Below are 56,836 nucleotides of genomic sequence, written 5' to 3' on the forward strand. Positions count from 1 at the left end.
GACGCGGCGGGCTGATCGACCGGCGCCGGCGGGCGCGGGGCAGGCTTCGCCGCCGGCGCGGCGGGTGCCGACGCCGGTGCGGCCGCATTGGGCGTGCTGGGGGTAGGGGCTGCCGGCCTGGCCGTCGGGCCAGGGCGGCCGGGAGACCGCTTCGCTCCCTTGCCGGTTCCTTGGTTGGCGAACGCCTCACGGAGCTTGCGGACCACGGGAGCCTCGACAGTCGACGATGCCGACTTGACGTACTCTCCGAGGTCGCCCAGCTTGCCGAGGACGTCCTTGCTCGTCACACCGAGCTCTTTCGCGAGCTCGTGTACCCGGACCTTTGCCACTGCTCTCCTTCTCGGCCCGGGCGTGTCGGCTCGGACCGGCTAGGTGGTGCGCGTGCTCATCGCTGCGTGCTCATCGAGCGCTCGTGAGCGTCACGTCGTGTCTCCTTCATCCATTCCGGCCGGCCGTTGCGGCCGACCGGGTCGATCCTCGTGCTCGGCGAGCCATCGACGCAGCTCAGCACCGTCGAGCGGCCCCTCGGCGCGTAGTGCGCGCGAGAACGCCCGACGACGCTCGGCTTGGTCGAGGCACCCCTGGCTCGGGTGCAGGTACGCACCGCGGCCCGGGAGCCGGCCGTCGAGGTCGGGAACCAGCGCCCGTTCGGCGCCGGCACCGCCCGCGACGACGCGGAGCAGTTCGGACTTCACCACACGAGACCGGCATCCTACGCAGGTTCGCACAGGCGACCGGCCGGACGCGCGGTCATTCACTCGAACAGTTTAGCGTCTATCGGGCCTGAACGGTCACGCGGGCGCTCCGGCACCCCGATCGGAGGTCTCGGGCTCGGTGTCGGGGCGGATGTCGATGCGCCATCCGGTCAGCCGCGCGGCCAGTCGTGCGTTCTGTCCCTCACGGCCGATGGCCAGCGAGAGCTGGAAGTCGGGCACCGTCACGCGGGCCGACCGGGCGGCGGCGTCGACGATCTCGACCCGCTGCACCCGGGCCGGCGACAGCGCGTTGGCGACCAGCTCAGCGGGGTCCTCGGACCAGTCGACGATGTCGATCTTCTCGCCGTGCAGCTCCGTCATGACCGCACGCACCCGCGAGCCCATCGGCCCGATGCAGGCGCCCTTGGCGTTGACGCCCGGCACCGTCGAATAGACGGCGATCTTGGTGCGGTGGCCGGCCTCGCGGGCGATGCCGGCGATGTGCACGGTGCCGTCGGCGATCTCGGGGACCTCGAGCACGAACAGCTTCTTCACCAGGTTCGGGTGGGTCCGCGAGACGGTGACGATGGGGCCGTGCTGGCCCTTGCGCACCTGCACGACGTAGCAGCGGATGCGGCTGCCGTGCTCGTAGCGCTCCCCCGGCACCTGCTCGGCCGGCGGCAGCACCGCCTCGACCTTGCCGAGGTTGACCATGACGGTACGGGGGTCGCGGCCCTGCTGGATGGTGCCGGAGACGATCTCGCCCTCGCGGTCGAGGAAGTCGCCGAACGTGTTCTCGTCCTCGGCGTCGCGCAGCCGCTGCAGGATCTCTTGCTTCGCGGTGGTGGCGGCGATGCGGCCGAAGCCGGCCGGCGTGTCGTCCCACTCGCGCACGACGGCGCCGTCGTCGTCGACCTCTTGCGCCCAGACGGTGACGTGGCCGGTCTTGCGGTCCAGCTCGACGCGGGCGCGCGGTTGGTGACTCTCGGAGCGCTGGTAGGCGAGCAGCAGCGCACGCTCCGTCGCCTCGACGACCAGGTCGAAGGAGATGTCCTTCTCTCGCTCCAGTGCTCTCAGGAGCGAAAGGTCGATGTCCACGCTCTCAGTCCTCTTCCTCGAAATCGTCGAGATCGGTGTCGTCGGTCTTGCGGAACTCGACCTGCACCTTGGCCTTGCGGACGTCGGCATAGGCCAGCACGCGGCTGGCGCCGTCGACGTCCAGGACGGCGGAGTCGTCGTCGGCCGACACGACGCGGCCGGTGACGTCGCCGCCGTCGTGCAGGATGGCGCGCACCAGCCGGCCCGTCGCGCGCGACCAGTGCCGCGGCAGCGTCAGCGGCCGGGAGACGCCCGGCGAGCTGACCTCGAGGGTGTACGGGTGGTCGCCCATGGCGCCGGAGTCGTCGAGCGCCTTGGAGATGTGCCGCGACACCTCGGCGCAGCGGTCGAGGTCGACCCCGCCGTCGGCGTCGACGATGATGCGCAGCCGGCTGCGGCGGCCGGCCTGGGACAGCTCCAGCGACTCGAGGTCGAGCCCCTCCGACGCCACCACGGGCTCGATGACCTGCTCCAGAAGGTCACGAGTAGCCGATGTCATCGGATGCCCCTTCCTCGATGTCGAGTTGTCTCCGGCCGTCTCATGGAATGGCGGAGTTCTTGACTCTCTGCCGCCAAGAGTAGCCAAGACTACAGCGCAGACCGGTGATCCACGGGCCGGTTCGCACCGGTTACGGTGTCCCCCGTGACGCAGAGGGTGGACGAGGGCCGGCGGCGGCTGCTCGCGCTGGTCGCCGGGGCTCCGGTGCTCGCCGCCGCGCTGGCCGCGTGTGGTGCCGACCCGCGTCCGAAAGCCGCTCCGGGCCCCCGCGCGCCACTCGACGCGGACGTGAAGCTGCGCTGGCGCGCGGTGCACAGCGAGCAGACGCTGCTGGCGCTGCACGCGGCCACCGTCGCGGCGTATCCGGACCTCGCCGCTCGGCTGCAGCCGCTGACGGCGCACCACGACGAGCACCTGGCCGCGCTGCGGGCCGACGGGCCGCTGCCGTACGGCGGCGGCGACGGCACGGCCGCCGCTCCGGAGGTGGCCGCCGACCCTGCTGCCGCGCTGGCCGCCGTCGCCGACGCCGAGCGGGCCGCCGCCGACGCGTGCGTCGTCGCCGCGCTGGCCGCAGCCGGGCCGCGGCTGGCGGCCGTCCTCGCGTCCATCGCCGCGTCCGAGGCCGGCCATGGGGTGGTGCTGGCATGACGACGACCCCGGCGCCGACGCCGTCCGCCTCCGCAGCTTCCGCCGACGCCGGTGTCGAGGCCGCCCAGGCGGCGCTGGCCGGCGAGCACGCGTGCGTCTACGGCTACGGCGTGGTCGGCGCGCACCTGCCCGACGGCGCGGAGCCGGCGCACGCCGCGCTGGCCGCGCACCGGTCCCGCCGCGACGAGTTGACCGCGCTGATCGGCGACGCCGGCGCCGACCCGGTCGCGGCCGAGCCCCGCTACGCGCTGCCCTCCCCCGTCACCGACGAGGCGTCCGCGCAGGCGCTGGCGGTGCTGCTGGAGGAGCGGCTCGGCGCACTGTACGCGGACGTCGTCGGCACCGCCACCACGCCGGAGCTGCGCGAGTTCGCCGTCCGCGGCGTCGTCATGGCCGCCGTCCAGGCGCTCGCCTGGGGCGGGGCACCGACCGCGTTCCCCGGCCTGGACGGCCGGGTCTAACCGACCGCCCCCTTCCGCGTTGATCTTGGAGTTGTTCGGCAATTGCGGGGTGAAATGTCCGATAGATGGCCGAACAACTCCAAGATCAACGCGGGTCGGGCGGGCCGGAAAGGGGCGCCGTGCGGTCGAACACGTCGCCCATGAAGGTGACCAGCTGCGCCGCCACCTCGGCGGCGTGCGTCTCGAGGAACAGGTGCCCGCCGTCGTAGATGTGCGCCTCGAGGGTGTCCATGTCCTCGTGGTAGGCCAGCACCTCCGCGATGTCGAAGTACACGTCGTGCCGGCCCCATAGCACCAGGCACTGCGGCTGGTGTTCGCGGTGGTAGGCGGCGATGTCGGGGAACCGGGCCACATGGTGCTGGTAGTCGACGAAGAGCTGGAAATGCGCCTCGATGTTGCCGGGCCGCGTGAGTCGTTCCCAGTCCAGGTGCCACGTCTCGCGCGGCTGCAGGGCCTGCAATTCTGGCGACAGCCCGCTGAGGTACTGGTCGCGGGTGCCGTCGAAGGTCAGCCAGTCGGGCAGAGCCGCGCGGTTCTCCTCGGTAGGCTCCGCCCAGTATCGGCGCGCGGTGTCCCAGGTCTCGCCCAGGCCCGCCTCGTGGGTGTTGCCGTTCTGCACGACCAGCCCCAGGACCCGTTCCGGGTGGCGCAAGGCCATGAGGTACCCGACCGGCGTGCTGTAGTCGGTCACGAAGAGGACGTAGCGCCGCACGCCCAGGTCGTCGACCAGGGCCTCGATGGCCTGGGACAGGTGTTCGTAGGTGTACACGTACTCGTCCGGTGGCGGCGCGTCGGAGAACCCGAACCCGGGCATGTCCGGCGCGACGGCGTAGAACTGCTCGCCCAGCACCGGGAGCACCGCGCGGAACGAGTGCGACGAGGCCGGGAAGCCGTGCAGCAGCAGCACCGCCGTCGACGACGGGACGCCCGCCTCGCGGTAGTGCAGCCGCAGCCCGCCGGCGTCGCGGAACAGGTGCCTGGTCTTGGCTGCGTGTCTCATGCCCCGTAACCGCACCCAGGCCTTCACCGGTTATTCCGGCCGAACCTAAGGTCGAAGCGGTCCAGCGCGCGCAGCTTGTTGGTGACGTCGAGCGCCGCGACCTTGTAGGCCTCGGACAGCGTCGGGTAGTTGAACACAGTGTCGACGAGGTAGTCGACGGTACCGCCGCAGCCCATGACCGCCTGCCCGATGTGGACGAGGTCGGCCGCGCCGGTGCCGAACACGTGGACGCCGAGGATGTGCCGCGTCGTCGGTGAGACCAGCAGCTTCAGCATGCCGTAGGAGTCGCCGACGATCTGGCCGCGGGCCAATTCGCGGTAGCGGGAGATGCCGACCTCGTACGGGACGGCCTCCTGCGTGAGCTCGACCTCGGTGCGGCCGCAGTAGGAGATCTCCGGGATCGTGTAGATGCCGATGGGCTGGATCTCGCGCAGCTCGTTGGCGGGCTCGCCGAACGCGTGCAGCGCCGCGAGACGCCCCTGGTCCATGCTGGTGGCGGCCAGTGCCGGGAAGCCGATGACGTCGCCGACGGCGTAGATGTGCGGGACGCTGGTGCGGTACCGGGCGTCGACGGCGATGCGGCCGCGCGCGTCGGCGGTGAGGCCGGCCGCGTCGAGGCCCAGTTCGGCGGTGACGCCCTGCCGCCCGGCGGAGTGCATGACCGTCTCGGCCGGGATCCGCTTGCCGCTGGCCAGCGTGGTGACGGTGCCGTGCGAGCCGATCTCGACCTTCTCGACCTCTTCGCCGAAGCGGAACGTCACCGAGAGGTCGCGCAGGTGGAACTTCAGCGACTCGACCACCTCGGGATCGCAGAACTCCAGCATCTGCGCCCGCTTCTCGACGACGGTGACGCGGGTGCCGAGCGCGGCGAACATCGACGCGTACTCGATGCCGATGACGCCCGCCCCGACGACGACCATGGAGTCGGGGATGCGCTCGAGCGTCAGGATGCCGTCGGAGTCGACCACCCGGCCCTCGTCGAACTCGACGTGGGCCGGGCGGGCCGGCGTCGTGCCCGTCGCGACGACGATGGTCGCGGCGGTGATCTGGCGGTGCTCCCCCGGCCCCTCGACGGCGACGGTGTGCGGGTCGACGAAACGGCCGCTGCCGACCACGAGATCGACGTGGTTGCGGAATAGTTGCGCCCGCACCACCTCGATCTCGCGGCCGATGACGTGCTGGGTGCGGGCCAGCAGGTCCTGCACGGTGATCTCGTGCTTGACGCGGTACGACTGGCCGTAGAGCTCGCGCATGGACAGGCCGGTGAGGTAGAGCACGGCCTCGCGCAGCGTCTTCGACGGGATGGTGCCCGTGTTGACGCAGACGCCGCCGATCATGTGCCGGCGCTCGACGACGGCGGCCCGTTTGCCCAGCTTGGCCGCGCCGATGGCGGCCTTCTGCCCGCCCGGGCCGGAGCCGATGACGAGGAGGTCGTAGTCATACCCGGGTTCGTCCATGCGCGCTCCTGCCGCCGCTGTTGATGTCCACGCTAACGGCGGCGGCCGGTCGCCGTCATCACCACTGCCGACCCGATCAACACGGCGCCGGCCAGTCCTGCCGCGCCGAGCCGCTCGTCCAGCACGACGGCGCCCAGCGCGGCCGCCGTGAGCGGCTCGAGCAGCGAGAACAGCGCCGCCGAGCCGGTCGCGACGGTGCGCAGGCCGGTGAAGTACAGCCCGTACGCCAGCGCCGTCGGAGCCAGCCCCAGGAACAGCAGCAGCCCGATCGCCCCGGCGTCCAGGCCGACGCCGACGCCGCCGGTCAGCGCCGCGATCGGGAGCAGCAGCAGGCCGCCCGCGCAGAACGAGAGGCCCGCCGTCGGCAGCGGCCCGATGTCGTCGACCGGCCGGGCGCCGAGCATCGTGATGGCGGCGAAGCCGGCCGCCGAGGTGAGCGCGCACACCGTCCCGGCCAGCACCGCCGCCGGGTCGCCGGCCCCCGGCGTGCCCACCAGCAGCGCGAGGCCGGCGATCGCCGTCGCGATGGCCACCAGGATGCGTCCGTCCGGCCGCCGCCGGCCGACGCCGCTCTCAGCGAGCACGACCAGGACGGGCGACGCGCCCAACGTGACGAGTGTGGCCAGGCTGACCGACGTCAGCGAGACGGCGGCGAAGTAGCAGCTCTGGTACAGCGCGGCCAGCGCGCCGAGCAGTAGCAACCGGCGGACGCCGCGGCCGGAGAGGCGCAGCCGGTGCAGCCGGCCGGTCGCCAGCAGCCAGACGACGACCAGCCCGCCGCCCACCAGCAGCCGGAACGCGGCGACGGCCAGCACGCCGAGGCCGGTGCGATCGATGAGCAGTGCCCCGGTGAGGCCGCCGGTGCCCCAGAGGACGCCGGCGCCCATGACGGAGAGCAGGTCGGTGCGCGCCGACGATGGCGCGAGGGTTCGAGTGTGTTCCACGGATCGGCTCCTGCGACGTGAAGAGGGATGAGACGCGCGGGAGCGGGACACGCAGGAGTGCGCGAAGAAGCCGGCCGCCCGTCAGAGGGGCAGCCGGCGCGCTGAGACGCGCCCCGCTAGGAAGCGGAGGGCGGGCTGACCGGGAACAACCGATGCATGAGCGGGATCATACGGGAACGGCGGGCGAGCGACCGGCGCGGCACCGGCCCGGCCCCGGTCGACGACGATCGCGCCTGGCCACCCTCCTTGTGCGAGCACCTCACCGCACGCAATGTTGATCTTGGAGTTGTTCGGCCGTTGCGGGGTGAAATGTCCGATAGATGGCCGAACAAGTCCAAGATCAACACTGGGTGGGGGTTCGACGGATGGCGCTGCGGTCAGCCGGCGACGACCTCGCGCAGGCGCTCGACGACGGCGTCGACGGGGACCTCCTCGCGCTCACCGGTGGCGCGGTCCTTGATCTCGACGACGCCGTCAGCCAGGCCGCGGCCCACCACGACGATGGTCGGCACGCCGATCAGCTCGGAGTCCTTGAACTTCACCCCCGGGCTGACGCCCTTGCGGTCGTCGTAGAGCACCCGGATGCCGGCCGCGTCCAGCTGCGACGCGAGGCCCGCGGCGGCCGTGAACACGGCGTCGTCCTTGCCGGTGGCGACCAGGTGGACGTCGGCCGGCGCGACCTCGCGCGGCCAGATGATGCCGGCGTCGTCGTGCGAGTTCTCGACGATGGCCGCGACCGCGCGCGACACGCCGACGCCGTAGGAGCCCATGGTGACGGTCACCAGCTTGCCGTTCTCGTCGAGCACCTGCAGGCCGAGCGCGTCGGCGTACTTGCGGCCGAGCTGGAAGATGTGCCCCATCTCGATGCCGCGCGCGGTCTCGAGCGGGCCGGAGCCGTCGGGCGCGGGGTCGCCCGCGCGCACCTCGGCGGCCTCGATGGTGCCGTCGGGCGTGAAGTCTCGCCCCGCGACGAGGTCGATGACGTGCTTGCCGGGGGTGTCGGCGCCGGTGACCCAGCGGGTACCCTCGACGACCCGCGGGTCGACGAGGTAGCGGATGCCGGAGGCGTTCTTCTCCCCCAGGACACCGGGGCCGATGTAGCCGCGAGCGAGCGCCGGGTGCTTCTCGAAGTCGGCCTCGGTGAACGGCTCCAACTCGGCCGGCTCGATCTGCGCCTGCAGCCGCTTCTCGTCGACCTCGCGGTCGCCGGGGACGCCGACGGCGAGCGGCTCGCGGGTGCCGTCGGGGTGGTGCAGGATGACCAGCACGTTCTTCAGCGTGTCGGACGCCTGCCAGGGCCGGTCGGCGCGCGGGAACCGCTCGTTGAGGTGGTCGACCAGCGTCTCGATGGTCGGTGTGCCGGGGGTGTCCTCGACGTGCGCCGCGGGGACGTCGTCGTAGGGCCGCGGGTCCGGCACCGGCGTGGTGACGGCCTCGACGTTCGCCGCGTACCCGCCGGGCGAGCGGACGTAGGTGTCCTCGCCGTTCTCTGCGGTGGCCAGGAACTCCTCACTGGCCGAGCCGCCCATCGCGCCGGACGTGGCCTGGACGATGACGTAGTCGAGGCCGAGGCGGTCGAAGATCTTGATGTAGGCCCCGCGGTGCGCCAGGTATGACCGCATGAACGCCTCGTCGGAGACGTCGAAGGAGTAGGAGTCCTTCATGACGAACTCGCGGCCGCGCAGGATGCCGGCGCGCGGCCGGGCCTCGTCGCGGTACTTGGTCTGGATCTGGTACAGCGCCAGCGGAAGATCCTTGTACGACGAGTACAGGTCCTTCACCAGCAGCGTGAACATCTCCTCGTGCGTGGGGCCGAGGAGGTAGTCGCCGCCCTTGCGGTCCTTGAGCCGGAAGATGGTGTCGCCGTACTCCTCCCACCGATGTGTGGCCTCGTAGGGCTCGCGCGGCAGCAGCGCCGGGAAGTGCACCTCCTGCGCGCCGATGGCGTTCATCTCTTCGCGCACGACGTTCTCGATGTTGCGCAGCACCGTGTAGCCCAGCGGCAGCCACGAATAGATGCCGGGAGCGGCGCGGCGGATGTAGCCGGCGCGGACCAGCAGTTTGTGGCTCGGCACCTCGGCGTCGACCGGATCCTCACGCAGGGTTCGCAGGAACAACGTCGACATGCGCAGGATCACGGGGTTCTCCAGGGCTTCCACGGACGGATCGGGCAGGGTTCGACAACGAAAGGACGAGGATAACCGCCCGGTCAGCGGGTGGTCACGGGGATTCGAGCATGGTCAGCCCGGCGGCCGCACCACCGCGGCTCAACACGATCTCGGCGGTGCGGTCGCGCGCCTGCCGCAGCCGGGCCGCCGTCGCCGTGCCGGTGTCGCCACTGGCCAGCGCCGCGGGCACGTCGAGCACCTCGACCGGCGGCTGGTAGGTCTGGTAGAGCGGCAGGAACTCGGCGTTCGTGACGGCGAAGCCACCGTCCTGCTCCGCGAACGTGAAGCGGGTGAGCAGGCCCTCGGCCTTCGGGCCCTCAGGCTCGGCGTGGTTGGCCATGAGGTTGCCCATGCCGTAGACGACCCACTCGCCGCCGACGTTCTCGATCGGCTGCACGACGTGCGCGTGGTGGCCGAGCAGCAGGTCGATGTCGGGCGACGCGATGAGCTGCGGTGCGAGGTCGCTCTGCAGCTGGTTGGGCTCGTGGACGTACTCGTCGCCCCAGTGCAGCGCCGTGACGACGACGTCGGCGCCCTCGGCGCGGGCGGTGGCGGCGTCGGCCAGGATGCGGTCCAGGTCGATCTCGTTGCCGCGCCAGGTCTCGCCGTCCGGCGCCGGGATGCCGTTGAAGCCGAACGTGTACGACAGCAGCGCGACGTCGACAGGGCCGCCGTCGGTCGCGACCTCGACGTGGGTGATCTGCTGCGCCTCGTCGGGCGTGCGGGCCGAGCCGGCGTGTGCCAGCCCGGCGGCGTCGAGGGTGGCCAGCGTGCGGTCGACGCCGTCGGCGCCCTGGTCGAACGTGTGGTTCGACGCGGTGGTGCAGGCGTCGTAGCCGGTCTCGGCCAGCGCGGTGGCGACCTGCGGCGGGCCGGAGAACATCGGATAGCCCTCGTACGGCCCGCTGGCCGGCGCGAGCGGCACCTCGAGGTGGCAGACGGCCAGGCCGGCGCCCTGGACGATCGGCGCGATGTTCGCCAGCTGCGGCGCGAAGTCCATCTCCTCGCCCGGCCCGGCGTCGTTGCGCGCCTGCGTCCACAGCCGTTCGTGCAGCAGCACATCACCGGTCGCGACCAGCGTGAACGTGCGGGGATCCGGCGTCGGAGTCGGCGTCGGAGTCGGCGTCGGGGTCGGCGACTGTGGCGTCGACGGAGCGGCGGGCGAGGAGGGCGCGGCGCCGGGATCGTCACCGTCGTCGCCCCCGCAGGCGGTGGCGGTGAGGATGCCTGCGACGGCGAGGGCAGCGACGAGCCGGGGGGTGCGGCTGTTCATCGTGCACAGTCTGCCCGACGTTCAGAACATGATGGTCGCGAACCGGCCGACCTCGGTGAAGCCGACCCGGCGGTACGCGCCGCGGGCGGCGACGTTGAAGTCGTTCACGTAGAGCGTGACGGCCGGCGCGATCTCGCGCAGCGCATACTCGACGACGGCCGCCATGCCGCCGACGGACAGCCGCTCGCCGCGTCGCTCGGGCCGCACCCAGACGCCCTGCACCTGGCAGGCGTGCGGTGTGACGGCGCCGATCTCGGCCTTGAAGACGATCTCGCCGTCCTCGAACCGGGCGAACGCGCGGCCGGCCCGGACCAGCTCGGTGAGCCTCGCCTTGTAGTACGCGCCGCCGTCGGTGCTGGTGGGTGAGACGCCGACCTCCTCGGTGAACATCGCGATGGCGGCCGGCAGCAGCACGTCGATCTCGTCCGGGCGCACCCGGCGGACCAGCGGGTCGGCGGGGACGACCGGTGCCGAGCTGATCGCCATGACCGGCTGGCAGGCGCGCACCTCGCGGGCCGGGCCCCACTCGGGGCGGAGCAGGTCCCACATCGACAGCACCGCGTCGGCCGGTCCGACGATGGACGAGCACCGGCGGCCGCGGCGGACGGCGAGGTCGGCGAACGTGCGGGCGGCCCGGGCCGACGCCGCGACCGGCACCAGGTTCGCGCCGGAGTAGCACAGCGACCGCAGCCGCTGGTCCTCGTAGTAGCCCCAGAGCTCGCCGGCCAGTCGCGACGGTGCCAGCCCCGACGCGTGCACCCGGGAGCCGACGAACACGTCGAGGCAGGGGTCGCGGTCGAGCAGCGCGACAGTGTCGTCCAGGTCGGCCTGGCTCAGCGGCCGGACCGCCGTCGACGTCCCGATCACGTCGCCCCCTCTCCCCCGAGCGCCGCCGTCAGGCGACGGTGATCACCGGCCCGCCGTCGCCGTCGCCGGCGTCCATCGTCTCGGCGATCCGCATGGCCTCTTCGATCAGTGTCTCGACGATCTCCGACTCGGGCACCGTCTTGACGACCTCACCCTTCACGAAGATCTGGCCCTTGCCGTTGCCGGATGCTACGCCCAGATCGGCCTCGCGCGCCTCCCCGGGGCCGTTCACCACGCAGCCCATGACGGCGACCCGCAGCGGGACCTCCATGCCCTCCAGGCCTGCGGTGACGCGGTCGGCGAGGGTGTAGACGTCGACCTGGGCACGGCCGCAGGACGGGCAGGACACGATCTCGAGCTTGCGGGGGCGCAGGTTCAGCGACTGCAGGATCTGGTTGCCGACCTTGACCTCTTCGACCGGCGGCGCGGACAGCGAGACCCGGATGGTGTCGCCGATGCCCTTCGAGAGCAGCGCGCCGAACGCCGTCGCCGACTTGATGGTGCCCTGGAAGGCCGGTCCGGCCTCGGTGACGCCGAGGTGCAGCGGCCAGTCGCCGCGCTCGGCCAGCAGCTCGTAGGCGCGGACCATGACGACGGGGTCGTTGTGCTTCACCGAGATCTTGAAGTCGTGGAAGTCGTGCTCCTCGAACAGCGACGCCTCCCAGACGGCGGACTCGACCAGCGCCTCCGGCGTGGCCTTGCCGTACTTGGCCAGCAGCCGAGGGTCGAGCGAGCCGGCGTTGACGCCGATGCGCAGCGAGATGCCGGCGTCCTTGGCCGCCTTGGCGATCTCGCCGACCTTGTCGTCGAACTTCTTGATGTTGCCCGGGTTGACGCGGACGGCGGCGCAGCCGGCGTCGATGGCCGCGAAGACGTACTTGGGCTGGAAGTGGATGTCGGCGATGACCGGGATCTGCGACTTCTTCGCGATGGCCGGCAGCGCGTCGGCGTCGTCGGCGCTGGGCACGGCGACCCGGACGATGTCGCAGCCGGCCGCGGTGAGCTCGGCGATCTGCTGCAACGTCGCGTTGATGTCGACCGTCGGCGTCGTCGTCATGGACTGGACGCTGATGGGTGCGTCGCCGCCGACCTCGACCTTGCCGACGCGGATCTTGCGCGACTTGCGCCGTGGCACGAGCACCGGCGGTGGTAGCTGCGGCATCCCCAGGGCGACATTCATCGACTTCACTCTCTCCTTGCTTCTCGCGGCGCTAGCCCAGTAGCCGGACGGGGTTCACGAGGTCGGCGTAGATCAGCAGCGCGCTCATGCCGATGAGCACGACGGCGACCCCGTACGCCAGTGGGAGCGCCTTGGCGACGTCGACAGGCTGCGGCTCGGGCCGGCGGAACACCTTGGCGAAGGCCCGCTTGATGGCCTCCCAGATGGCGCCTGCGGCGTGCCCGCCGTCCAGTGGCAGCAGCGGCACCAGGTTGAAGATGGCGATGGCCATGTTGAACGAGGCCAGCATCATGACGAACGTGGCCACCCGCTGCGCCGCGGTGAGACCGTCGGCCGACGCGATCTCGCCGCCGATGCGCCCGGCGCCGACGATGCTCACCGGCGTGTCGGCGCCTCGGTCGGCGCCGCCGAAGGCCGCGTCCCACACGTCGACCATGCGCTGCGGGATGCGCGACATGGCCTCGGCGGTGTTGCTGATGAAGCCGCCCGTCCACGCGAGCGTGCCGCCGACGTCCTCCTGCTCGAAGTGGTCGAGCGTCGGGGCGATGCCGAGGAAGCTGGTCTCGATGGTGGCGCCCTCGGGGCCGTCGGGGTCGGGCCGCTCGGCCACGATGAGGTCGGGCGCGAGGTCGATGCGCTGCCCGTCGCGCTCGATGACCATGGCCATGGGGCCCTCGCCCGCGGCCTGGATGGCGGCCGAGACCTCGGTCCAGCTGGTGACCGGCGTGCCCTCGATCTCGACCACGCGGTCGCCGGGAAGGATGCCGGCCGCCGCCGCGGGCGCGACCGTGTCGGTGTCGTTGCACTCGGTGCGGTTCTCCGAGGCCGGGATGACGCACTCGTTGACGACGCTGACGAGGGGGGCGAACACCGGCTTGTCGGGGTTGCCGAACGTCATGAGCACGCCGCCGGCCAGCACGATGGCCAGCACGATGTTCATGGCCGGGCCGCCCAGCATGATGATCAGCTTCTTCCACCACGCCTTGCGGTAGAAGACGCGGTCCTCGTCGCCGGGGCCGATCTCCTCACGCGAGGCGTTGCGGGCGTCGCGGGCCATGGTCTGGAACAGGCCGGTGCTGGACTGCCGCAGCTGTGTGGCGTCGCCGCCGGGCTCGGGCGGGAACATGCCGATCATGCGGACGAAGCCGCCCAGAGGGATGGCCTTGACGCCGTACTCCGTCTCGCCGCGCTTGCGCGACCACACCGTCCGGCCGAAGCCGATCATGTACTGACTGACCTTGACGCCGAACAGCTTCGCCGGCACGAGGTGGCCGATCTCGTGCAGCGCGATCGAGACGATGAGCCCGACCGCGAACAGCACGATGCCGACGACGGCGAGCAGGTCCATCAGTGTTCCTCTTCCGATCCGGCGAGCTCGCGCGCCCGGGCTCGGGCCCAGTGCTCCGCGGCCGCCACGTCGTCGACGCTCCGTGCGTCACCACCACCGTACTCGTCAAGGATACGGTCGATGGTGTCGACAATGCCCACGAACGGCAGCCGGCCGGCGACGAACGCCGCCAGGCACTCCTCGTTGGCCGCGTTGTAGACGGCGGGCGCGAGGCCTCCGCGCATGCCCGCCGCTCTGGCGAGCTCGACCGCCGGGAAGGCGTCGTTGTCGAGCGGCTCGAACTCCCACGTGGAAGCCTTGGTCCAGTCGCAGGCGGGCGCGGCGTCGCGCAGGCGGTCCGGCCACGACAGCGCCAGCGCGATCGGGATGCGCATGTCGGGCGGACTGGCCTGCGCGATCGTCGAGCCGTCGACGAACTCGACCATCGAGTGGACGATCGACTGCGGGTGCACGACCACCTCGATCGCGTCGAACGGCACGTCGAACAGCAGGTGCGCCTCGATCAGCTCCAGCCCCTTGTTCACCAGGTTCGCCGAGTTGATGGTGACGACCGGGCCCATGCTCCAGGTGGGGTGCGCCAGCGCCTGCTCGGGTGTGACGTCGCTCATCTGCGCGCGCGTGCGGCCGCGGAACGGGCCGCCGCTGGCGGTGAGGACGAGCTTGCGGACCTCTCGGCTGGTGCCGGAGCGGAGGCACTGGGCGAGCGCGCTGTGCTCGCTGTCGACGGGGACGATCTGGCCGGGTTTGGCCTTGGCCTTCACGAGGGGACCGCCCGCGATGAGGGACTCCTTGTTCGCCAGAGCCAGGGTGCGGCCGGCCTGGAGGGCAGCGAGAGTCGGGGCGAGGCCGATGGAGCCGGTGATGGCGTTGAGGATGACGTCCGCTTGCTGGGTGGCCGCGAGCTCGGCGGCGGCGTCCGGGCCGGCGAGGACCTTGGGGACGCGGTACTCCCCCGTCTCGTATCCGCGCTTGCTCGCCTCGGCGTAGAACGCGAGGAGAATGTCCTCGGCGGCGCCCGCCTTCGCGACCGCGACGGTCTCGACGCCAAGCTCCAGCGCCTGCGCTGCTAGGGACGCCGGGTCTCCCCCGCCGGCCGCCAGCCCGGAGACGCGGAGGTGGTCCGGGTTCCGCTTGACGACGTCGATGGCCTGAGTGCCCACCGAACCGGTCGAACCGAGGATGACGACGTCGCGGACGCTTGGCATGGGCCTATTCTCCACCGCGGACGAGAGAGGGGTTTGCCGCGTTGGCCAGCCCCCTGCTCTCCATTGTCCGGGGCGCGGAAGTTGATCACGTTCAGCACGAAAACTCGTGTCGCACTACGCCTGTAAACGTGTCGACGCTCCAGAAATCCTCATGATGGCCCACCCCGGCCACCGGCAAGCGATTACCGACGCCCACACCCTTGATCATCAAGGATCCACCCCGCCATAGGGTGTCGAATCCTTGATGATCATGGAGGAACCGCTGTCGGGACGGGCCACTCTCTCCGCGGCCCTGCCAACGGCTCAAGGACGGGCCAACGCGACCGTTTCCATCCGTTTCCGCGCCACACAGTCGAATGTCCTGGGTGTTTCGCGCGTCACGGGAAGATCTGCAGTTCGGTCTCGATCCCGCAAAGGCGGCAGGACGTTCACCCGCACCACAGGTCCAGACCATTGACGGCAAGTCTGGCCCAGTGGTAGACCAACCGGCCAACAGGTCTACTGGCGCGACTCCGCGTGTCGAATGCGAGGTACCCCCATGGCGACATCCGTTCCCCGCGCCCGAGCGCACCGAACACACCACCGCGGCAGAGTCGGCCGGTTCGCCGCCGGCGTGGCAGCGGCCGCGCTGGCGGTCTCCGGGCTGGCGGCCGCCGGGCTCCCCGCGACCGCGGCGACCGACGATGCCGAGCCGACGTCTTTGACGATCGCCGTGTCGCAGGAAGTCGACTCGCTGAGCCCGTTCGTCGCGGTGCGGTTGATCACGACCAACATGCACCGGTGGATGTACGACTTCCTCACCAACTACGATCCCGAGACCGGTGAGACGATCCCCGCCCTGGCGGAGGACTGGGAGACGTCCGAGGACGGCCTCACCTGGACCTACCTCATCCGCGAGGGAGTCACCTGGAGCGACGGCGAGCCGGTCACGGCCGAGGACGTCGCCTGGACGTTCAACACGATGATGACCGACCCGGCCGCCGCCGAGGCGAACGGCAACTTCGTCGAGAACTTCGCGTCCGTCACCGCCACCGACGAGCACACCGTCGAGATCGTCCTCAACGAGCCGCAGGTCACCATGCTCGCGCTGGACGTGCCGATCCTGCCGGAGCACATCTGGTCGCAGGTCGACGACTTCGGCGCGTTCAACAACGACACCGAGTTCCCGATCGTCGGGAACGGCCCGTTCATCCTCACCGACTACCAGCCGAACGTGTCGATCACGCTGGAGGCCAACCCGGACTACTGGCGGGGCGCGCCGAAGTTCGACCAGCTGGTCCTGCGCTACATCGACGACCCGGACGCGCAGGTCGAGGCGCTGCGCAGCGGCGAGGTCGACTTCGTCTTCGGCCTGACGCCGGCGCAGTACGAGACGCTGCAGAACGAGGAGAACATCACCGTCAACGCCGCCGAGGGCAAGCGGTTCCAGGCGGTCACGCTCAACCCCGGCGCTCGGCTGCAGGACGGCACCCCGTTCGGCGACGGGCACCCGGCGCTGCAGGACCCCGTCGTGCGCCAGGCGCTCGTGCACACCATCGACCGCGAGGCCATCTACGAGGTCGCCTATGGTGGCCTCGGCGAGGCCAACGGCGGGTACATCCCGTCCCGCTACGACACCTTCCACTGGGAGCCCGAGGGCGACGAGGAGATCGGCTTCGACATCGACGAGGCGAACCGGCTGCTCGACGAGGCCGGCTACGCGCCCGGCGGCGACGGCATCCGCGTCGGGCCCGACGGGCGGCCGCTGTCGTTCCGGTTCAACGTGCACGGCGACAACCCGCAGTACATCCAGGCCGCCGAGATGATGGCCGAGTGGGCTCGCGAGGCCGGCATGGAATTGCGCGTCGAGCCGGTGTCCGAGGTCGGCTCGCTGCTCGACGAGGGCACCTACGACATCCTCACCACCGGCTGGAACGTCAATCCGGACCCGAACTACGTCCTGTCGATCAACCTGTGCAGCGGGCTGCCGACGGAGCTCGGCGGGCCCTACCTGTCCGACGCGTACTACTGCAACGAGGAGTACGACCGGCTCTACGGCGAGCAGCTGTCCGAGCTGGACGTCGACGCCCGCGCCGAGATCGTCAAGGACATGCAGCGCACGCTCTACGAGGACAACATCTTCGTGGTGTGGGGCTACGCCAACCAGCTCGAGGCGTACCGCAGCGACGTCATCGCCGAGATGACCCCGCAGCCGGACCCGGGCGGCAACTTCTGGGGCCAGGACGGCTACTGGAGCTGGTGGTCCGCGGTCCCCGTCGGCGAGGAGGACGACGCGGCGGCCGGCGCCGACGAGGGCGGCTCCGACGACGGCGGCTCGAACACCGGGCTGATCATCGGCATCGTCGCCGTCGCGATCGTCGTGCTGCTGCTGGTCGTGCTCCTGCTCCGCCAGCGGACGGCCACCGCGGACGACCGCGAATAGGAGCTCAATGGCTGATTCGGCACTGCCGACCGCGCCGGTCCCGCAGCTCGCGCAGAGCGTGCGGGACCGGTCCGGCGTCCGGCGCAGGCTCCGGTACTACGGCGAGAAGCTCGGCGGCTCGCTGGTCTCGCTGTTCGCCGTCATTCTGACCAGCTTCTTCCTGTTCCGCATCATCCCGGGCGACCCGGTGCGGACGATGACGCACGGCCGTCCGGTGAGCATCGAGCAGCAGGAACAGCTGCGCCGCGAGTTCGGCCTGGACAAGCCGCTGGCCGAGCAGTTCTGGTCGTACCTGACGGGCGTGCTGCGGCTGGACTTCGGCGACTCGTTCCAGTTCAACCGGCCGGTCACCGACCTCATCGGCGAGCGGCTGTGGCCGACGGTGTTGTTGGTCGGCACCAGCGTGGTGATCTCGGCGGCGCTCGGCCTCTGGCTGGGCGTGCGCGGCGCATGGAACCACGGCAGCCTGAGCGACCGCGTCAACACCGGCGTGGCGCTGACGCTGTGGTCGGTGCCGAGCTTCTGGCTGGGCCTGATCCTCATCGTGATCTTCGCCTCCGGCGCCGGCTGGTTCCCGACCAGCGGCATGGAGAGCACCGCCGTCGAGGGCTGGGAACGCATCCCCGACGTCGCGCACCACATGGTGCTGCCGCTGGTCACGCTGGTGGCCGTGGTGTATGCGCAGTACCTGATGATCATGCGGTCGTCGCTGCTGGACGAGATGGGGAGCGACTACATCGTCACCGCTCGGGCGAAGGGGCTGCGCGACCTCATCGTGCGGCGCCGCCACGCCGTCCCGAACGCGCTGCTGCCCACCGTCACGCTGATCTTCGTCAACCTCGGCTTCGTCGTGTTCGGCGCCGTGCTGGTCGAGACGATCTTCAGCTGGCCGGGCCTGGGCCAGCTGTTCTACTCCGGCCTGAGCGTGCCGGACCTGCCGCTCGTGCAAGGGCTGTTCATCCTGTTCTCCGCGGCGGTGATCCTCATGAACCTGCTGGCCGACCTGCTCTATCCCATTCTCGACCCGCGGGTGCGGCCATGAACGGGCTGGTGTGGGCGCGGCGACGGCGGACGGCCGCACGGTTCTGGTCGCAGTTCCGGCAGAACAAGGCCGGCGTGTTCGGGCTGGTCGTGCTCGCGCTGTTCGTGCTGACGGCACTACTCGCGCCGGTCCTCACGCCCGACAACGCGCTGAGCGTCACCCGTCCGCCGGGCTCGCCACTGGACGGGCCGAGCGCGGACTTCCCGCTGGGCACGGACCGGTCCGGCCGCTCGATGGTCGACATGATCATCTGGGGGTCGCGGGTCTCGCTGACGGTGGGATTCTGGGCGACGTTCATCTCGATCGCCTTCGGCACGCTGTTCGGGATCCTGGCCGGGCACTTCGGCGGCTGGGGGTCCAGCCTGCTGATGCGGGTGACCGACTGGTTCCTCGTCATGCCGTCGCTGGTCCTGGGCGTCGCGCTGGCCGCGGTCCTGGGCCGCAGCCTGACGACGATCATCGTCGCGATCGGCGTGACGTCCTGGCCGACGACGGCCCGGCTGGTGCGCGCGCAGACGCTCGCCGTCGAGGCCCGGCCGTACATCGAGCGGGCCAGGGCGCTGGGCGGCGGGCACCTGCACGTCATGAGCAACCACGTGCTGCCCAACGTGATGCCGATCGTGCTGGCGCAGACGACGCTGATGGTGGGGTCGGCGATCCTGACGGAGTCGACGTTCGCGTTCCTGGGGCTCGGCGACCCGACGACGGCGTCTTGGGGCGCGACCATCCAGGCGGCGCGCGACGTCGGCGCCGTCAGCTCCCGCATGTGGTGGTACATCCTGCCGCCGGGCATCGCGATCGTGCTGGTCGTGCTGGCGTTCACGCTGGTCGGCCGGGCGATCGAGGGCGTCCTGAACCCGAAGCTGAGGGAGCGCCTCTGATGAGCCTGCTCGAGGTCGACGACCTGACCGTGACGTATCGGACCGGGGGCGGGGACGTGCCGGCCGTCCGCGGCGTGAGTTTCGCGCTGGAGGCCGGACAGAAGCTCGGTCTGGCCGGCGAGTCCGGCTGCGGCAAGTCGACGATGGCGCTGGCGCTGCTGCGGCTGTTGCCGAAGACCGCTCGTCTTACCGGTGAAATCCGGTTCGATGGTGAGGACATCCTGACGATGTCGTGGGGGCGCCTGCGGGCGGTCCGCTGGGCCGGCGCCTCGATCGTCTTCCAGGGCGCGATGCACTCGCTCAACGCCGTCCAGCGGATCGGCGCGCAGATCGCCGAGCCGATCCGGCTGCACTCGAAGGCCACCGAGGCCGAGATCCGGCGGAAGACCGGCGAGCTGCTCGAGCACGTCGGCCTGCCGGCCCGGCGCGCCGACGCGTACCCGCACGAGCTGTCCGGCGGGCAGCGGCAGCGGGTGATGATCGCGATGGCGCTGGCCTGCGACCCGAAGCTGATCGTCGCCGACGAGCCGACGACCGCGCTGGACGTGATGATCCAGGCGCAGATCCTGACGCTGATCGAGTCGCTGGTCGCCGAGCAGGACATCAGCCTGCTGATGATCAGCCACGACCTGTCCGTGCTCGCCGACACGTGTGACCGGCTGGCCGTCATGTACGCCGGCCGGATCGTCGAGGAGGGCCCGGCCGCGGCGGTGTTCGGCGCGGCCCGGCACCCATACGGCCAGGCGCTGGCGGCGGCGTTTCCGCGGATCGGCGACCCGGCGTCGCGGCGGCGGCCGCAGGGGCTGGCCGGCGACCCGCCCGACCCGGCCGAGCTGCCCACCGGCTGCGCGTTCCATCCGCGCTGCCCGGCCCGGTTGGACCACTGCGACCGCGTCGACCCGGCACTGTGGCCCACGGCCGACGATGACCGGCGGGCCGCCTGCGTCCACGTCCTGCCCGACGAGGGTCTCTCCCTTCTGACGAAGGAGCCGGCGTGAGCGACCCGATCCTGTCCGCCGAGGACGTACACGTCGAGTTCGAGGCCCGCCGCGGCGGCGGCCGCGCTCGCGCCGTCGACGGCGTCAACCTCGACATCGCGCCGGGCGAGATCGTCGCGCTGGTCGGCGAGTCCGGGTGCGGCAAGACGACGCTGGCCCGCACCCTGCTCGGGCTGGAGCGGCCGACGTCGGGCCGGGTGCTGCACCGTGGTACTCCCCTGGCGTACACGTCGAAGGCGCTCAAACGGTTCCGCCGCGACGTCCAGCTGGTGCTGCAGGATCCGAGCGGCTCGCTGAACCCGCGGCACACCGTCTACGACGCCGTCGCCGAGGGGCTGCGCATCCACGGCGACGTCCCGAACGAGCGGGAGCGGGTCGCCGACGCGCTGTCGCGGGCCGGGCTGCGGCCGCCGGAGCGGCTCTTCCTGCGCTTTCCGCACGAGCTGTCCGGCGGGCAGCGGCAACGGGTCGTGATCGCCGGCGCGCTGGTGCTGGAGCCGAACGTCATCGTCGCCGACGAGCCGGTCGCGTCGTTGGACGCGTCGGTGCGCGGCGAGATCCTGGCGCTGCTGCTGCGGCTGCGTGACGAGCTGGGGCTGGCGGCGCTGGTGGTGACGCACGACCTCGGGCTGGCGTGGAACATCGCCGACCGGGTCGCCGTCATGTACCTGGGCCGGATCGTCGAGACCGGGCCGGTGGAGAAGATCCTCACCGCGCCGGAGCACCCGTACACGCAGGCGCTGCTGTCGGTTCTGCCGGACGCGCCCGGCTCCCCCGTCGTCCTGCAGGGCGAGCCCCCGGACCCGACGCGGATCCCGTCCGGCTGCCGGTTCCACCTGCGCTGCCCAGTGCTGGCGTCGGGCGCCGCGGCGACGGCCGGGGTGGACGGCGCCTGCCGCGGCGAGGACCCCGGTGTGCTGGCCGGCGGGACGGCCGTCCAGGCGGCCTGCCACTACGCGCGGGCGGTCAGCTCCTCGACGGGTCAGGCTGCGGCAGCCCGGCCCTGACGAGGGTGAACGCCTCGGCGATCAGGTCGCGCAGCGGGCGGTCGTGCTGACCCAGCGCCCAGAGGTCCATGGCCGTCTTGACCGCGTGGCCGGCGGCGCCGGCGATGAGGTGCGGGTAGAGGTCGATGCTCGCGTCGGTGCCGGTGCGGGCGGCGATCGTCTCGGCGAACCGGCGGCGCATGGTCTCGAGGGCGGAGAGCTGGCTGGCGATGACCGCCGGGTTCGCCTTGATCATCTCGAGTTGCCTGATCAGGCGGGCATGGCCGTCGGGGCTCTCGTCGACGGAGTCGAGGAACACGCGCTGCAGGCTGTCCCACATGGGCTCGTCGGCGGGCCGCTTCTCGAGCTCGTCGGTGAGCCGGTCGGCCCAGTCGACGATGGAGGCGACGATCGCCTCCTCGCGGCTGGAGAAGTAGTTGTGGAACGTGCGGGGCGAGACGTCGGCGGCCGCGGCGATCGCCTCGACGGTGACGTGCTCGACCCCCAGCTCGACGGCGAGCCGGTTGGCGGCGGCGCTGAGCGCGGCGCGAGTGGCCGCCTTCTTGCGCTCGCGCAGGCCCACTTCTACTGTCATGTCAACTACTTTATCGAAAAGTTGCAGAGTCCGCAAAACTGCTGAGTGAGAAAAGTTGCGCGCGGCTGCCTCTCGCCGCCGGCGACGGCGTGCGCCGGACAGGCGGACGGGCGGCCGGGACCTCTCCGTCCGGCCGCCCGTCCTCTTCACCGGGGGGTCTAGCGCTGTGCCGGCTCCCGCTCCGGCTCCAGTTCCGCCTCGGGCTCCTCTCGGAGCTGGCGGGCCAGCTTCTCGCCCTCGACGTCGACGTTCGGGAGCAGGCGGTCGAGCCAGCGCGGCAGGTACCAGGCCCGGCTGCCCAGCAGCGTCATGACTGCAGGGACGATCGTCATGCGGACGACGAACGCGTCGAACGCGACCGCCGCGGCCAGTGCGAGGCCGACCTGCATGATGATGTCCTCACCGCCGAAGATGAAGGCGGCGAACACGCTGATCATGATCATCGCGGCGGCGCTGACCACGCGGGCGCCGTGCTGGAAGCCGATGACCACCGACTCCGTGGGCGACGCGCCGTGCACGTGTTCCTCGCGCATCCGGGTGACCAGGAAGACCTGGTAGTCCATCGCGAGGCCGAACACCACGCCGATGAGGAAGATCGGCAGCATGCTGACGATCGGGCCGGTCTGCTCGATGCCCAGCAGGCCGTTGAACCAGCCCCACTGGAACACCGCCACGATGGCGCCGAACGTGGCGCCCATGGTGAGCAGGAACCCGAGCGCGGCCTTGAGCGGCACGAGGATCGATCGGAACACCACCGTCAGCAGGATCAGCGACAATCCGACGACCAGCAGCAGGTACGGCAGGAGCGCGTCGGCCATCCGCTCGGTGAAGTCGATGTTGATGGCCGTCACACCCGTGACGGCGAGCGTCGCGCCGGTCTCGTCCAACAGGATCTCGCCCTGGTCGCGGATGGTCGCCACCAGGTCTTCGGTCTCCGCGCTGCCGGGCGCGGTCTCGGGCACGAGGTTGACGATGGCGGTGTCGCCGGCCTGGTTGAACATCGGAGGCGAGACCGAGACGACGCCGTCGATGCCGCCGAGCGTCGCGACGACCTCATCGGCCGCCGCCTGCGGGTCGTCGGTCGTGGTGCCGTCGACCACGATTGTCAGCGGGCCGTTGAAGCCGGCGCCGAATCCCTCGACGGTCAGGTCGTAGGCCTTCCGCTGCGTGCTGTCGGGCGGTGAGCTGCCTTCGTCGGGCAGGCCCAGGCGCAGGTCCAGCAGCGGAGCCGCCAGGGCGATCATGGCGGCACCGGCGACGACGAGCACCGGGATCGGCCGGCGGGTGACCAGGTTCGCCCAGCGCCGGCCCAGGGTGGGCTTGCCGCCGTCGCCTTCGGGATCGCGCACCTTCCGCAGGCCCGGGATGCGCCCGCCCATGACTCGGTGCTTGGCGAAGCCGAGCAGGGCCGGCAGGAGGGTCAGCGCGATGATGACGGCCATGCCGACGGTGAGCGCCGCGGCCAGGCCCATCTCCGTCAGCATCGGGATGCCGACGACGAACAGGCCGGCCAGCGCGATCATGACGGTCAGCCCCGCGAACACGACGGCGGAACCGGCGGTGCCCACGGCACGGCCGGCCGCCTCCTCGCCCTCGCGGCCGATCGCCAGCTCGTGCCGGTACCGCGACACGATGAACAGCGCGTAGTCGATGCCGACGGCGAGCCCGAGCATGAGGGCGAGCGTGGGCGTACTGGAGCCGATGTCGATGAACCCGCTGGCGGCGGTGATCGCCGAGATGCCGATGATGATGCCCAGGATGGCCGTCAGCAGCGGGAGCCCCGCGGCGATCAGCGAGCCGAACGTGAGGACGAGGACCACCGCCGCCACGGCGATGCCGACGAACTCGGTGCCGCCGCCCGGCTCCTCCTCGGCCATGGCCGCTTCGCCGCCGAGCTCCACCGTCAGGCCGGCGTCGCGTCCGGTCTCGGCCGCCTCGAACAGCGCATCCCTGGCCTCGTCGGTCAGGTCGGCGAACTGGACGGAGTAGGTCACCTGCGAGAACGCGATGCTCTGGTCCTCGGACACGGTGCCGGCCTCGAAGGGATCGGGCACCTGCGCCACCTGCGGCGCCGTGGCGAGCTCGGCCAGAACCCCCTCTACGGCGGACTGGTTCTGGGGGTCGGTGAGGGTCTCGCCCTCGGGTGCGGCGAACACGACCCGCGCCTGCGCCCCGTCGGTGTTGCCGCCGGGGAAGCGCTCGTCGAGGAGATCGAATGCCTCCTGGGACTCGGTACCCGGGATGGAGAACGAGTCGGACGTGGGCCCGGAGAGCGTCGCCGCACCCACCCCGACGAGGGCGACGAGGCCGAGCCAGATGGCCAGCACCACCCCGCGGCGCCGATACGAGAACCGGCCGAGCCGGTAGAGGAATGTCGCCACCGATGAACTCCAAGCGTGTGAGAAGTGCGACGTCAGAACACCACGGCGAACCTGTGAGCAGCCTGAGAGCGCCGTGCGCTGGGGCCCACCTCGATGTGAGACTGCGACTACCAGCCTGCCCCATGCGCAATCTGACACTAACTCACTTCTTGCGGATCGTGCAAATCTTCCTGTTGGGCAAGTTTGTTTCCCGGGCCTGACGGCCGCTGGTCACCTCCCCGTCGCCCGATCCCTGACCGCTGGTCACCTCAGCCACTTACCGTCCGGCCATGACGATCCGAGCGCGCAGACGCGCAGCTGTGACGGCAGCACTGATGAGCGCCGCGGTGGCCGCCCCGCTGGCGGTCATGGAGACGACGGCGGTGGCCGAGGAGTCGCGCCTGGGTCAGCAGACCCTGTGGCGCGAGAGCTTCAACGGGCTGTCCGGCGAGGTCGCCGACGGCGGCTACACGCACGAGCCGCCGCGCGGCTGGGCCGTCGAGGTGGCTCCCGAGATGCGGGCCGGCGGCGTCGACGACTGGCGCGGCTGGTCGTTCACGACGCGTGAGAACTGGACGGCGGCCGAGGACCAGATGCGGTTCCGGTTCGCCCGCGCGGACGACGTCATCGCCGTTGCCGACTCCGACGAGTACGACGACGCCGCCGGCGCCGCCGATCGGTTCGACAGCACGCTGGCCTCGCGGCCGGTGCGGGTGTTCGGGCACGACGAGCTGGAGCTGACGTTCGACTCCCACCTGCGGCCGTGGACCGGCCAGTCCGCCACGGTCACCGTCGAGTTCGACGGCAGCGGCGAGGAGACCACGCTGCTGCGCTACGACTCCACGAACACGACGAACAACTACGACGGCGAGCTCGCCAACAGCACCGAAGCGCTGCGCTTCGCCGTCCCCGACGGCGTACGGCAGGCCGTGTTCCGGTGGCGCCTCGAGGCGCCGCGCAACTCCTGGTACTGGGCGATCGACAGCGTGTCCGTGCGCACCACCGCGACGCCCACGCCGTCGCTGGAGGATGCGACATCGCTGTGGGTGGTCAGCGACATCCAGGGCCATCCGCGCGACTTCGCCCACGGCCTGCGCGACCTCGACGCCGTCCGGCCCGACGGCGCCGGCCTGCTGATCGCCGGCGACATCGTCCCGACCGGCACGGCCGCAGAGTGGCAGCAGATCCACGACGTCGTGGACGGCGCGGAGGCGGCGGGGATCATGCCGTCGCAGCTGGTGGCGGCCATCGGCAACCACGAGAGCTACGCGGCCGAGTCCTGGGAGACGCTGCGCGACCGGTTCCTGGACTTCGCCGGGCGGGACAAGGTGTACGGCGAGTACGTGCTGGAGGGCGGCGGCGGTGAGGTGCCGGTGCTGGTGATCGGGCAGGAGTTCCCGCGGCCGCCCGAGGTCGGCATGTCAGACGATCAGGTCGCGTGGCTGGACGAGCGCCTCGACTACTGGACCGCCCAGCGCAAGCAGGTCATCGTCATGACCCACTTCCCCCTCGGCGACACCGTCTCCGCGTCGTGGATCCCGTGGTACCACGAGCACCACGAGCGGAACGCCGAGCTCACCGCCATGCTCGGCGACCACCCGAACGCGATCTTCCTCAGCGGCCACACCCACTACCCGTTCGAGCTCGGCGATTGGGCCGTCCGGCGGCGCGTGCCCGGCGGCCATCCGGACGGCTTCCTCGCCATCAACACCGGCGCCATGCACGTCGAGTGGGACGCCCGCGGCGAGAACACCAGCAGCATCAGCGAGATCGTCACCCGCGACATCAACCGCGGCCTCACCATCGACGTCTACGCCGACCGCGTCGTCATCGAGGCGCGCGACTTCGGCCTCGCCGGCGCCACCGGCGACAACGACGTCAACGAGGTGCTCCGCCACCTCGAGGTCGGCAACCCGCTGCTGCACGGCCGGCCGCGCTGACGTTCCCGCTCGATGGGTGAGCCTCTGGTGTTGCCATAGCGACACCAGACGCTCACCCATCCACTACCGTGGACGCGGTAGATCGGCACGATGCAGGGCGGCTCCGTGACCACCTCGGCGGACGGCGACGGCGTGCGGCACGCCGCGGAGTCGCTGCGCGCCGCCAACGACGCGCTCCCCGACATCGCGGGCCGAGTCGACGACCGGATCCGCGGCGTCGTTGAACGTGCCGCTGCCGACATCGAGCGGGCTGCGCACGCCGTGCAGGGCTCGGTCAGGGGCGAGCTGCTGGAGTCGGCGCACGAGATCAGACTGATCGGCACCCGAATGACCGCGGCCCGCGAAGACGCGTTCTCCGAGGTCGCACACGTGCTCACGGGGTATGCCGACGAGATCGCCGCCCTCCTCCGCGCCACCGGTTCAGGCTCCGGGGTGCGGCTGACGGACATCTCGGTCGACCCGCTGCCCGAACCTCCGCCGAGCACGGTTACCAGTGCCCAGGAGACCGCAGTCATCGCCCAGAACGTCCCGGATGCCGACGCCCACCGGCGGGCGATCGACGCGGTCGTAGCCTGCTGCCCGGTCGAGTACCAGCCGCTCATGCGCGACCTACTGACGGGGCAGTCGGCGCACGCGATCGAGCGCCATGGCCACCACCTCACGCCGGTGCAGATGGTCGCCCGGCTGCAGTGGCTGCTCGACCCCGCCAGCGTAGATGGGTGGCGGCTGAACGCGGACGGGTCCGCCGACTCCTGGCGCCAGCGCCGCCGCGGAACGCACCAAGTCGGCACGTCGAGCGGCTACTACACCTCGCCCGAAGCGTTCGCCAAGCCGTTCCTCGCGCTACTCCGTGCCGCCGGTCTCAATCGAGCGGAGCTCGACACATATCTCGACTCCAAAGCGGCCGGCGAAACAATCATCAAGGTGTTCCTCCGCACTTCGGACACCGGTGTCACGGCACAGGACGTGTACACCCAGCGGGCGCCGGGAACCGACACGAGGGACGGCAAGAAGATGTGGAAGCGAGCACGTCGAGGCGCCATGGCCGGACATGGGGAAATGCCCGGTGTTCGCGAGCACGACATGGTGAAGCGTGGCAAGCGTCCAGGTAGCCTGATCGTCCTCGCGAAGGGCCAGGACGAGTCGTGGCGGCTGATCACGAGCTATTTCGCCGACGATCCGCACCGAGTCGATTACATGGAGTTGTGATGGAGCAGACGCCTGACTTCAACCGATGGATGAAGGTCTTCAGCCACGATCAGGATGAGCTGCTCGACTTCTACTACGAGGCGTGCGAGAGCGTGCCGCAGTGGCTGGAGACGAACCACAACGACATCCGGCGGTTCCGCGAGGAGCTCGCCGCGCACATCCGTGACTCGTCAGAGCCGCCGTTCCCGTCGGAGACGCAGTGGACGACCGATGAGATCCTGCGCGACCTGTGGTTCGACGTGTTCGGGGCGGAGCCGCCGCCTGGCGACCCGTACCCGGTCCCGCGAGAAAGCTGGGGACGGCATCGTATGACCACGTACATGGAGGACATCCCCACGAAGGACACGTCGCGCGTCCCGGAGTCGACCCGACAGTGGCTCGCGGCGCGAGGGGTGACGTTCGAGGATCTCGCGGCGTACCACGAGCCGGGGGCGGAGGTGGAGTACTCGCGGCCGGAGCCGCCGGGATTCCGGAAGTGGCTCGAGGAACTCACGGCGGCCGGCCGGCGGTCGGCGCCTGCAGAGGGCGAGCGGGCCGCCGAGGCGCGGGCCGACCTAATGGACGCGAAGCAGAGCTATCTCAGCACCGGGCACGAGGAGCAGGCGGCCGCCGTCGACAAGATCCTGGCCGACCGCGAGCCGCGCGACGAGTGAGCAGCCGCGTCCGTCCATGATCATCCAGGATCGACCACGTCATGGTGTGGTCGATCGTGGATGATGAAGGGTGCGGCGGGTCAGACGAGTGCGTCCACGTCGAGGGTCAGGGTGCCGGCGTCGGCGTCCAACGTCGCAGGGACGCCCAGCGGGACGGTGATGGTCGACGGGCCGTGGCCGAAGCCGAGCTCCGTCATGATCGGCACGCCCAGCGGACCCAGCCGGTCCAGCATCAGTTCCTCCACCGGCTCGCAGTCGTGCCACGAGCCCAGGGCGATGCCGGCGACGCCGTCCAGCCAGCCGGACCGCAGCAGATGGGTGAGGAACCCGTCCAGCCGGTACGCCTTCTCCCCCACGTCCTCCAGCAGCACGATGCCGCCCGCGGCCGAGGGCAGCCCGGTCGGGGTGCCGATCTCGGCGGCCAGCAGCGCCAGGCAGCCGCCCACCGTCACGCCGGACGCCACCCCCGGCACCAGCGTCCGTGCCGACGGCGCCCCCAGCACCCGCGCCTCCAAAGACGACGGAGAGAACAGCATCGACCGCAACCCGGACGCCGTCGACGCCGACGTGACGAACGCCTCCGTCCCGACCATCGGGCCGTGCACGGTCGCCACCCCCAGCAACCTGGCGAACGCCGAGTGCAGCGCGGTGATGTCGCTGTACCCGACCAACACCTTGGGCTCGGCATGGACCATCGCCGCCCAGTCCATCAGCGACACCACCCGCTGCACGCCGTACCCGCCGCGCGCACACAGCACCGCCGCCACGGACGGGTCGCACCACGCCTCCTGCAGGTCCGCCGCCCGGTCAGCATCCGCACCGGCGAGGTACTCGAACGACGGGTGCGTCGACAGCACGTGCGGCATGACCACGACGTCGAGCCCCCAGGACCGCAGGATCGCGCACCCGGCGTCCAGGCGGTCCTTCGGCACCGGACCGGCCGGCGAGACGACGGCGACGCGGTCGCCCGGGACGAGGCGGCGCGCGCGGACCAGCGGCCGCAACGGCACGCCCGTCACGACGGCGTGAACCCGAAGACCTTCGCGTACAGCGCCAGCTCCTTCTCCAGCGCCGTCACGATGGTCTCCTTGCGACGGAAGCCGTGCTGCTCCCCCTCGAAGGTGACGTACTCGTGCTCCACCCCGAACTCGGCCACCCGCTCGGCGAACCGCGCCGTCGGGCCGGGCGGGCAGACCTCGTCCTCCAGCCCCTGGAGCAGCAGGAACGGGACGGTGAACTTCTCCGGCACGTTGATCGGCGACCGCTCGCGGTACCGCTCCTCGGCCTCCGGCCACGGCCCGACCAGGCCCTCGAGGTACTGCGACTCGAAGTCGTGCGTCTCGCCGGTCCGGAACGCCACCAGGTCCAGCACGGGGTACATGATCGTCGCGCAGGCGAACACGTCCGTGAACGCCAACGCCGCCGCCGACGTCCAGCCGCCGGCAGAACCGCCGCGGATCGCCAGCCGCGAGCCGTCGGCCAGTCCCTCGTCGACCAGCTCCTTCGCCGCGGCGACGCAGTCCTCGACGTCGACGATGCCCCAGGTCTCGCGCAGCCGCTCGCGGTACTCGCGGCCGAACCCGGTGGAGCCGCCGTAGTTGACCTCGACGACGCCGAGGCCGCGGCTGGTGAAGTACGCGACCTCGAGGTCGTACACCATCGGCACCCGGCCGGTCGGCCCGCCGTGCGCGAACACGATGTACGGCGGCTTCTCCCCGCCGACGCCGCCGAAGCGCAGCCCCGACGGGGGGTACACGATCGCGTGGACGTCACGTCCGCCCGGCCCGGAGAACGTGCGCACCTGTGGCAGCGGCAGCGACGTCACCGGCACGGACAGCACCGACGGCACCACCGCCGACACCGCGCCGACCGACGCCTCGACCACCTCGAACGGCGTGACCGGCGACGCGGCGACGCCGTACACCGTCCGTCCGGACACCGCCAGCGTCGGCGCCCACTCGGTGTGCTCGTCCTCGAGCAGGTCGTAGAGCAGTCCGGATTTCGTGTCCAGCAGGTTCAGCCGCGCCGACGCCCGGCCACGGATCACCGCGACCTCGTCCTCGCCGATCGGCACGAACCAGCGCAGCCCCAGCTGCCACAGCGGACCGGCGAACTCCTCGGCCCGCTCGCACAGCACCTCCGGCTCGGCGCCCCCGTCGTCGGACAGCCGCACCCGGTGCAGGTTCCACCAGCCGGTCCGGTCGGTCGCGATCAGCAGCGCGTCCGACGTCTCCCACTCGGCCTGTGCGATCGACTCCGACGGCCCACCGGCGACGGTGACGGGCTCACCGACGTGAGCCGTCCCGCCGTCGGACGACACCGGCGCCACCCGCAGCAGCGTCCCGTCCCACGGCATGTTCGGGTGGTCCCAGCCGATCCACGCCAGCCGCTGACCGTCCGGCGACGGCCGCGGGCAGGCCAGGAAGTGGGTGTCCTCGACCAGCACCCGCATCTCGCCGGAGCCGTCCAGCGGCACCGCCACCAGCGCACGCCGCAGATCCGTCGGCGCCGGGCCGGTGTGCTCCTCGCGGATGCACCAGATCTCGGTTCCCGACGGCGCCAGCACCGGCTCGGCGTACCGCAGCCCCGATGGGATCGACGGCGACGGCGTCAGCGCCACCGGCTCCTCGCCGGAGCCCGGGACGAACCGGTACAGCCGCTGGTCGGAGTACTCGGCGAACACGACGGCGGCGGCACCGGCTCCACCGGCCGCGCCCGGCACGACCACGTAGGCGAGCCCGCCGTACTCGTGCACCCGGCTGCGCACGTTCCACGGCGCCGGCAGCACGATCTCCGGCTCGTCGGCGCCGTCGGGCAGCCGCAGCAGCGCGACCCGGCCGCCCTCCGCCGGCTGCGGGTGCACCCACCACAGGGCGCCGCCGGCGTGGCTGATCCAGCCGGGACGGCCGTCGTTCTCGGCGACGATCTCGGCGGTCACCGGCGACGGCCAGCTGCCGTACGGTGCGGTCTCGGGCACAGGGCTCTCCCAGCAGAAAACGAGGTCAGGTGGTCAGGAAGCGGTCCAGTACCCGGACGCCGAACTCCAACGCGTCGACGGGCACCCGCTCGTCGACGCCGTGGAACAGGGCCGAGTAGTTCAGGTCCGGCGGCAGCCGCAGCGGCGAGAAGCCGTACCCGGTGATGCCGAGCCGGGAGAACTGCTTGGCGTCGGTGCCGCCGGCCATGCAGACGGGGACGACATGGGCGTCCGGGTCCTCGGCCCGCAGCGCGTCGGCCATCGCGGCGAACGTGGGAGACGTCGGGTCGGCGGACAGCGCGACCTCGGCGTGCTCGTACTCCCACGTCACCGCCGGCCCGATCAACGACGTGACAGTCGCCTCGAACTCCTCGCGGGCGCCGGGCACCACGCGGCCGTCGACGAACGCCGTCGCGGTCTCCGGGATGACGTTCACCTTGTAGCCGGCGCTCAGCATCGTCGGGTTCGTGCTGTTGCGCAGGACGGCCTCGACCAGCTCCCGCGCCGCCCCGAACCGCTGCATCAATCGGCCGACGTCGACATCTCCCGTCAAGTCGACGGGCACGCCGAGCGCCGCGCCGATCCCCTCGAGCGACGCGCGCACCGTCGGTGTCAGGCGCACCGGCCACTCGTACTCGGCCAGCCGGCGTACCGCACCGGCCAGCGCCGCCACCGCGTTGTCGCCGTTGATGCGCGACCCGTGCCCGGCGCGGCCCTTCGCGGTCAGCTTCAGCCAGGCGGTCCCCCGCTCGCCCGCGGCGACCGGGTACAGGCGCGCCCCGCCCGCGTGGAAGGTGTAGCCGCCGGACTCGCTGATCCCTTCGGTGACGCCCTCGAACAGGTCGGCGTGGTGGGTGACCAGCCAGGTGGAGCCGTGCGCGGCGCTGGCCTCCTCGTCGGCGGTGAAGGCGAGGACGACGTCGCGAGCGGGCCGGCGGCCCTCCTGCGCCCAGGCCCGCACGACGGCGAGCATCATCGCGTCCATGCCCTTCATGTCGATGGCGCCGCGGCCCCACAGCATGCCGTCGCGGACCTCGCCGGAGAACGGGTGCACCGACCAGTCGGCGGCCTCGGCCGGCACGACGTCGAGGTGACCATGGACGAGGATCGGGTCGCGGCCGGGGTCGGTGCCCTCGATGCGGGCGACGACGTTCGCGCGGTTCGGCGCCGACTCGATCAGCGTGGCGTCGATGCCCGCCTCGGCCAGCTTCTCGGCCACGTACTCGGCGGCCGGCCGCTCCCGCCCGGTGCCGTCGCCGGGGTTCGTGGTGTCGATGCGGATGAGGTCGGCGGCGAGGGTCAGGACATCGGGCTCAGCCATAGTGGTTCTCGATACCGTTCGAGATCAGGGTCGTGACCGCCTTGAAGCAGCGGATCAGGTCGTGGGCGGTCGCGGCGGTGTAGCGCACCCGGCGCTCGGCGACACGCTCCACCGTCGGGACCATACCGGCGAAGTCGGCCAGCTGGGTGGCGTCGACCTCGATCTCGACGGTGAACGGCCCGCGGCCCGTGGCCGGCTCGTGCCGGACGGCGAGCGCGGCGGCCGCCTTCGCCTCGGCGCGGATGTCCTCGAACGTCCGCGCGGGCGGGCGGCAGCGGGCCGCGTAGCGCGACACGTAGTCCTTGACGGCGGCCGTGCGGGCCATCGGCGCGTACGTGGCGGCGTCGGCGCAGGCGCGGTCGTCGCCGGTGACCAGTACCACCGGCGTGCCGTATTCGGCGGCGACCAGCGCGTTCAGCCGGCCCTCGCTGGCGGGGTCGCCGTCGACCCAGACCCCGGTGATGGAGTTGGGGAGGTACGTGTGCGCCAGGACGCCCTCAGCGCCGGCGCCCGCGTGGTAGCCGAGGAACACGACGCCGTCGACGTCGCCGGTCTGGATGCCCTCGACCATGGTCAGCGCCTTGTGTCGGCCGGTGATCATGGTCGCGCGCTCGTCCAGCTGCTCCAGCAGCAGGTTGCGCATGGTCGCGTGCGCCTCGTTGACCAGCACCTCGTCGGCGCCGCCGTCGAAGAGCCCGGCGATCGCACCATTGACGTCGGAGGTGAACATCGCCCGGCAGCGCTGCCACTGCTCCGTCCCCGGCTCGACGTCCGCGGGCCAGGTGACACCGGTCGCCCCCTCCATATCGGCCGAGATCAGCACCTTCATAGGGGGTTACGGTAGCTGGTCGCCGTCACGCGCCGGCGGTCGGTCCTCCGCACCGAACCGCCGGGTCAGGTCGCCCAGCAGCGTCTTCAGCAGCTCCGCCAGTGCCGCGCGTTGCGCGTCGTCGAGGCCGTCGAGCAGCGTCTCCTCGTGCCGGAGCAGGTCGGCGACGACCCGCTCGTTCAGCGCCCGCCCCTCGTCGGTGAGCGCGACGACGGCCGAGCGCCCGTCGGCGGCGGACCGTTCGCGGCGCACCAGCCCGGCGGCCTCGGCACGGGCGATCCGCTGCGAGATCGCGCCCGCCGTGACGAAGCTGCGCGCGGCGATCTGCCCCGGCGTCAGCCGGTATGGCGGCCCGCTGCGGCGCAGCGTGCTGAGCAGGTCGAGCGTCGGGTTGTCGATGCCGAGCCGCTCGAGCGTACGGCGGCGGTCGTCGGCGAGCAGCTGCCCGAGCCGCCAGATGCGGGTGATGACGCCGATCGAGCCGACCGGGACGCCGGGCAGCTCGCGCCGCCAGGCCACCTGAATGCGGTCCGGCCCGTCCTCGGCGCGCTCGGGGTAATCTGTCATCGGCAGATACTTTAGCACTAAAGGAGTCTTCGATGAGTGCACGCACGATCGTCGTCACCGGCGGCGGGACCGGCATCGGGCGGGCGGTGGCCGCGGGCTTCGCGGCCACCGGCGACACCGTGGTGGTGACCGGACGGCGGCGCGAGCGGCTGGACGAGGCGGTCGCCGAGCTGGGTCCGACGGCGAGCGCGGTGGACTTCGACGCGGCCGACCCCGCCGCCGTCACCGCGGCGCTGGACCGGCTGCCGGCGACAGTGGACGTTCTCGTCAACGCGGCCGGCGGCAACACCGGCCTGGACCACCCGGCGCCGGAGCCCGGCGACCTGGCCGCCGAGGCGGCCGCCTGGCGGGCGAACTTCGACGCCAACGTGCTGACCGCCGTGCTCGTGACGACCGCGCTGCTGCCGCGGATGCCGTCGGGCGGGCGGATCGTCACGATCGGCTCGATCGCCGCCCGGCGCGGCGGCGGCGACTACGGCGGGGCGAAGGCGGCCATCGAGGCGTGGACGGCGTCACTGGCGGCCAAGATCGGGCCGCGCGGCCTCACCGCCAACGTCGTCGCCCCCGGCCTCACCACCGGCACCGAGTTCTTTCGCGGCCGGCTCACCGACGCGCGGCGCGACCGCCTGGTGAACGAGACCATGACCAAGCGCGAGGGCACGACCGAGGACGTCGCGGCCGCCGTGCACTACCTGGCCGCGCCCGGCGCCAGGCACGTGACGGGCCAGGTCCTGCACGTCAATGGCGGCGCTTACCTCGGTCGGTGAGTCCGCGGCGCCCTGGGGATGCCGCCCCCGCCCGCCTCGGCACCGCCGGCGACGTCAGGTACCGCTTCAGGGGGCGACGACCTCGACCTCGTAGCCGTCGTCGTTCTCCATGTAGGCCGCGTAGTGGTGCGGGCCGCCGGCGTGCGGGTGGCGGTCGGCGAACATGAGGTGCCAGCCGTACGCCGGCGCCTCGGACACGATGCGGTCGACCATCCACTGCTCCGGCACCGCCAGCGCCAGGTGGTTGAGGCCGGGGGCCTTGCGGTCGTAGGCGACCCAGCTGAGGTCGGGCGAGCATTCGATGACGACGTACGGGCCGCCGCCGGGTGCCTGCCAGGACCGGCCGTTCTCCCAGGCCTGGAAGAGCGTCCAGCCCAGCCGCTCGAACAGCCAGCCGAACGAGCGGGTGGCGGCGTCGAGGTCGCGGACCCAGATCTCGATGTGGTGCAGGCCGGTGGACGGCGTGCTCGACGGCGCCAGCGAGGAGTCCTCGACGGCCGGCTCCGGCGCCCGCTGGTACTGCTCCTGCTGCTGCGGGGCGGCGGCCGGCGCGGGCGACTGGCCGAAGGACGGGTCGAGCGCGCGCAGCACGGGGTCGAGCTCGTTCACCGCGGAGTCCGTGAGCGGGTCGTACGCCTGGGTGTCGTACTGGCTGGTGCCGTGCGACGTCGCGTGCGATGTGTCGTAGTAGGCCGCCGGGTACGACGGGTTCGACGGCGGGCCGGCCGGGCTGGGCGGCGGGCCGTAGCCACCGCCGGCGGGCGGCGGCATGACCGGCGGCGCCGTTGGCGGCGGCGCCGTTGGCGGCTGCGCCACCGGCGGCGCGACCGGGCCGCCCATGGCCGGCGCTCCGCCGGGGAGGCCGGGGCTGCCAGGCGGCAGCCCGGGGCCTTGCGCGTAGGCGTTCGCCGGCACCTGCTGGTGCTGCTGCGACTGCTGCGCAGCGGCCTTGCGGCGAGTCCGCAGCTCCGACGCGGCGGCGTCGAGCCAGTCGTCGACGTCGTCCATGACGTAGCCCTCACGCATACGGACGACCTTGAACTCCTCGGCCTCGATCTGCTCCGGGGTGACGGCACGCCCCGAGGGCCGCCCCTCCAGGGCGTCGATCACCAGGTCGACGAAGTCGTCGACGGCGTCCAGGTCATAGCCCTCACGCATACGAGTAGTGCGGAACTCAGGCTCACGACTGACGGCCACCAGGTGTCACTCTCCTCCCGAACACAGATCGGCCGGTTCCGGGCGATTTCCCGACCAGCGAGCCCAGCCAGCTCACCGCCCGGGAAGCCGATATCCCCCGAGACCGGCCGAGCAAAGCGCAATGCATACTAATCACCAACGGTAGCCAACTGGCCACACGCCCCGTCGATGTCGCTCCCCCGGGTGTCCCTGATGGTGACCGGAACACCCCGTTCTTCCAGCGCGGCGACGAACGCCGCCTCGTCCTCCGGCCGCGACGCGGTCCACTTCGAACCCGGCGTCGGGTTCAGCGGGATCGGGTTGACGTGGACCCAGCCCCGGCCGCGCTCGTTGAGCAGCTTGCCGAGCAGATCACCGCGCCACGCGTGGTCGTTGATCTCGCGGATCAGCGCGTACTCGATGGACACCCGGCGGCCGGTCTTCTCGAAGTAGGCCCGCGCGGCGTCGAGCGCCTCGCCGACCTTCCAGCGGGTGTTCACCGGCACCAGCTCGTCGCGCAGCTCGTCGTCGGGCGCGTGCAGCGACAGCGCCAGACGGACGCCCAGATGCGCGGCGGCCAGCTTGTCGATGGCCGGCACCAGCCCGACGGTCGACACCGTCACGCCGCGCCGGCCGATGCCCAGGCCCGACGGCGCGGGGTCGGTCATGCGGCGCACGGCGGTGACGACGGCCTTGTAGTTGGCCAGCGGCTCGCCCATGCCCATGAAGACGACGTTGGTGACCCGTCCGGTTCCCCCGGCGATCTCGCCGGCCGCCAGCATGCGCTCGGCCGCCACGACCTGCTCGACGATCTCGGCCGCCGACATGTTGCGGGTCAGGCCCTGCTGACCGGTGGCGCAGAACGGGCAGTTCATGCCGCAGCCGGCCTGGCTGGACACGCACAGTGTGACCCGCGGCCGGTCGCCGGTGTAGCGCATGAGCACGCTCTCGACCAGTGCGCCGTCGAACAGCCGCCACAGCGTCTTGCGGGTGGTGCCGCCGTCGGTCTCGAGGTGCCGGACCGCGGTGGTGAGGGTCGGCAACATGGTCGCCGCCAGCGTGTCGCGCACGGCCGCCGGCACGTCCGTCATCTGCGCGGGATCGTTGACGTGGCGGGCGAAGTAGTGCCGGGAGAGCTGGTCGGCCCGGAAGGGCTGCTCACCGAGCTCGGCCACCGCCTGGCGGCGAGCGTCGACGTCGAGGTCGGCGAGATGGCGGGGCGGTTTGCCACGCCGGGCAGGGACGAGCGTGAGCTCACCGGGTCTGGGCATGATGGCGACCATTGTCCCACGTTCGGTGCGCTGATGACGTATGTCGAGGTCGAGGGGGCCGATCGGCCGGTGCGGCAGGGGCCTGATCGGACCGTTCGACAACGGCCGTCACCGGGCAGCGCCGCCGTCGCCGACTTCGAGAGCCATCTCACACCAGCATCGTCCGCGCGTCATCACGGTTCCGCGGATCGGTCGCAGCCGGGTCGTTCGCTGTCGGTCGGCGCAGACGGTCGCCCGCGGTGCGCCGGCGGTTGCCGCGTTGGCCGTCCCCCTGCCGCCACAGCGTCCACGTGGCGAGACTTGCCGGTGATTCGGGGGCCATCACGAGGACTACCCGAGCATCAACACGCCTACAACCGTGTTGAGGCTCGGGTAATCCTCGTGATGTCCGCGATCGTTCATGATCATGGCGCTCCAGCAGCCCGCGACGGACCGCAACGTCGGCTGCGAACCCCGAGGCGTGCCCAGACTCGCCCCGTCCCCCTGATAGCTGCCCGTTCTTGGCCGCGGAGCCGCGGGTCAAGTGCGCCCGTCGTCGCGGAGCGACCCCAATAGCGGACTTGAGGCGCGGGTTCGCGGCCAAGAGAATGGGCAGCAGGGGGACGGCCAACGGTGCAACTCCAACGACCGGCACACCGAGCACACCCCGAGGTCAGGCCGTCACGACGTACTCGAGCACCAGCCACACCAGCGGCGCGGTCGGGAGCAGGGAATCGAGGCGGTCCATGAGGCCGCCGTGGCCGGGCAGCAGCTGGCTCATGTCCTTGATGCCGAGGTCACGCTTGATCAGCGACTCCCCCAGGTCGCCGAGCGTGGCGCCGACGACGCCGACCACGCCGAGGACGACGCCGGTCCACCACGGCGCGTCGAAGGCGTACACGGCCACCAGGACCGCCGCGCCGACGCCGAGGAGCAGCGAGCCGCCGAACCCCTCCCACGACTTCTTCGGGCTGACGCTCGGCGCCATCGGGTGCCGGCCCGCCAGCACGCCGGCGAACAGGCCGCCGGTGTCCGAGGCGACCACGACGACGAGCAGCGCGAACACCCGCCAGGCGCCGTCGTCGGGACGCACCATGAGCAGCGCGAAGCCCGCGAGGAATGGCACGTAGACGCTCGTGAAGATGCCCGCCGACACGTCGCGCAGGTAACCGGGACGGGGGTCGCCCAGCCGCCACGCGCACACCGCGGCCACCGTCAGCCCGAGGCCCACCAGCAGCGGCGAGCCGCCGCCGAGGTACGCACCCACCAGCATGAGGACGGTGCCGAGCACCACGGGAACGACCGGGACCTGGATCGACCGCGCGCCGAGCGCCGTCGCCAGCTCCCAGACCGCCACCACCATCACGACGACGACGAGACCGGCGAACGCCGCCTCCAGCAGGAACAACGTGCTGAGCACGAGCGCGCCCAGGCCGAGGCCGACCAGCGTCGCGGCTCGGAGGTCGCGGCCGGCCCGCCCGTGCCGGCGTGATCGGCTGCCCGTCGGCCCGTCCGTCATCACCACGTGTGTAGTCGCCGGCACCCTCAGACCTCGAGGAGCTCGGCTTCCTTGTGCTTGAGCAGCTCGTCGATCTGCTCGACGTAGGACTTGGTCACGTTCTCCAGCTGCTTCTCCGCGCGCGCGACGTCGTCCTCGCCGACCTCGCCGTCGCGGGCCAGCTTGTCGAGCGTCTCCTTGGCGTGCCGGCGCACGCTGCGGATGGACACCCGGGCGCCCTCGGCCTTCTCGCGCGCGAGCTTGATGTACTCGCGGCGACGCTCCTCGGTGAGGGTGGGCAGCACGACGCGCAGGATGTTGCCGTCGTTGGTGGGGTTGACGCCGAGGTCGGAGTCGCGGATGGCCCGCTCGATGGCCCCGAGCGAGCCCTTGTCGTAGGGCTGCACGGTGATCATACGAGCGTCGGCCACGTGGAACGACGCGAGCTGGCTGACCGGGGTCGGGGCACCGTAGTAGTCGACCACGATCTTGTTGAACAGCGACGGGTGGGCGCGCCCGGTGCGGATGGAGGCAAAGTCCTCCTTGCCGACGGACACGGCCTTCTCCATCTTCTCCTCGGCCTCGAGGAGGGTCTCGTCGATCACCACTACTCCTTCGCTTGCTGTGTGGCGACGATCCTAGCTGCCTTTACCTTGCAGGACTTGCCGCCGTTGGGACCTTGCGGTCGGCCTTCGGCTAGAACCGTCGCGGCGCTGCCGCCGTGTTCAGGCCTCGACGATCGTCTCGATGTTCGACGCGACCAAGGTACCGATGCTCTCGCCGCGGATGGCACGGGCGATGCCGTTCGGTTCACCGAGTCCGAACACGACGATCGGCAGCTGGTTGTCCATGCACAGGCTGAAGGCGGCGGGGTCGGCGACGTTGAGCCGCTGCCGCAGGACGTCGGCGTAGGTGATGCTGCTGTACTTGCGGGCCGACGGGTCCTTGCGGGGGTCGGCCTCGTAGACGCCGTCGACGCCGTTCTTGCCCATGAGCAGGCGGTCGCAGCTGATCTCCAGCGCGCGCTGGGCGGCGACGGTGTCGGTGGTGAAGTACGGCATGCCGGCGCCGGCACCGAAGATGACGACGCGGCCCTTCTCCAGGTGCCGGGCGGCGCGGCGCGGGATGTACGGCTCGGCGACCTGGCCCATGGTGATGGCCGTCTGCACCCGGGTGTCGACGCCCAGGTGCTCGAGGAAGTCCTGCAGCGCCAGGCAGTTCATGACGGTGCCCAGCATGCCCATGTAGTCGCCGCGGGCGCGGTCCATGCCGTGGTGCTGCAGCTCCGCGCCGCGGAAGAAGTTGCCGCCGCCGACGACGATGGCGACCTGCACGCCGTCGTTGACGACGACCTCGGCGATCTGGCCGGCGATGCCCTTGACGACCTCGGGGTCGACGCCGACGGCGCCGCCGCCGAACACCTCACCGGACAGCTTCAGCAGCACCCGCGTGGGCGCACCTGCCGGGGCGTCGGGCACGGCAGAGGCCGGCACCGGTGCGGTTCCGTTGGTCTCCGTCACGGTGCCGGCCTCCTGTGCGTCGAGATGGGTGTCCTGAGCGCCCCGGGCCGTCAGGCTTCGAGGCGGACGATCCGCTGGATCGTGACGCCGGCCTCGGCCATCACGGCGCCGACCGACTTCTTCGACTCCTTGACCGACGGCTGGTCGACCAGCACGGTCTCCTTGAAGAAGCCGTTGACCCGGCCCTCGATGATCTTCGGCAGCGCCTGCTCGGGCTTGCCCTCCTCGCGGGCGGTGGCCTCGGCGATGCGCCGCTCGTTCTCGACGACGTCGGCGGGGACCTCGTCGCGGGTGGCGTAGGTGGCCTTCAGCGCGACGACCTGCATGGCGGCGTCGCGGGCGGCCTGCTGGGCCGCCTCGGAGCCGTCGGAGGTGTACACGACGAACGAGCCCACCTGCGGCGGGAGGTCGGCGGCGCGCTTGTGCAGGTAGGTGGCGTACTCACCCTCGACGACGGACAGGCCGCCGATCTCGAGCTTCTCGCCGATGACCGCGGCGGCGGCGTCGACGGCCTCGCCGACCTTGCGGCCGTCAGCCAGCGCCACACCGAGCAGCGCGTCGACGTCGGCCGGCTTCGCCTCGGCCGCGGCGGCGACGATGTCGGCCGCGAGCTTCTGGAAGTCGGCGTTCTTCGCGACGAAGTCGGTCTCACAGGCCAGCACGATCATGGCCGGGCCGTTGGCCGCGACCAGGCCGTTTGCCGTGGTGCGCTCGGCGCTGCGCTTGGCGGCCTTGGCGGCGCCCTTGATCCGCAGCGTCTCGATGGCCTGGTCGAAGTCGCCGCCGGTCTCCTCCAGCGCCTTCTTGGCGTCCATCATGCCCGCACCGGTGGCATCGCGCAGCCGCTTGACGTCGGCCGCAGTGACGTTCGGCATCCTCACACTTCTCTCTTCATCGTTCACTGGCGTGGTCTGGTGGCCGGCCCGGGCGGGAGTCCGCCCGGGCCGGTGATGATCGTCAGGCCTGCTGAGTGGCCGGCTCGTCGACGGGCGCCGCCTCGGCCTCGGGAGCCTCGGGGGCAGCCTCGGCCTCGGGGGCCTCGGTGGCCTCCGAAGCAGCCTCGGCCTCGGGAGCCGCCGCTTCGGCCTCGGGAGCCGCGGTGGCCTCGGGAGCGGCCTCGGCCTCGGGGGCCGCCTCGGCGGCCGCGGGCGCCTCGGCCGGCGACTGCTGCAGCAGCTCCTTCTCCCACTCGGCCAGCGGCTCGTCCGAAGCCAGCTCGGCGCCGTCGGCCGCCTCGCCACGCTGACCCGCACGGCCCAGCAGGCCGTCGGCGACGGAGTCGGCGACGACGCGGGTCAGCAGGCTGACCGCGCGGATGGCGTCGTCGTTGCCCGGGATCGGGTAGTCGACCTCGTCGGGGTCGCAGTTGGTGTCGAGGATGGCCACGATGGGGATGCCGAGCTTACGGGCCTCGTCGACGGCGAGGTGCTCCTTCTTGGTGTCGACGATCCACACCGCGCTGGGCACCTTGGCCATGTTGCGCACGCCGCCGAGGGTGCGCTCGAGCTTGTCCTTCTCACGCTTGCGCATGAGAAGCTCCTTCTTCGTCAGACCGGAGCCGGCGACGTCGTCGAAGTCGAGCTCCTCGAGCTCCTTGAGCCGCTGCAGCCGCTTGTTGACGGTCTGGAAGTTGGTCAGCATGCCGCCCAGCCACCGCTCGGTGACGAAGGGCATGTTGACGCGGGTGGCCTGCTCGCGCACGGCCTCCTGGGCCTGCTTCTTCGTGCCGACGAAGAGCACCGTGCCGCCGTGGGCGACGGTCTCCTTGACGAACTCGTAGGCGCGGTCGATGTAAGACAGCGACTGCTGCAGGTCGATGATGTAGATGCCGTTGCGCTCGGTGAAGATGAAGCGCTTCATCTTCGGGTTCCAGCGGCGGGTCTGATGCCCGAAGTGCACGCCGCTCTCGAGCAGCTGGCGCATGGTGACGACGGCCATGGCCTCGTCTCCTCCTCTCGCGCCGGTCGCGGAGCGTCCGACGCGTTGTTCCGGTTCATCGCGACGGTGGTCGGCCGCCGCGCCTGGTGCCCACCGGCCTACCGCCACCCGCCGACCGCTCTCGCGGACGTCGGGACCGACGACGAAGGACCGTGCTCAGGGCACGCGAATTTGACCCAGGGGATCTGGGCCGCTCACCAGTGTACGGGACGGCTGCCCTCCACCTCCAACCACCAGGAGACCTCGCGTCCTCAGAGCCCCGGCACGCGTTGATCTTGGAGTTGTTCGGGTATAGCTACTCCACGATCAACACTCGCGGTCGCCGCGGTCGAGCGTGTCGGCGAACTGACCCCCGGCTGACCGCCCGGCGTTCACCGTCGGTTCACGGCCATGCGGTTGGCTACCGGCGTGCTCCCCGCCCATCCGTTCGGCCCGCCTCTGGTCGCCACCATCAGCACCGACGGCTCGCAGGTCACGCTGCAGTGGGCCGCGGCCGACGACGACTGGGTGTCGCTGGGCGAGCACGTCGGCGCGTTCGACGTCCCCGACGCGGACGCGCTGACCGGCGCGGAACTGCTGGCCCGCTCCCCCGGCGTCTCCGACTACCTGCTGGAGCACCTGACGGTGACCCAGGACGGCGCCGCCTGCGCGGGGCGCGTCGATCTCATCGACCCGCTGGGCGAGGGCGCTCGGCTCGTCTACGACTGCGCCGCGCCGGTCACCGAGGTGGAGCTGACGGTGTCGGCACTCACGGATCTCAACGCGAGCTACCGGACGGTGGTGTCGACGGAGGGGTCGTCGGCGCAGACGCTGTTCACCGCCGACACCGCCACCCAGCCGTGGGACTTCACAGCCGGCGACGGGACGTCGTCGGCGCTGCCGCTGCTGGTCGCGGCCGGCGCGCTGCTGCTGCTCGGCGCCGTCGCCGGCGCGCTGTGGTGGCGACGGTCGACTGCCCGCCCCACACTTCAGCCGGAGCCGGTCACCGGTCCGTGACGCCGTGCAGGTGGCAGGCCGCGGCCTGTTCCGGCCCGGTCGGCTGCAGCACGGGGTCGTGGTCCGGGCACGGCTCGAACACCTTCGGGCAGCGGGTCCGGAACCGGCAGCCGGACGGCGGATCGGCCGGACTGGGCACGTCCCCGGTCAGAACGATCCGCTGCCGCGACCGCTCGCGCGTCGGCTCGGGCACCGGCACCGCGGACACCAGCGCCTCCGTGTACGGGTGCGCGGGCGTGCCGGACACCGACGAGCCGGCGCCGATCTCGACGACCCGGCCCAGGTACATGACGGCGACGCGGTCGGCCACCTGCCGCACGGCCGCGAGGTCGTGCGAGACGAACAGGTAGGTCAGCCCGAACTCGCGCTGCAGCCGGACCAGCAGGTTCACCACCTGTGCCTGCACGGACACGTCGAGCGAGGCGATCGGCTCGTCGCAGACGACGAAATCCGGCTCGCCGGCCAGCGCCCGGGCGATGCCGACCCGCTGCCGCTGTCCGCCGGAGAACTCGTGCGGATACCGGCCGCGGTGGTCGGGGTTCAGCCCGACTACCTCCATCAGCTCGCCGACCCGGGCCCGCCGCGCCGCCCGTCCCTTGTGCAGGCCGTGGATGGCCAGCGGCTCGCCGATCGATTCCGCGACCGTGCGCCGCGGGTCCAGCGACGCGTACGGGTCCTGGAAGATCATCGCGGTCCGCCGGCGCAGCGCCCGCAGCTCGCGCCGTCCGGCCGCCGTCACGTCCAGGCCGTCGAACTCCACCGTCCCGTCCGTCGGCTCGACGAGCCGGAGCAGCGCGTTCCCCAGTGTGGACTTGCCGCACCCCGACTCGCCGACCAGTCCCAGCGTCTCGCCGCGACGGACCTCGAGGTCGACGCCGTCGACGGCGCGCACCGGGCCGAAGTGGACCCGCAGGCCGGAGGCCCGCACCAGCACGTCACTCATGCGTGTCCTCCCCTGGCGACGTAGAAGGTCGCCGCCCGGTGCTCGGCGGCGCTGCCCGGTACCGGGGCCAGCGGCGGCGGCTCCGTCGCGCAGCGCGCGTCGGCGCGGACCGGGCAGCGCGGGTGGAACGCGCAGCCGGGCGGCAGGTCGGCGGGGTCCGGCGGCAGGCCCGGCATCGTCACCAGCTCGGCCCGCTCGCGAGCCGGCCGCGGGTCGTCCACCACCGGCAGCGCACCGAGCAGCCCGCGGGTGTACGGGTGCGCGGGCCGGCCGAACAGCTCGTCGACGGCGCCCTCCTCGACGCACCGGCCGGCGTACATGACGACGACGTGGTCGGCGATGCCGGCGACGACGCCGAGGTCGTGGGTGATCCACACGACGCCCATGCCGTGCTCGTCCTGCAGCCGCTCGATCAGCTCCAGGATCTGCGCCTGCACGGTGACGTCGAGCGCCGTCGTGGCCTCGTCGGCGATCAGCACCTTCGGGTTTCCGGCCAGCGCGATCGCGATCATGACCCGCTGGCGCATGCCGCCGGAGAGCTGGTGCGGGTACGCGCGCAGCCGGGCGGCGGCGTCGGGGATGCCGACCTCGGTGAGCAGCTCCGCGGCGCGCGAGCGGACGCCGTCGTCGGACACCTTCTCGTGCGCCCGCAGTGCCTCGCCGATCTGCCGCTCGACGGTCAGCACCGGGTTGAGCGAGGTCATCGGGTCCTGGAAGACCATGCCGATGCCGGCGCCCCGGACCCGGCGCAGCTCCTCCTCGGACCGCCCGATCAGCTCGGCGCCGTCGAACACCGCGCTACCGCGCACCTGCGCGGTGCCCGGCAACAGACCGAGGAGCGCGAGCGAGCTGACGCTCTTGCCCGAGCCGGACTCGCCGACGACGGCGAGCGTGCGGCCCGGGTGCAGCTCGAACGAGAGGCCGTTGACGACACGGGCCGGGCCGCGCCGGGTGCGGAAGGCGACATGCAGGTCGTCGACGGCGAGCACGGGGGCGGTCATCGGGTCGCTCCAGAAGTCGCCATGGCCTGGCGTTGCCGCGGGTCGAGCACGTCGCGCAGCGCGTCGCCCAGCACGTTGAACGCGAGCACCGTCACGAAGATCGCCAGGCCCGGGAAGACCGCCATCCACCAGGCCTGTTCGACGAAGCCGCGGCCCTCTGCGAGCATCCGGCCCCACGACGGGTCCGGCGGCTGGGTCCCCAGGCCGACGAAGCTCAGCGCCGCCTCGGACAGGATCGCGAACGCGAGGCTGATCGACGTCTGGACGATGATCGGCGCGGTCACGTTCGGCAGCACGTGCCGGCCGATGATGCGCAGGTCGCCGGCGCCGGCCGAGCGGGCCGCCTTCACGTAGACCTCCTCGCGGACGCTGAGCACGCTGGCGCGGGTGATGCGCGCGAAGATCGGCGTGTAGACGATGCCGATCGCGATCATCGCGTTGGTCGAGCCCGGCCCGAGGATCGCCAGCACGGCGATCGCCATGAGCATCGCCGGGAACGCGAACAGCACGTCCGACAGCCGCATCAGCACGTCGTCGACCCAGCGGCCGTAGTAGCCGGCCAGGAGGCCGATCAACACGCCGGCGACCAGCGAGATCCCGACGGCGACGGCGCCGACTCGCAGCGACACCTCCGCGCCCAGGATCACCCGCGACAGCACGTCGCGGCCGAGCTCGTCCGTGCCGAACCAGTGGTCGCCGCTGGGGGCCTGCAGCCGGCTCGACACGTCGGTGCCGGTGGCGTCGTGCGGGGCGAGGCGCTCGCCGAGGACGGCGGTGAGGACGAGGACGGCGAGCACCGCGGCCGCGACGATCGCCGTCGGGCCGCGGAACAGCAGCCGGAGCGTCTCGCCGGCCCTCATCGCGCGCTCCGGTAGGTGATGCGCGGGTCCAGCCGCGCGTACGCGAGGTCCACCAGCAGGTTGACCAGCAGGAAGATGACGGCGAACAGCAGCACCGCGCCCTGCAGCACCGGGTAGTCGCGCGACTCGACCGCCTGGAAGGCCAGCTGCCCGAGCCCCGGCCAGGCGAACACGTACTCCACCACCACGACGCCGGACAGCAGGTAGGCCAGCTGCACGCCGCCCACCGTCACCAGCGGGACCAGGGCGTTGCGCAGGACGTGCCACGTCAGCACGTCGCGGGCGCGCATGCCCTTGGCCCGGGCGGTCCGCACGTGGTCCTGGCCGAGCGACTCCAGGACCGACGAGCGGACGAACCGGGTGAGGATCGCGCCGCTGGAGACGCCCGCGGTGATGGCCGGCAGGATCAGGTGGCGGGCCCAGTCGACCGGGTCCTCCGTCAGCGCGACGTAGCCGGCCGACGGGAGCCAGCCCAGCGTCCCGGCGAACACCAGGATCAGCATGATGCCGAGCCAGAAGTCCGGCACGCTCAACCCGGCCTGGCTGGAGAGGCTGGCGAACCAGTCGACCGGCTTGCGGGGGTTGAGGGCGGAGAGGGTGCCGAGCGGGATCGCGATGAGCAGCGCGACGACGATGGCGGCGACGGCGAGGCTCAGGGTCGCGGGAACCCTTTCGAGGATCAGCGACAGCACCGTCTCGCCGGTGCGGAAGCTGACGCCGAAGTCTCCGGTGAGGGCGTTGCCGATCCAGGTGACGAATTGCACCGGCACCGGGTCGTCGAGGCCGGCACGTTCGCGCAGCGCCTGGTAGGTCTCGGGGTCGGCCTGCTGGCCGAGCGCGGCGCGGATCGGGTCCCCCGGCACCAGCTGCATGATCGCGAAGACCAGCACGCTGACGCCGAGCAGCACCGCGACCGACTGTGCCAGCCGCCGCAGCGCGTACCGCGTCACTCCGGCAGCCTCACGGTCTCGAAGTTGATCGCCTTGTCGGCGCGCACCTCGTAGCCCTCCAGGCCCGGGACCCACGCCTGCACGACGTCCGGGTTGTACAGGTAGAGGTAGCTGACGTCGTCGACGATCAGCTCCGCCGCCTGGTCGTAGAGCGCCTTGCGGGCGTCCTGGTCGGTCTCGGCCGCCGCTTGGTTGAGCAGTTCGTCGACCTCGGGGTTGCAGTAGCCCTGGAAGTTCGACGTCCCCTCGCAGACGTGCTGCGCGTGGTAGAAGCCGAACGGGTCCAGGTTGCCCAGCCAGCCGAGCAGGAACGCGTCGTAGTCGCCGGCGGCCTGGCGGTCCAGCCAGGTGGCGAACGCCTCCTGCTCGATGCCGACCTCGACGCCGACCTCGGCCAGTTGCGCCTGGATGACCTGCGCCGCCTGGACGGTCTCCGGGTACTCGTCGGTGACCATGAGTCCCATGGGCTGGGGGCTCTGTGCCGCTGTCTGCTCGATGAGCTGGGTGGCCTGGTCGGGGTCGTGCTCGAATGGGGCGTACTCGTGGTACCAGCGGCTCTGCTCCGGGATCGCCGTCTGGTTGGTCGTCGCCGCGCCGAACCGGGCCGCCTCGGTGACCTCGTCGCGGTCGATGCCGAACGCGACGCCGCGGCGGAAGTCGCGGTTGTCGAACGGCGGGCGGGCCTGGTTCATTGCGAGGTACCAGTAGTCGACGCTCGGGGTGACGCCGAGCTCGACCTGGTCGTCGTCCTGCAGGCCCTCGATGTCCTGCGGCGGGACGTTGTCGGTCCAGTGGACGTCACCGGAGCGGAGGGCGGTGAGCGCGGCGGCCGGTTCGCTGACGTACTGGAACTCGACGCCGTCGACGAGGGCCGGGTCGCCCCAGTAGTCGTCGTAGCGGGACAGGGTGACGCCGTTCGCGCCGACGTCCTCGAGGGTGAACGGGCCGGTACCGACGGCGGTGGTCGCGAGGTCGGTGGCCTCGGCGGAGCCCTCGGGGATGATCGCCATGCCCTTGAAGCCGCCGATGTTGTCCAGCAGGGCGGGCGTCGGCGTGGTAAGGGTGATCGCGACCGTCTGCGGGTCGGGCGCGTCGATGCTCGCGACGCTGGCGAAGCGGTAGGCGTTGGCCAGCTGCTCGTTGATGATGCGGTTGTAGGAGTAGACCACGTCCGCCGAGTCGAACGCGCTGCCGTCGTGGAAGGTGACGGCCTCGCGGAGGGTGAACGTCCAGGTGAGGCCGTCGTCGCTGGTGGTCCACTCGGTGGCGAGGCTGGGCTGGAACTCGCCCTCCGCGTCCGGGACGACGAGCGTGTCGTAGACGTTCTCGAGCACCTGGAAGCTGGCGTAGGCCTGGGTCTTGTGCGGGTCGAACTGGTCCGGCTGGGCCGAGATCGCGGCGACGAGCGTGCCGCCGTCGCTGCCGCCGCCGTTGCCGCCATCCGCGGCGTCGCCTCCGCCCTCGCCGCCGGCCGGGTCGTCGAGATCGACATCATCCCCGCCGCCGCACCCGGCGCTGACCAGCGCGATCACCGCCAGAGCGGCCACATGACCGACCGTGTGACCACGGACCTTTCCACGATTCATGTCAGCACCCATACCCGTCTACTCGCATGGTTCACACCCGTTTCGTCGCACCCGTCTCGCTCTCGACCCTTCCGGCCAGGGGGGTGGGGTCGTCCAGTCGAGCCCCGCGCGAGCCCTCCTTCGTTGCGACTTCGTGATGCACCTGTGAGCGGATCGCCTGGCGTGTCGCGTGCGCCGCGTTGTCCACAGCCCTGACGAGTTCGCGGAGTTGTCCCCAAATCCGCTCCGGCCCGCTGCCCCGGCCCGCTTCGGCGCGGAGGCTCGCAGACATGAGCCCTCTTCTCGCCGCCCTCCTCCTGATCGCTCTGCTCCCCGCCGCCGCAGCACCCGCCGACGCGGCGCCCGCGGCCGCGCTCCCACCCGGCGCCGGCTGGGTCTATCCGGTCGGTCCGCCGGGCGGTCCGGTCGAGGTCGTCAACGGCTTCGATCCCCCGGACCAGCCCTGGCTGGCGGGTCACCGCGGCGTCGACATCGCGTCGACCGCAGGCGCCGAGGTGCGCGCCGCCGGCCCGGGCACCGTCAGCTACGCCAGACCACTCGCCGGCCGCGGCGTCGTCGTCATCGACCACGGGCCGCTGCGCACCACATACGAGCCCGTCACCCCGATCGTCACCGTCGGCGACGAGGTCGGCGCCGGGCAGCCCATCGGCACGCTGGAGTCCGCCGGGAGCCACTGCGCGCCCGCGGCCTGCCTGCACTGGGGCGCGCGGGAGGGCGAGCGGTACACCGACCCGCTCGCGCTGATCGGCGGCGGATCGGTGCGGCTGCTACCGCTCGGCCCGCGGACCCTCACCGGCGGCCCACCACCTCCCCCGACGCAGCCGCCGTCGTCAGGCGGGTTGGCCTGGCCGGTCGCCGCGCCACGGATCACGTCGCCGTACGGGATGCGGATCCACCCGATCACCGGCGAACGCAAACTGCACGACGGCCTCGACCTCGCCGCCGCCTGTGGCGCGCCGATCCGCGCGGCCGCCGCCGGCCGGGTGACCGCAGCCGGCATCCGCGGACCGTACGGCCTGCAGCTCACCGTCGACCACAGCCGGATCCGCGGCACCCCGCTCACCACGTCCTACAGCCACCTGTCGGCGTTCTCGACGGCGGCGGGCCAGCCGGTCCGAGCCGGCCAGGTGATCGGCCGGGCGGGCACGACGGGCCTCTCCACCGGCTGCCACCTGCACTTCATGGTCTACGCCGCCGGCCTGGTCACCGACCCCGTGCCATGGCTGCCCACCTCGGACTCCGTCACGACAAGTGACCCTGCCAAGGCGATCCGCGGAGTCGTCGACGGAAGCGACACACAGGTGATCGTCCACGCCATGCCCGCCCGCCGCCAGCTCCTGAGGTGATCGCCATGCCACTTTCTTTCCAGCAGATCCTCGACCACGCCGACGAGCTGGCTCGTGTCTTCGAGGAGTATGAACCGCGCACCGCCGACGGCGGCGGGCCATCCTGAGCGCCGTCGCCGCCGCCCGGGCGGACGGCTTCTCGTGGTCGGTCATCGGCGCGTACCTCGGCACGTCCGGTGAGGCCGTTCGGCAGCGGTACGCCAAGCTCATCGCGGCCTGAGGAGGTGTCGGCGGCGTTTCGGCGCCGTCACGTTCGGGCGCATCGGGCGGAATCGGTTGTGCCGCGGATCACCTCTGCGCACTCTTGAGTGATCCATCCACAGGGGGCTGACGTCAGGCCTCGCGGTCGGCCGACACGGTGTGAACTTCGCGGGGCCAGGCCTGTATCCCCGACTTCTCGCGTCCGGAGCTGAAGTCCGCCATGTCCGTCCCTGTGTCCCCGGCCCTCGCCCTCAACGAAGCCGAAGTTTCCTTTCCCTTGTGGGACGCATCGCCGCCTGAGACCTCGCGGTCGGCTTCGGGGCTAGCCGACAAGCGGCGTCATGGCCTGCCCGTCCTGCCGCTCGGGTTCGGTGAGGCCGGGCTGCCGGTACACCCGGCGCTGCGCGAGGCGCTGGCCATCGGGAGCAGCCGGAACGCCTACGGGCCGGTGGCGGGGACGGCTGAGCTGCGCGAGGCGGCGGCCGGCTACTGGGCGCGCCGCGGCCTGCCGACCGACCCGGACCTGGTCGTGGCCGGCCCTGGGAGCAAGCCGCTGCTGTATGGGCTGCTGCTCGGCCTCGGCGGCGACATCGTCGCGCCGTCGCCGGGCTGGGTGAGCTCCCGGGCGCAGGCGCGGCTGACCGGCCACCGGCCCATCCACGTGCCGACGGGACCGGGTCGAGGCGGCGTGCCACGACCCGAACTCGTCGCCGACGCCGTGCTGGCGGCCCGCGCCGCCGGCCGCACCGTCCGCAGCGTCGTCGTCACGACACCGGACAACCCGACCGGCGACGTCCCGTCGCGCAGCACCGTCGAGCAGATCGCCCAGGTGGCTCGCGAGCTGGACCTCGCCATTGTCTCCAACGAAATCTACCGCGACCTCGTGCACGACCCCAGCACGTTCGTGCACAGCCCGGCCGAGTTCGCGCCGGAACGGACGATCGTCACCACGGGGCTGTCGAAGAGCCTGGCCCTGTGCGGCTGGCGGCTCGGCGTCATGCGGCTGCCCGACAGCCCGCTCGGCCGGTCGCTGCTGGCCGACGTGCTGGGCGTCGCCAGTGAGGTGTGGTCCAGCCCCGCGGCGCCGGTCCAATACGCCGCCGCGTACGCGTTCGGCGAGCCCGAGGAGCTGACCGAGCGGGTCGAGCGGAGCCGCCGCCTGCACGGCGCCGTCGTCCGGGCGGTGGCGGAACGTCTCAAGCGCGCGGGCGCCGCCCTGCCGACCCCGCGGGCCGGCTTCTACCTCTACCCCGACTTCGGCGGTTGGAGCGGTTACCTCGAGCGTGAGCACGGCATCACCACCGGCCGGCAGCTGGCCGCCCACCTGCTGGACGCGTTCGGCCTCGGCGGACTGCCCGCGGCCGACTTCGAGGGCGGCCACGACGCGCTGCGGCTGCGCCTGGCGACGAGCCTCCTCTATGGCGACACCGACGTGCAGCGCTACGCCGCCCTCGCCGCCGACGACCCCACGCGGCTGCCCTGGATCCGGGCGCACCTCGATCGCCTCGACGAGATCCTCACCGGCCTCGCCCGGCACGCCGACCCCGTCCACGCCCGCGGCCTGGCCTGCTGACCCGGCGGGGCGATCAGCGGGTCACGGCCCAGCAGCGCCCTCAGGCGCGTGGATGGGCCTGCTGGTAGGCCTTGCGCAGCCGCTCGACCGAGACGTGCGTGTAGATCTGTGTCGTGCCGAGCGAGGCGTGCCCGAGCAGCTCCTGGACGCTGCGGAGGTCGGCGCCGCCCTCGAGCAGGTGCGTCGCCGCCGTGTGGCGCAGCCCGTGCGGCCCGAGATCGGGCGCGCCGGACACCGCGCGCAGCCGGCGGTGCACGACGGTGCGCGCGGTGCGCTGGTCGAGCCGCCGGCCGCGCACCCCGACGAACAGCGCCGGGCCCGCCGCGGGCGTGGACAGCGCCGGACGGCCGGTGCGCAACCACGCATCGAGCGCTTCCGCCGCCGGCACGCCATAGGGCACCGTCCGCTCCTTGCTGCCCTTGCCGAGGACGCGGACGACCCGCCGTCCCTCGTCGAGGTCGTCGACGTCCAGGCCGACCAGCTCGCCGACCCGGATGCCCGTCGCATACAGCAGCTCCAGCAACGCGTGGTCGCGCAGGTTCACCGGATCGCCGTCCGAGGCGTCGTCGGCGGCCGCGTCCATCAGCGTGGCGGCCTCGCCCGCACGCAGCACCTCGGGGAGCGTCCGGCGGGCCTTCGGCGTGGCCAGCACGCTACCGACGTCCTCACCCAGCAGCCCGGTGCGGTGCGCCCAGGCCGTGAAGACCCGCGCCGCCGAGGCGCGCCGGGCCAGCGTGGCGCGCGACCGGCCGCGGGTGCTCTGCCCCGCCAGCCAACTGCGCAGAGCGGCGAGGTCGAGCTGGCCGACCTCGGTGCGACCGAGCCGCGTCAGATGCGTCATGAGCGACGCGACGTCTCCCGTGTAGGCGCGGACGGTGTGCTCGGACCTGTTCCGCTCCGCCGCCAGGTGCCGCGCGAACTCTGCGACGGCGCCGGCCAGCGCCTCGGGCAGATCCTCATCGGCGTCCATGCCTCCAGGATCGCCCGGCGGCGTCGTCGGCGCCTGCCGCCACGCGGGTGGCGGGTCGCGACCGTCAGTCTTCGAGGACGAAGGTGACCTCCATGGCCACCTGGTAGGCGACGATCTCGCCGTCGCGGATCTCGACCTTCTGATCCTGGATCCACGCTCCGGAAACGTTGCGAAGTGTCTGGTTCGCCCGCGCGATACCCACGCGGACGGCGTCGTCGAAGCTCGTCTCGGACCGCGCGCTGATGTTGGTGATGCGTGCGACAGAGCCCATGAGCGGATCCCCTCTCCCTGTCGGCGCCGCCGGATGGCGTGGCGCCCCGTTGCGTCCATGCATACCCCTTCCAGCCAGGTCATGCGCGGGCTTCCAGTGGACTGATCGTCGAACCGAGCCGCCAGCCACCGTCCACATGAGTGACCCAGCTGCCGGCGGCCAGCTCGTTCAGCACCGTCGCGACCGCTTCGTCGGGCAGGCCGGTCCGCCGCGCAAGGCCGGCGACGGTCTCGAGCGCACCGGCCTGCATCCGCTCGCGGACCATCGAGTGGACCGGCAGCAGGTCGTCGATGGGCCGCGACTCGCGCTCCGGGTCCGGGGGCGTGTAGGCGCCGAGCCGGCCGATCGCCTCGAGCACGTCCGCGACGCCGGTGACCAGCGTTGCCGCGCCGTCGCGGACGAGGTTGTGGCAGCCGGCGGAGAGCGCTGAAGTGATCGGCCCAGGCACGACGAGCGTCTCGCGGCTGAGCTTCTGCGTCCACGCCGCCGTGCTGAGCGCGCCAGACCGCGGCGCCGCCTCGACGATGACGGTTCCGGCGCTCAGAGCTGCGATGATGCGGTTACGGGCGAGGAACCACGCACGCATCGGCCGGCTGCCGGGCGGCACCTCGCTGACGAGCACGCCGTCGGCCGCGATGCGTTCCAGGAGCTGGGCGTGGCTGGCTGGGTACGGCACGTCGACGCCGCAGGCGAGGACCGCGACGGTCGGCCCGCCGACGCCGAGGGCGCCCCGGTGGGCGGCGGCGTCGATGCCGAACGCCGCACCCGAGACGACCGTCCGGCCGGCCAAGGCGAGATCGGTCGCCAGGTCGGACGCGACCCGCTCGCCGTAGCGAGAGCAGTTGCGCGACCCGACGACCGCGACCGCCGACTCCGCCAGGGCCGCGACGTCACCGTCGCCGGACAGCCACAACCCCAGCGGCGGTGGAACCTTCTCGCCGTAGTCCAGCGTCGCCGCCATGTCGTCGAGCGGTGCCGGCCAGCCCGGCTCGTCCGGGCACAGGTACCGGATGCCGAGCCGCTCGGCACGCTCGAGCACCTCGGCGCCGTCGACCTGCTCGGCCCGCCGCCGCAGCACCCGAGACTTGTCGAGGGCGTCGTCGCCCTGGCGGATCGCCCGCCAGGTCGCCTCGGCTCCGGCGTCGCGCACCCGCAGTGCGATCGCCTTGTTGCCCGGCTCCGTGACGGCGGACAGCGCGGCTCGGGCGGCGCGTTCGGCGGACGACCGGGCCACGCGCGACTGTTGGGCGCTCATACATCCTCCCCCAGCCGGAGCCGGAGCGCCGTGCGCACGTCCGCGGCGGTGGGCCGGTCGCGGCCGGCGAGGTCCGCGACCGTCCAGGCGACCCGCACCACCCGGTCGACCCCGCGCAGCGTGAGGCTGCCCTCCCGGACCGCCCCGAACGCCGGCGCCGTGACGTCGGCCGGGAGCCTCAGCTCGCGGCGCAGAAAGGGGCCGGGCAGCTCGCCGTTGCACTGCCACGGCGTGCCGTGCAGCCGCTGCTCCTGCCGTGCGCGTGCCTCGGCGACGCGGTCGGCGACCACCTTGCTCGGCTCGGCGGCGGCGTCGAGTTCGGCCATGGTGGGCGCGTCCACCGCCACCCGGATGTCGACGCGGTCGCGGACCGGGCCGGACAGCCGCTGGCCGTACCGGCGGACCGCGTCGGGGCGGCAGGTGCACTCGTGCACGGTGCTGCCGAAGTTGCCGCATGGGCACGGGTTCTGCGCGAGCACCAGCAGGAACCGGGCCGGGAACACCGACGTGGCGTCAGAGCGCGCCAACGTCAGGGTGCCGCTCTCGAGCGGCTGTCGCAGCGAGTCGAGCACCCGTGGCGGGAACTCCGGCGCCTCGTCGAGGAAGAGCACGCCGCGGTGCGCCAGACTGGCCGCGCCCGGCCGTGGCATTCGCGACCCACCGCCCACGATCGAGACGAGCGACGAGGTGTGGTGCGGGTCGGCGAACGGCGGCCGGACGATGAGCGGCCGGCCCGGCGGCAATACGCCCGCGATCGAGTGGATCGCCGTGACCTCGAGCGACTCGTCGGGCGAGAGGTCGGGCAGCAGCGACGGCAGCCGGCGGGCCAGCATGGTCTTACCCGAGCCCGGCGGACCGGTGAGCAGCAGGTGGTGATGCCCTGCGGCGGCGATCTCGACCGCACGCTTGGCTTCGGCCTGGCCGGCCACGTCAGCCAGGTCGAGATCGTCGTCAGCGGCCGGTGCGAGCACGTCGGCCGGGTCGTCGACCTCGTCGAGCGGCTCGTCCGGGATCTCCGTCCCGCGGAGGAACGCCAGCACCTGCCGCAGCGATCTGGCGCCGAACACCCGGATGCCAGGGATCAGCCGCGCCTCGGCCGCGTTGGCCTCGGGGACGACCGCGCGGCTCAACCCGGCCCGCTCCGCTGCCAGGACGGCGGGCAGTACCCCGCGGACCGGCCGCAGCCGCCCGTCCAGCGCCAGCTCGCCCAGGAACGCCATGCCGTCGAGGGCGGCCGGTGACACCTCCTCGGCCGCCGCCAGGATCGCTACGGCCACACCGAGGTCGAAGTGACTGCCGCGCTTGGGCAACGCCGCCGGTGACAGGCTCACCGTGATCCTCTGCAGCGGCCACGGTTCACGACTGGACATGATGGCGGCGCGCACGCGGTCGCGCGACTCGTGCAGCGACGCATCCGGCAGACCGACCAACGAGAACCCGGGCATGCCGCCGATGTGCACCTCGATGTCGACAACGGTGCCCCGGCCCCCGACGAGCGCCACACCGTGGCACCGCGCCAGGCGCGTCACTGTGCACCCCGCACGTGTACGACCTGCGGGTCACCGCGGCGGCGCCGGTGGACCGCGACGACGTCGACCCGCAGGCCGGCGGCCGCGCGGCCGGCCTCGTCGCGCCAGCGCCGCGCAAGCCGGTGGAGTCTGGCCAGCTTCTCCGGCGTGACGGCCTCGAGACCCGAGCCGAACCCGAGGCCGCTGCGCGTCTTCACCTCGCACACCACGACCGTGGTGCCGTCGAGCGCGACGATGTCGATCTCGCCGATGTCGCAGCGCCAGTTGCGCTCGAGCACGACGAACCCGGCCCGCTCCAGATGCTCCACGGCGACCTGTTCGCCGTAGGCCCCGATGCTGTCCTTGAGTCGCACCGGCCTCACCTCCCGCCACGAGCCTTGCCGGATCGGGCGGCCGGTTCGACCGCGAAATCGCGGAATGTGGACAACGGGCGAAGTCCATGGAGCCTGTGGATGGTGGCGCGGCAGCTATCCGGGGGACGGGGCGAGTCTGGGCACACCTCGATGTGCCGTGGCGTGCACCTGCAGTCTGTAGACGACCGTGATCATCAAGGATCGCCTGCATCACCAGAATTCTTGGAGCCTCGACACGATTGCAGGCGTGGTGATGCTCCAGGAAACGTGGTGACGTGCCCGGATCACGGTGAATCACATCGTGGACGCCGCGCGTCGCCAGATTCCCCCGTCCGCCTGATAGCGCCCAGAGCCGCGGAGGCGCGGGTCAAGTCCAAGCCCCCCAACCACAGCGAGCCCCGACCCCAGCGGGCGCGGACTTGAGGCGCGGGTCCGCGGCAAAGACAATCGGGCAGCACGGGGACGGCCAACGGCACAGACCCCAGCCAACGTGCCACCCACGCAACGAGAGCCGTCCGCCGAGCACGCGGCGACGCCACCGACGACGCCGAACCACCCACCCGGGACGCGCTGATCGTCGTCCACCGCGGCGAACCCCACAGGTGAGAAGCACCCACGGAAGCAGCAGAAGAGCCCCAGAAGGTCAACGTGACCTTGGCCGAGGCGAGCCCGGCCCAGGACGGAGGTCGAAGGCGGCCCAGGGCCGAGGCCTGCTCAGCCCACGCGGGGCAACTGGCGTCAGGACTTGGGGATCTCCAGGTCGCTCTTGGCGAGCTCCTCGACGTTGACGTCCTTGAACGTGACGACCTTGACGTTCTTGACGAAGCGCGCCGGGCGGTACATGTCCCACACCCAGGCGTCGCTCATGGTGACCTCGAAGTAGACGTCGCTGCCTTCGCCGCGCACTTGGAAGTCCACGTTGTTGGTGAGGTAGAACCGCCGTTCGGTCTCGACCACGTACGAGAACAGGCCGACCACGTCGCGGTACTCGCGATAGAGCGAAAGCTCCATCTCGGTCTCGTACTTCTCGAGATCCTCAGCACTCATAGGTCGGGTTCCCCTTTCCAGCCTTCGTCTCCAAGGGATACCACGCGCGCGACGTTGGCGTAGGACCGACGGTGAACCGGGCTCGGCCCGTACGCCGCCAGCGCCTGCTGGTGCTCGTCGGTCACGTAGCCCTTGTGCGCGTCGAACCCGTAGTGAGGCCACTGTTCGTGCAGCTGACACATG

Annotated in this window: 53 protein-coding genes (1 of these 53 cut by a window edge); 14 read left to right on the top strand and 39 right to left on the bottom strand. The window is 71.8% G+C overall.

Annotated elements, in window-relative coordinates; genetic code table 11:
* The 4 genes from E1262_RS17130 to rimP all read right to left on the bottom strand — a co-directional run.
* On the bottom strand, window positions 1-329 hold a 329-nt coding region (locus E1262_RS17130), incomplete at its 3' end, for a translation initiation factor IF-2 N-terminal domain-containing protein (protein ID WP_203453957.1).
* Window positions 330-419: 90 nt separating this feature from the next.
* Entirely contained in the window at window positions 420-758 is a 339-nt protein-coding gene (locus E1262_RS17135; protein ID WP_203453958.1) for a DUF448 domain-containing protein, read from the bottom strand.
* A gap of 33 nt (window positions 759-791) precedes the next feature.
* Window positions 792-1,793 carry a transcription termination factor NusA gene (gene nusA, locus E1262_RS17140; protein ID WP_132104363.1) on the bottom strand — a complete coding sequence of 334 codons (1,002 nt, stop codon included), beginning with the start codon at window positions 1,791-1,793 and terminating at the stop codon, window positions 792-794.
* Window positions 1,794-1,797: 4 nt separating this feature from the next.
* Complete coding sequence (gene rimP / locus E1262_RS17145; RefSeq protein WP_132104364.1) at window positions 1,798-2,292, bottom strand: ribosome maturation factor RimP; 495 nt, start codon at window positions 2,290-2,292, stop codon at window positions 1,798-1,800.
* 144 nt (window positions 2,293-2,436) lie between these two features.
* On the opposite strand from rimP, the gene E1262_RS17150 reads away from it, so the two are divergent.
* Entirely contained in the window at window positions 2,437-2,940 is a 504-nt protein-coding gene (locus tag E1262_RS17150; RefSeq protein ID WP_132104365.1) for a hypothetical protein, read from the top strand.
* Window positions 2,937-3,401, top strand: coding sequence for a ferritin-like domain-containing protein (locus E1262_RS17155; protein ID WP_132104366.1), 465 nt, complete (start codon window positions 2,937-2,939; stop codon window positions 3,399-3,401). Before E1262_RS17150 ends, E1262_RS17155 begins: the two co-directional genes overlap by 4 nt.
* An 85-nt stretch (window positions 3,402-3,486) precedes the next feature.
* On the opposite strand, the gene E1262_RS17160 is transcribed toward E1262_RS17155, so the two are convergent.
* From E1262_RS17160 to dxr, 9 genes are all read right to left on the bottom strand, one after another.
* Window positions 3,487-4,401 (bottom strand): alpha/beta fold hydrolase, encoded by a 915-nt coding sequence (locus tag E1262_RS17160; protein ID WP_132104367.1) that lies wholly within the window; start codon window positions 4,399-4,401, stop codon window positions 3,487-3,489.
* 23 nt (window positions 4,402-4,424) lie between these two features.
* Window positions 4,425-5,858, bottom strand: coding sequence for a Si-specific NAD(P)(+) transhydrogenase (gene sthA, locus E1262_RS17165; protein WP_132104368.1), 1,434 nt, complete (start codon window positions 5,856-5,858; stop codon window positions 4,425-4,427).
* A gap of 32 nt (window positions 5,859-5,890) precedes the next feature.
* Window positions 5,891-6,802 carry a DMT family transporter gene (locus tag E1262_RS17170; protein ID WP_203453959.1) on the bottom strand — a complete coding sequence of 304 codons (912 nt, stop codon included), beginning with the start codon at window positions 6,800-6,802 and terminating at the stop codon, window positions 5,891-5,893.
* Between the two features lie 377 nt (window positions 6,803-7,179).
* Window positions 7,180-8,940 (bottom strand): proline--tRNA ligase, encoded by a 1,761-nt coding sequence (locus tag E1262_RS17175; RefSeq protein ID WP_132104434.1) that lies wholly within the window; start codon window positions 8,938-8,940, stop codon window positions 7,180-7,182.
* An 82-nt stretch (window positions 8,941-9,022) separates the two neighbouring features.
* Window positions 9,023-10,243 carry a CapA family protein gene (locus E1262_RS17180; RefSeq protein ID WP_132104369.1) on the bottom strand — a complete coding sequence of 407 codons (1,221 nt, stop codon included), beginning with the start codon at window positions 10,241-10,243 and terminating at the stop codon, window positions 9,023-9,025.
* 21 nt (window positions 10,244-10,264) lie between these two features.
* On the bottom strand, window positions 10,265-11,107 hold the full coding sequence (locus tag E1262_RS17185) for a GNAT family N-acetyltransferase (RefSeq protein ID WP_203453967.1): 843 nt from the start codon (window positions 11,105-11,107) through the stop codon (window positions 10,265-10,267).
* Between the two features lie 31 nt (window positions 11,108-11,138).
* Window positions 11,139-12,290: a flavodoxin-dependent (E)-4-hydroxy-3-methylbut-2-enyl-diphosphate synthase gene (gene ispG / locus E1262_RS17190; protein ID WP_132104371.1), complete on the bottom strand. Its 1,152-nt coding sequence runs from the start codon at window positions 12,288-12,290 to the stop codon at window positions 11,139-11,141.
* A gap of 31 nt (window positions 12,291-12,321) precedes the next feature.
* On the bottom strand, window positions 12,322-13,638 hold the full coding sequence (locus E1262_RS17195; protein WP_132104372.1) for a M50 family metallopeptidase: 1,317 nt from the start codon (window positions 13,636-13,638) through the stop codon (window positions 12,322-12,324).
* Window positions 13,638-14,843 carry a 1-deoxy-D-xylulose-5-phosphate reductoisomerase gene (dxr, locus tag E1262_RS17200; RefSeq protein WP_132104373.1) on the bottom strand — a complete coding sequence of 402 codons (1,206 nt, stop codon included), beginning with the start codon at window positions 14,841-14,843 and terminating at the stop codon, window positions 13,638-13,640. Before dxr ends, E1262_RS17195 begins: the two co-directional genes overlap by 1 nt.
* A 538-nt stretch (window positions 14,844-15,381) precedes the next feature.
* Here dxr and E1262_RS17205 point away from each other — a divergent pair.
* From E1262_RS17205 to E1262_RS17225, 5 genes are read left to right on the top strand one after another with little or no spacing between them, the layout of a single operon-like run.
* Complete coding sequence (locus E1262_RS17205; RefSeq protein WP_132104374.1) at window positions 15,382-17,265, top strand: ABC transporter substrate-binding protein; 1,884 nt, start codon at window positions 15,382-15,384, stop codon at window positions 17,263-17,265.
* A 7-nt stretch (window positions 17,266-17,272) separates the two neighbouring features.
* Complete coding sequence (locus tag E1262_RS17210) at window positions 17,273-18,307, top strand: ABC transporter permease (RefSeq protein WP_132104375.1); 1,035 nt, start codon at window positions 17,273-17,275, stop codon at window positions 18,305-18,307.
* Window positions 18,304-19,188, top strand: a complete 885-nt coding sequence (locus E1262_RS17215; RefSeq protein ID WP_132104376.1) for an ABC transporter permease — start codon at window positions 18,304-18,306, stop codon at window positions 19,186-19,188. The genes E1262_RS17210 and E1262_RS17215 overlap by 4 nt, the downstream gene beginning before the upstream one ends.
* Complete coding sequence (locus tag E1262_RS17220) at window positions 19,188-20,186, top strand: ABC transporter ATP-binding protein (RefSeq protein ID WP_132104377.1); 999 nt, start codon at window positions 19,188-19,190, stop codon at window positions 20,184-20,186. The genes E1262_RS17215 and E1262_RS17220 overlap by 1 nt, the downstream gene beginning before the upstream one ends.
* The gene (locus E1262_RS17225) at window positions 20,183-21,193 is read left to right on the top strand and encodes an oligopeptide/dipeptide ABC transporter ATP-binding protein (protein ID WP_132104378.1); all 1,011 of its coding nucleotides are present in this window, start codon (window positions 20,183-20,185) and stop codon (window positions 21,191-21,193) included. The genes E1262_RS17220 and E1262_RS17225 overlap by 4 nt, the downstream gene beginning before the upstream one ends.
* On the opposite strand, the gene E1262_RS17230 is transcribed toward E1262_RS17225, so the two are convergent.
* On the bottom strand, window positions 21,153-21,767 hold the full coding sequence (locus tag E1262_RS17230; protein WP_132104379.1) for an acyl-CoA-like ligand-binding transcription factor: 615 nt from the start codon (window positions 21,765-21,767) through the stop codon (window positions 21,153-21,155). The two genes, E1262_RS17225 and E1262_RS17230, sit on opposite strands and share 41 nt — an antisense overlap.
* A gap of 158 nt (window positions 21,768-21,925) precedes the next feature.
* Window positions 21,926-24,148, bottom strand: a complete 2,223-nt coding sequence (locus E1262_RS17235) for an MMPL family transporter (RefSeq protein ID WP_132104380.1) — start codon at window positions 24,146-24,148, stop codon at window positions 21,926-21,928.
* 269 nt (window positions 24,149-24,417) lie between these two features.
* On the opposite strand from E1262_RS17235, the gene E1262_RS17240 reads away from it, so the two are divergent.
* The 3 genes from E1262_RS17240 (at window position 24,418) to E1262_RS17250 (ending at window position 27,929) form a co-directional block, all read left to right on the top strand.
* Window positions 24,418-26,067: a metallophosphoesterase family protein gene (locus tag E1262_RS17240; RefSeq protein WP_203453960.1), complete on the top strand. Its 1,650-nt coding sequence runs from the start codon at window positions 24,418-24,420 to the stop codon at window positions 26,065-26,067.
* A gap of 105 nt (window positions 26,068-26,172) precedes the next feature.
* Window positions 26,173-27,276, top strand: a complete 1,104-nt coding sequence (locus E1262_RS17245) for a hypothetical protein (protein ID WP_132104381.1) — start codon at window positions 26,173-26,175, stop codon at window positions 27,274-27,276.
* On the top strand, window positions 27,276-27,929 hold the full coding sequence (locus tag E1262_RS17250) for a hypothetical protein (RefSeq protein WP_132104382.1): 654 nt from the start codon (window positions 27,276-27,278) through the stop codon (window positions 27,927-27,929). The genes E1262_RS17245 and E1262_RS17250 overlap by 1 nt, the downstream gene beginning before the upstream one ends.
* 80 nt (window positions 27,930-28,009) lie before the next feature.
* Here E1262_RS17250 and E1262_RS31730 read toward each other — a convergent pair whose 3' ends face one another.
* Genes E1262_RS31730 through E1262_RS17275 form a run of 5 tightly spaced genes read right to left on the bottom strand, consistent with a single transcriptional unit; the run spans window position 28,010 to window position 33,623 of the window.
* Entirely contained in the window at window positions 28,010-28,948 is a 939-nt protein-coding gene (locus tag E1262_RS31730) for a S66 peptidase family protein (RefSeq protein ID WP_275261781.1), read from the bottom strand.
* The gene (locus tag E1262_RS17260) at window positions 28,945-30,906 is read right to left on the bottom strand and encodes a dipeptidyl-peptidase 5 (protein WP_132104383.1); all 1,962 of its coding nucleotides are present in this window, start codon (window positions 30,904-30,906) and stop codon (window positions 28,945-28,947) included. The genes E1262_RS31730 and E1262_RS17260 overlap by 4 nt, the downstream gene beginning before the upstream one ends.
* A gap of 25 nt (window positions 30,907-30,931) precedes the next feature.
* Window positions 30,932-32,227, bottom strand: a complete 1,296-nt coding sequence (locus tag E1262_RS17265) for a M20/M25/M40 family metallo-hydrolase (protein WP_132104384.1) — start codon at window positions 32,225-32,227, stop codon at window positions 30,932-30,934.
* Window positions 32,220-33,056 (bottom strand): M55 family metallopeptidase, encoded by an 837-nt coding sequence (locus E1262_RS17270; RefSeq protein ID WP_132104385.1) that lies wholly within the window; start codon window positions 33,054-33,056, stop codon window positions 32,220-32,222. The genes E1262_RS17265 and E1262_RS17270 overlap by 8 nt, the downstream gene beginning before the upstream one ends.
* A 6-nt stretch (window positions 33,057-33,062) precedes the next feature.
* A complete protein-coding gene (locus E1262_RS17275; protein ID WP_132104386.1) occupies window positions 33,063-33,623 on the bottom strand; it encodes a MarR family winged helix-turn-helix transcriptional regulator in 561 nt (186 codons plus the stop codon).
* A 32-nt stretch (window positions 33,624-33,655) separates the two neighbouring features.
* Here E1262_RS17275 and E1262_RS17280 point away from each other — a divergent pair, with 32 nt between their 5' ends.
* Complete coding sequence (locus tag E1262_RS17280) at window positions 33,656-34,390, top strand: SDR family NAD(P)-dependent oxidoreductase (RefSeq protein WP_132104387.1); 735 nt, start codon at window positions 33,656-33,658, stop codon at window positions 34,388-34,390.
* 66 nt (window positions 34,391-34,456) lie between these two features.
* On the opposite strand, the gene E1262_RS31735 is transcribed toward E1262_RS17280, so the two are convergent.
* The 7 genes from E1262_RS31735 to rpsB all read right to left on the bottom strand — a co-directional run bounded on the left by E1262_RS31735 (window position 34,457) and on the right by rpsB (window position 41,772).
* Window positions 34,457-35,587, bottom strand: coding sequence for a DivIVA domain-containing protein (locus E1262_RS31735; protein WP_275261782.1), 1,131 nt, complete (start codon window positions 35,585-35,587; stop codon window positions 34,457-34,459).
* A gap of 128 nt (window positions 35,588-35,715) precedes the next feature.
* Entirely contained in the window at window positions 35,716-36,837 is a 1,122-nt protein-coding gene (rlmN, locus tag E1262_RS17290) for a dual-specificity RNA methyltransferase RlmN (protein ID WP_132104389.1), read from the bottom strand.
* A 652-nt stretch (window positions 36,838-37,489) separates the two neighbouring features.
* Window positions 37,490-38,335 (bottom strand): phosphatidate cytidylyltransferase, encoded by an 846-nt coding sequence (locus E1262_RS17295; protein ID WP_132104390.1) that lies wholly within the window; start codon window positions 38,333-38,335, stop codon window positions 37,490-37,492.
* 26 nt (window positions 38,336-38,361) lie between these two features.
* Window positions 38,362-38,919, bottom strand: a complete 558-nt coding sequence (frr, locus tag E1262_RS17300; RefSeq protein WP_132104391.1) for a ribosome recycling factor — start codon at window positions 38,917-38,919, stop codon at window positions 38,362-38,364.
* 120 nt (window positions 38,920-39,039) lie between these two features.
* On the bottom strand, window positions 39,040-39,834 hold the full coding sequence (gene pyrH, locus E1262_RS17305; RefSeq protein WP_132104392.1) for a UMP kinase: 795 nt from the start codon (window positions 39,832-39,834) through the stop codon (window positions 39,040-39,042).
* A gap of 50 nt (window positions 39,835-39,884) precedes the next feature.
* A complete protein-coding gene (gene tsf, locus E1262_RS17310; RefSeq protein ID WP_132104393.1) occupies window positions 39,885-40,709 on the bottom strand; it encodes a translation elongation factor Ts in 825 nt (274 codons plus the stop codon).
* 82 nt (window positions 40,710-40,791) lie between these two features.
* Window positions 40,792-41,772, bottom strand: coding sequence for a 30S ribosomal protein S2 (gene rpsB / locus E1262_RS17315; RefSeq protein ID WP_132104394.1), 981 nt, complete (start codon window positions 41,770-41,772; stop codon window positions 40,792-40,794).
* Between the two features lie 390 nt (window positions 41,773-42,162).
* Between rpsB and E1262_RS17320 the strand changes: the two genes are divergently transcribed.
* Window positions 42,163-42,768 (top strand): hypothetical protein, encoded by a 606-nt coding sequence (locus E1262_RS17320; RefSeq protein ID WP_132104395.1) that lies wholly within the window; start codon window positions 42,163-42,165, stop codon window positions 42,766-42,768.
* On the opposite strand, the gene E1262_RS17325 is transcribed toward E1262_RS17320, so the two are convergent.
* Genes E1262_RS17325 through E1262_RS17345 form a run of 5 tightly spaced genes read right to left on the bottom strand, consistent with a single transcriptional unit; the run spans window position 42,755 to window position 48,108 of the window.
* On the bottom strand, window positions 42,755-43,711 hold the full coding sequence (locus E1262_RS17325) for an ABC transporter ATP-binding protein (protein ID WP_132104396.1): 957 nt from the start codon (window positions 43,709-43,711) through the stop codon (window positions 42,755-42,757). The genes E1262_RS17320 and E1262_RS17325 overlap by 14 nt on opposite strands.
* On the bottom strand, window positions 43,708-44,712 hold the full coding sequence (locus E1262_RS17330; RefSeq protein WP_132104397.1) for an ABC transporter ATP-binding protein: 1,005 nt from the start codon (window positions 44,710-44,712) through the stop codon (window positions 43,708-43,710). Before E1262_RS17330 ends, E1262_RS17325 begins: the two co-directional genes overlap by 4 nt.
* Window positions 44,709-45,572, bottom strand: coding sequence for an ABC transporter permease (locus E1262_RS17335; protein ID WP_132104398.1), 864 nt, complete (start codon window positions 45,570-45,572; stop codon window positions 44,709-44,711). Before E1262_RS17335 ends, E1262_RS17330 begins: the two co-directional genes overlap by 4 nt.
* Window positions 45,569-46,522, bottom strand: coding sequence for an ABC transporter permease (locus E1262_RS17340; RefSeq protein ID WP_132104399.1), 954 nt, complete (start codon window positions 46,520-46,522; stop codon window positions 45,569-45,571). The genes E1262_RS17335 and E1262_RS17340 overlap by 4 nt, the downstream gene beginning before the upstream one ends.
* Window positions 46,519-48,108 carry an ABC transporter substrate-binding protein gene (locus tag E1262_RS17345; RefSeq protein ID WP_132104400.1) on the bottom strand — a complete coding sequence of 530 codons (1,590 nt, stop codon included), beginning with the start codon at window positions 48,106-48,108 and terminating at the stop codon, window positions 46,519-46,521. Before E1262_RS17345 ends, E1262_RS17340 begins: the two co-directional genes overlap by 4 nt.
* Before the next feature lie 269 nt (window positions 48,109-48,377).
* Here E1262_RS17345 and E1262_RS17350 point away from each other — a divergent pair, with 269 nt between their 5' ends.
* Window positions 48,378-49,454, top strand: a complete 1,077-nt coding sequence (locus E1262_RS17350) for a peptidoglycan DD-metalloendopeptidase family protein (protein WP_132104401.1) — start codon at window positions 48,378-48,380, stop codon at window positions 49,452-49,454.
* Between the two features lie 421 nt (window positions 49,455-49,875).
* A complete protein-coding gene (locus tag E1262_RS17360; protein WP_132104402.1) occupies window positions 49,876-51,228 on the top strand; it encodes a pyridoxal phosphate-dependent aminotransferase in 1,353 nt (450 codons plus the stop codon).
* 40 nt (window positions 51,229-51,268) lie between these two features.
* On the opposite strand, the gene E1262_RS17365 is transcribed toward E1262_RS17360, so the two are convergent.
* The 7 genes from E1262_RS17365 to E1262_RS17395 all read right to left on the bottom strand — a co-directional run.
* Complete coding sequence (locus tag E1262_RS17365; protein WP_132104403.1) at window positions 51,269-52,198, bottom strand: tyrosine recombinase XerC; 930 nt, start codon at window positions 52,196-52,198, stop codon at window positions 51,269-51,271.
* A gap of 64 nt (window positions 52,199-52,262) precedes the next feature.
* Window positions 52,263-52,469, bottom strand: a complete 207-nt coding sequence (locus tag E1262_RS17370; RefSeq protein WP_132104404.1) for a dodecin family protein — start codon at window positions 52,467-52,469, stop codon at window positions 52,263-52,265.
* Window positions 52,470-52,548: 79 nt separating this feature from the next.
* Window positions 52,549-53,724 carry a DNA-processing protein DprA gene (gene dprA / locus E1262_RS17375; protein ID WP_132104405.1) on the bottom strand — a complete coding sequence of 392 codons (1,176 nt, stop codon included), beginning with the start codon at window positions 53,722-53,724 and terminating at the stop codon, window positions 52,549-52,551.
* Entirely contained in the window at window positions 53,721-55,226 is a 1,506-nt protein-coding gene (locus E1262_RS17380) for a YifB family Mg chelatase-like AAA ATPase (protein WP_238992969.1), read from the bottom strand. Before E1262_RS17380 ends, dprA begins: the two co-directional genes overlap by 4 nt.
* A gap of 23 nt (window positions 55,227-55,249) precedes the next feature.
* Complete coding sequence (locus tag E1262_RS17385; protein WP_132104406.1) at window positions 55,250-55,606, bottom strand: YraN family protein; 357 nt, start codon at window positions 55,604-55,606, stop codon at window positions 55,250-55,252.
* 738 nt (window positions 55,607-56,344) lie between these two features.
* Window positions 56,345-56,653 carry a DUF2469 domain-containing protein gene (locus E1262_RS17390; protein ID WP_119658451.1) on the bottom strand — a complete coding sequence of 103 codons (309 nt, stop codon included), beginning with the start codon at window positions 56,651-56,653 and terminating at the stop codon, window positions 56,345-56,347.
* Window positions 56,650-56,836, bottom strand: partial view of a ribonuclease HII gene (locus E1262_RS17395; RefSeq protein WP_132104407.1) — the end only. 503 nt of this gene lie beyond the right edge of the window; the window shows 187 of its 690 coding nt (coding positions 504-690); its start codon lies off the right edge, out of view; it ends in the stop codon at window positions 56,650-56,652. Before E1262_RS17395 ends, E1262_RS17390 begins: the two co-directional genes overlap by 4 nt.

It is taken from the genome of Jiangella aurantiaca, assembly GCF_004349105.1.
GTDB lineage: Bacteria > Actinomycetota > Actinomycetes > Jiangellales > Jiangellaceae > Jiangella > Jiangella aurantiaca.

What these genes read in the sequence shown, in the direction of transcription:
- rimP (WP_132104364.1), bottom strand. Translation starts at nt 2,292, where the DNA reads ATGACATCGGCTACTCGTGACCTTCTGGAGCAGGTCATCGAGCCCGTG.
- E1262_RS17155 (WP_132104366.1), top strand. Translation starts at nt 2,937, where the DNA reads ATGACGACGACCCCGGCGCCGACGCCGTCCGCCTCCGCAGCTTCCGCC.
- E1262_RS17160 (WP_132104367.1), bottom strand. Translation starts at nt 4,401, where the DNA reads ATGAGACACGCAGCCAAGACCAGGCACCTGTTCCGCGACGCCGGCGGG.
- sthA (WP_132104368.1), bottom strand. Translation starts at nt 5,858, where the DNA reads ATGGACGAACCCGGGTATGACTACGACCTCCTCGTCATCGGCTCCGGC.
- E1262_RS17180 (WP_132104369.1), bottom strand. Translation starts at nt 10,243, where the DNA reads ATGAACAGCCGCACCCCCCGGCTCGTCGCTGCCCTCGCCGTCGCAGGC.
- ispG (WP_132104371.1), bottom strand. Translation starts at nt 12,290, where the DNA reads ATGAATGTCGCCCTGGGGATGCCGCAGCTACCACCGCCGGTGCTCGTG.
- E1262_RS17195 (WP_132104372.1), bottom strand. Translation starts at nt 13,638, where the DNA reads ATGGACCTGCTCGCCGTCGTCGGCATCGTGCTGTTCGCGGTCGGGCTC.
- dxr (WP_132104373.1), bottom strand. Translation starts at nt 14,843, where the DNA reads ATGCCAAGCGTCCGCGACGTCGTCATCCTCGGTTCGACCGGTTCGGTG.
- E1262_RS17205 (WP_132104374.1), top strand. Translation starts at nt 15,382, where the DNA reads ATGGCGACATCCGTTCCCCGCGCCCGAGCGCACCGAACACACCACCGC.
- E1262_RS17210 (WP_132104375.1), top strand. Translation starts at nt 17,273, where the DNA reads ATGGCTGATTCGGCACTGCCGACCGCGCCGGTCCCGCAGCTCGCGCAG.
- E1262_RS17215 (WP_132104376.1), top strand. Translation starts at nt 18,304, where the DNA reads ATGAACGGGCTGGTGTGGGCGCGGCGACGGCGGACGGCCGCACGGTTC.
- E1262_RS17220 (WP_132104377.1), top strand. Translation starts at nt 19,188, where the DNA reads ATGAGCCTGCTCGAGGTCGACGACCTGACCGTGACGTATCGGACCGGG.
- E1262_RS17230 (WP_132104379.1), bottom strand. Translation starts at nt 21,767, where the DNA reads ATGACAGTAGAAGTGGGCCTGCGCGAGCGCAAGAAGGCGGCCACTCGC.
- E1262_RS17240 (WP_203453960.1), top strand. Translation starts at nt 24,418, where the DNA reads ATGACGATCCGAGCGCGCAGACGCGCAGCTGTGACGGCAGCACTGATG.
- E1262_RS17250 (WP_132104382.1), top strand. Translation starts at nt 27,276, where the DNA reads ATGGAGCAGACGCCTGACTTCAACCGATGGATGAAGGTCTTCAGCCAC.
- E1262_RS17265 (WP_132104384.1), bottom strand. Translation starts at nt 32,227, where the DNA reads ATGGCTGAGCCCGATGTCCTGACCCTCGCCGCCGACCTCATCCGCATC.
- E1262_RS17270 (WP_132104385.1), bottom strand. Translation starts at nt 33,056, where the DNA reads ATGAAGGTGCTGATCTCGGCCGATATGGAGGGGGCGACCGGTGTCACC.
- E1262_RS17275 (WP_132104386.1), bottom strand. Translation starts at nt 33,623, where the DNA reads ATGACAGATTACCCCGAGCGCGCCGAGGACGGGCCGGACCGCATTCAG.
- E1262_RS17280 (WP_132104387.1), top strand. Translation starts at nt 33,656, where the DNA reads ATGAGTGCACGCACGATCGTCGTCACCGGCGGCGGGACCGGCATCGGG.
- rlmN (WP_132104389.1), bottom strand. Translation starts at nt 36,837, where the DNA reads ATGCCCAGACCCGGTGAGCTCACGCTCGTCCCTGCCCGGCGTGGCAAA.
- E1262_RS17295 (WP_132104390.1), bottom strand. Translation starts at nt 38,335, where the DNA reads ATGACGGACGGGCCGACGGGCAGCCGATCACGCCGGCACGGGCGGGCC.
- tsf (WP_132104393.1), bottom strand. Translation starts at nt 40,709, where the DNA reads ATGCCGAACGTCACTGCGGCCGACGTCAAGCGGCTGCGCGATGCCACC.
- rpsB (WP_132104394.1), bottom strand. Translation starts at nt 41,772, where the DNA reads ATGGCCGTCGTCACCATGCGCCAGCTGCTCGAGAGCGGCGTGCACTTC.
- E1262_RS17320 (WP_132104395.1), top strand. Translation starts at nt 42,163, where the DNA reads ATGCGGTTGGCTACCGGCGTGCTCCCCGCCCATCCGTTCGGCCCGCCT.
- E1262_RS17325 (WP_132104396.1), bottom strand. Translation starts at nt 43,711, where the DNA reads ATGAGTGACGTGCTGGTGCGGGCCTCCGGCCTGCGGGTCCACTTCGGC.
- E1262_RS17330 (WP_132104397.1), bottom strand. Translation starts at nt 44,712, where the DNA reads ATGACCGCCCCCGTGCTCGCCGTCGACGACCTGCATGTCGCCTTCCGC.
- E1262_RS17335 (WP_132104398.1), bottom strand. Translation starts at nt 45,572, where the DNA reads ATGAGGGCCGGCGAGACGCTCCGGCTGCTGTTCCGCGGCCCGACGGCG.
- E1262_RS17345 (WP_132104400.1), bottom strand. Translation starts at nt 48,108, where the DNA reads ATGAATCGTGGAAAGGTCCGTGGTCACACGGTCGGTCATGTGGCCGCT.
- E1262_RS17350 (WP_132104401.1), top strand. Translation starts at nt 48,378, where the DNA reads ATGAGCCCTCTTCTCGCCGCCCTCCTCCTGATCGCTCTGCTCCCCGCC.
- E1262_RS17360 (WP_132104402.1), top strand. Translation starts at nt 49,876, where the DNA reads ATGTCCGTCCCTGTGTCCCCGGCCCTCGCCCTCAACGAAGCCGAAGTT.
- E1262_RS17365 (WP_132104403.1), bottom strand. Translation starts at nt 52,198, where the DNA reads ATGGACGCCGATGAGGATCTGCCCGAGGCGCTGGCCGGCGCCGTCGCA.
- E1262_RS17370 (WP_132104404.1), bottom strand. Translation starts at nt 52,469, where the DNA reads ATGGGCTCTGTCGCACGCATCACCAACATCAGCGCGCGGTCCGAGACG.
- dprA (WP_132104405.1), bottom strand. Translation starts at nt 53,724, where the DNA reads ATGAGCGCCCAACAGTCGCGCGTGGCCCGGTCGTCCGCCGAACGCGCC.
- E1262_RS17390 (WP_119658451.1), bottom strand. Translation starts at nt 56,653, where the DNA reads ATGAGTGCTGAGGATCTCGAGAAGTACGAGACCGAGATGGAGCTTTCG.